The sequence below is a fragment of the Knoellia locipacati genome, assembly GCF_007992835.1.
Classification (GTDB): domain Bacteria; phylum Actinomycetota; class Actinomycetes; order Actinomycetales; family Dermatophilaceae; genus Knoellia; species Knoellia locipacati.
Genome location: NZ_BKBA01000002.1, coordinates 54,554 through 110,620, shown reverse-complemented (window position 1 = coordinate 110,620; position 56,067 = coordinate 54,554). Strand labels below are relative to the sequence as shown.

The window sequence follows — 56,067 nt, the reverse complement described above, 5'->3', positions numbered from 1 at the left end:
CGGATGAACTCGACGGCTCGTCCGCGCGCGGCGACGAAGGCCGCCACGTCGAGCTCGACGGCGTCGCCGACGACGCGGTAGTGCTTCCACGTGGCGCGCTCCAGAGCGGCGGCGCCCTCGAGACGCACACCGGGGCCGGGGTGCCAGCGACGCAGCTGGGACGGTGTGGTGCCGTAGTACGAGAAGAGGAAGTCCTCGACGGGGTGCGCCTCGCCCCGGCCGCGCCGCGACCGGTGGGCCGCCGTCGCCGCGTCGACCCGCGTCGCGTGCGACCCCTCGAGCGCCGTCCACGTCGGGCGGTCGAGCGTGGTGGTGTCGGGGACCGTCTCGGTTCTCATGGCCCGTCAAGCGTAGGTGACCCCGCCCTGCCCTCCTTCCCGTCACAGGAGCCCCGGCTGTGCGACGATCCCGGGAGGTCTGCACCGTCGCGGGCCACGAGCCCCTGGAGCCAGCCCATGCGTCGACTGCTCACCCTCGTCATCGCCTGCCTCGCCGTCCTCGTGACGCCCGCAGCCGCGTCCGCGAAGCCGGACCCGAGTGCGGGCCGGGCCACCAGCTGGTACCTCGCCCTCGGCGACTCCCTGGCCGCCGGCTACCAGCCCGGCGTCGGAGACGACCGGACCGGCGGCTACGTCGGTGGCGTGCTGTCGGCGCTGCAGGAGAGCGCGCCCAAGGCCAAGCTTCGCAACCTCTCGTGCTCCGGAGCGACGACGACGTCGATGCTCGGCGTGGACCGCTGCACCTACGAGCAGGGCTCGCAGGTCGACGCGGCCGTGGCCTTTCTCGCGGCGCACAAGACCAAGGTCGACCTCGTGACGATCGACATCGGCGCCAACGACGTGACCCCGTGCGCCCGGGGGACCGTCGACGTCGCGTGCGCCATCGGTGCGGTCGGCACCGTCGAGCGCAACCTCACGACGATCCTGGGGCGGCTGCGCGCGGCCACCGGCCCCCAGACGCAGATCGTCGTCCTCAACTACTACAACCCCTTCCTCGCCGCCTGGCTCACCGGTCCGGCCGGCCAGCAGGTCGCCGCGCTCACGACCCAGCTGCAGGCCATGCTCAACGGCGCCGTCGCGAGGTCCGCGACCTCCGCCGACGCCGACGTCGCCGACGTGGCCACGGCGTTCCGGTCGACGAACACGACACCGGTGGCCACGGCATACGGGACCATCCCGACGAACGTCGCGACGATCTGTGCGTGGACGTGGATGTGCAGCCGCAACGACATCCACGCGAACGACACGGGGTATGCCGTCCTCGCGGACGTCGTCGCGGGTCGCCTCGACTGAGGCGCCGCGCCGACCTGCCCGGATCACCTCGATCCGGGCGGGTCGCGGGGACGTCGGTGCTTCACTGAGGGGATGACGACGTCGACCTACGAGGCCGCCGGGGGAGCCGACGGCATGCTCGCGCTGGCCGAGGCGTGGCACCGCAGGGTCCTCGCAGACCCGGTGGTGTCGCACGCGTTCTCGCACGGCTTCCGGGAGGACCACACCGAGCGCCTCGCCGCCTACCTCGGCGAGGCGCTCGGCGGCCCCCGGACCTACACCGCGTCGATGGGCACGGAGTCGGAGGTGGTGCGCATGCACTCGGGCAACGGGGTGCACGAGGAGATGGACGCGCTGGCGCTCGCCGCGTGGGACGGGGCCCTCGCCGACTGCGGGCTCGACCGCGACGTCGAGCTCGCGAGGACCCTGCACGACTACTTCGCCGACGGCATCCGGCGCATGGCGCAGCACCACGACACCCCGGACACGGTGCCGGACGGACTGGCGCTCGAACGCTGGCCCCGGCCCAACTAGGGTGGGCCCGTGCGCATCGCGAGATTCACGACAGGTGAGGACCCGGCATACGGGCTGGTCGACGGGGCAGGCGAGAAGATCGCCGAGATCACGGGTGACCCGCTCTACCAGCGGATCGAGCTCACGGGAGCGACCCACCTCGTCGAGGACGTGCGCCTCCTCGCGCCGGTCATCCCGCGGAGCAAGGTCATCGGCATCGGCAAGAACTACGCCGACCACGCCAAGGAGATGGGCGGCGAGGCGCCGACGACCCCGCTGATGTTCCTCATCCCCAACACCGCCGTCGTCGGCCCGGGGGACCCCGTCGTCATCCCCGCGGTCACCGAGGAGGTCAGCTACGAGGGCGAGCTCGCCGTCATCATCGGTCGCATGGCCAAGGACGTCGCGGTCGAGCAGGCCCTCTCCACGGTCTTCGGCTACACCGTCGCCAACGACGTCACCGCGCGTGACCTCCAGCGCAGCGACGGTCAGTGGGCCCGTGCCAAGGGGATGGACACGTTCTGCCCGCTCGGCCCGTGGATCGAGACCGACCTCGACCCGACCGCCTGCCGGATCCGCACCACGCTCGACGGCGAGGTCGTCCAGGACGGCCCGACGTCCGACATGGTCCACGGCGTCGCCGAGCTCATCGCCTTCGCGTCGCAGGCGTTCACCCTGCTCCCGGGTGACGTCATCCTCACCGGGACGCCCGCCGGTGTCGGCCAGGTCGTCGCCGGGCAGCGCGTCGAGGTCGAGGTCGACCAGATCGGCACCCTGAGCAACCCCTTCGTCAGCGCCGGCTGAGCCGCGCCCCGCGCGCGAGTGGCGCGCGCCGCAGCACGCGACGACGGACGGATGGAAAAAGTTCGTCGGCGGTGTCGTATCCGCGTCGCCCCGTTCGTGGAGAGGATGAGACGACGCCACAGGGCACCACACCGAAGGCCCCGTCGCTCGCAGCAAGGAGAACTCCCATGACCCAGTACATGCTCTCTGTCCCCGGCAACGTCGACGACCCGATGCCGAGCGACGACGTCATGCAGCAGATGTTCAAGGACGTCGAGGCGTTCAACGAGACCGTCCGTGCCGCCGGCAAGTGGGTCTTCGCCGGCGGGCTCGAGCCGATCACCACGGCCACGACGGTCGACGCCACGGGTGAGTCCCCGACCGTCACGGACGGGCCGTACTCCGAGGCCAAGGAGTTCCTCGGGGGGTTCTGGATCATCGAGGCAGCCGACCTCGACGAGGCGCTCACGTGGGCCAAGCAGGGCTCGGCCGCGTGCGGTGGCCGGGTCGAGGTCCGTCCGTTCTCCCCGGCCTGACCCGGGCCCCCGGAGCTCGCGTGGCCCTCACGCAGGCACCCTCGTGACCGGGCCGGCACTCGAGGCCGCTCTCGGTGCGGACGCCGTCGCCGACGTCGTCCGCACCGAGTACGGCCGCGTCGTGGCCGGACTGATCCGTCGCTTCGGTGACATCGGGCTGGCCGAGGACGCCTTGGGCGACGCCCTCGTCGTCGCCCTCGAACGGTGGCCGCGCGACGGCGTCCCGCCCAACCCCGCCGGGTGGCTCACGACGACGGCGACCCGCAAGGCGCTGGACCACCTGCGCCGCGAGAAGGTCCGCGACGAGAAGTACGCCGAGGCGACCATGCTCACCGACGACACACCCCCGGAGCCCACCGGACCCGTCACGGACGACCGGCTGCGGCTCATCTTCACGTGCTGCCACCCTGCCCTCGCGGAGCCGGCCAGGGTCGCCCTCACCCTGCGGCTGCTGGGCGGCCTCACCGTCGGCGAGATCGCCAGCGCGTTCCTCGTGCCCGAGACGACGATGGCGCAGCGCATCACCCGGGCCAAGGCCAAGATCGCCAAGGCCCGCATCCCCTACCGCGTCCCCGAGCAGGACGACCTCGCGGAGCGGCTCGACGGGGTGCTCGCGGTGCTCTACCTCATCTACAACGAGGGCTACCTCAGCTCGGGCGCCGACACCGCCGACCGACCCGACCTCGCAGCGGAGGCTATCCGGCTCACCCGCGCCGTGCGCAGCCTGGCCCGCGGCATCGGCTCGCCTCCCGAGGTCGACGGCCTGCTGGCGCTCATGCTGCTCGGTTCGGCACGGCGCCCGGCGCGCATCGGCCCGGACGGCTCGCTCGTCACCCTCGACGAGCAGGACCGCGCCCTGTGGGACGCCGGGCTCATCGACGAGGGGCACGCGCTCGTGAGGGAGTGCCTGCGGCGGGGCCGTCCCGGTCCCTACCAGCTGCAGGCCGCGATCCAGGCCGTGCACACCGACGCGCTCGACGTCTCGCTCACCGACTGGAGCCAGGTCGTGGCGCTCTACGACCAGCTGCTGGCCCTCGCGCCGACACCCGTCGTCGCACTCAACCGGGCCGTCGCCGTGGCAGAGCTCGACGGGCCCCAGGTCGCCCTGGCCGTCGTCGACGGACTGGGGCTCACGGCATACGCACCGTGGCACGCGACCCGCGCGGACCTCCTGCGCCGTCTGGGACGCGCGGACGACGCGAGCCGCGCGTATGCCGCCGCGATCGCGACCACGGACAACCCCGCCGAGCGCGCGTGGCTGGGTCGGCGGCGCGAGACGCTGGGCGGGCCTACTTCTCCACCCTGAAGCCCAGCTTGATGCCGACCTGCCAGTCGGCGACCGCGCCGTCGTCCCCGAGGTGGCCGCGGATCTGGGTCACCTCGAACCAGTCGAGGTTGCGGATCGTGCTGCCGGCCGAGGCGATGGCGTTGTCGACGGCCGCCTCCACGCCCTCGGGGGAGCTGCCGACGAGCTCCGAGATCGCGTACACGTGGTTGGCCATGAGGTGCCTCCGGACGTCGTGCCGGACGCCGGTCGCCCGGTCCTCCCGCCAACGTAGACCCGTCGGCGGGGCGTGGGGAGACCTCGCGCGGACGTCGCGCGCGCGGGGTGTCCCTAGAATCGGGGCACCATGAGCGAACAGCCCTCCACCTCAGCCCGCACCCCCCGCCTCCGCGTCGCGCCGTCGCCCACGGGCGACCCGCACGTCGGCACGGCATACATGTCGTTGTTCAACCTCGCGTTCGCGCGGCAGCAGAGCGGGCGCTTCCTCCTGCGGATCGAGGACACCGACCGCGCCCGCTTCCGCGCCGACAGCGAGCAGCAGGTCTACGACACCCTGCACTGGCTGGGGCTCACCTGGGACGAAGGCCCGGACCTCGGTGGCCCGTACGCGCCGTACCGCCAGAGCGAGCGGCTCGACACCTACCGTCCCTACGTCGAGCGGCTGCTCGAGGAGGGCAAGGCCTACCACTGCTGGTGCACCGGCGAGCGCCTCGCGCAGATGCGCGAGATGCAGCAGAAGACCAAGCAGCCCACCGGCTACGACCGCCTCTGCCACGGCAAGACGCGCGAGGAGCGCGCCGAGCTGCCCGGCTTCAGCGAGACGCCCGTCGTGCGGATGTTCATCCCGCAGGACGTGCCGCTGACCTTCGAGGACCTCATCCGCGGCACCGTGTCGGCGCCCCGCCCCGACGACCAGGTGATCCTCAAGGCCGACGGCTTCCCGACCTACCACCTCGCCGTCGTCGTCGACGACCACGAGATGGGCATCACCCACGTCGTGCGTGGCGAGGAGTGGATCAGCTCCACGCCCAAGCACGTCCTCCTCTACCAGTGGCTCGGGCTCGAGCCGCCGAAGTTCGCGCACATGCCGCTGCTGCGCAACGCCGACAAGTCCAAGATCTCCAAGCGCAAGAACCCGGCCGCCCGGCTCACGTGGTTCCGCGAGGAGGGCTACCTGCCCGAGGCCCTCGTGAACTTCCTCGCGCTGCTGGCCTACCCGCCGGTGACCGAGGCCGACGGCACCGAGCGCGAGGTCTTCACCTTCCGCGAGTTCAGCGACGGCTTCGACTGGAAGAAGGTCAACCCCGTCGGCCCGATCTTCGACCTCAAGAAGCTCGACTGGCTCAACGGCGTCTACATCCGCGAGCTCGAGCTGGGGAACTTCACCTCGCGGCTGCTGCCGTTCCTCGAGCGCGACGAGGTGCTCTCGGGCAACCCGTCCCTCGGCGAGCTCGGCCGCCTCAAGGCCGTCGCCGAGCTCATCCAGACCCGCATCTCGCACCTCACCGAGGCGTCGGCTCTCGTCCGCCCGTTCTTCGTCGCCGACGACGCCCTCGAGATCGCCGAGGACGCACGCGGCCAGCTCAAGGAGGACGCCGGCCAGGTGCTCGACGCGGCGCTGTCCGCCCTCGGCGACATCGACGACGCCGGCGAGGGGGTGCTCGGCACTGACAGCGGCTGGAACGCCCCCGCCATCGAGGCCGCCCTGCGCGAGGCGGTCGTCGACGGGCTCGGGATCAAGCCGAAGTTCGCCTTCGGTCCGCTGCGCACCGCGGTGTCGGGAGCACGGATCAGCCCGCCGCTCTTCGAGTCCATGGAGATCCTCGGCAAGACGTCGACGCTGGCCCGCCTACGGTCGCTGCGCGACTCGCTCTGAGGCCTCGCGACCACGGCACGACCCGCGATTTGGGCGCGGGGGAGCGGACCCGGTAGTATCGCTCCTCGGTTCACCGGTGCAGATGGTCTTCGGACCGGAGCGCCAGTGATACCCCCTTGGGGTATGGTGTAATTGGCAACACTACGGTTTCTGGTACCGTCATTCTAGGTTCGAGTCCTGGTACCCCAGCTTGGTCAATGTCCTTGTGGCACAGGCCGATTCGGAAGATTCACCGTTCTGCGGTAGTCTTCCACCCGCTGTCCGGCTCGTCCGGCAGCACCAGCTAGGGCCCCGTTGTGTAGCGGCCTAGCACGCCGCCCTCTCAAGGCGGTAGCGCGGGTTCGAATCCCGTCGGGGCTACCGGAGAGAAGTCCCCGTCACCTCCAGGTGACGGGGACTTCGTCGTCTCGCGGCCGGCATACCCACTGCGTACGCAACAGGACGGCACACGACTGCGTCCGCAACCGTGGTCAGGAAAGCGACCACGGTTGCGGACGCAAGCCGTCGTATGCCGTGTGCCCACCCTCGCGGGTCAGGCCGAGTGCTGCTCCTCGGCCGTCTTGGCGTGACGCGCCAGGACCTCGGTGAGCTTGTTCGCGCCGGCGATGACGGTGGACGCGTGCAGCCGACCGGGCTGGCGGGAGAGCCGCTCGATCGGGCCCGAGATCGACACGGCGGCGATGACGCGACCGGAGGGGGAGCGGACCGGGGCCGAGACCGAGGCGACGCCGGGCTCGCGCTCGCCGACGCTCTGGGACCAGCCGCGGCGCCGGACGCCCGAGAGCGTCGTGGCGTTGAAGGCGGCGCCCTGCAGGCCACGGTGGAGGCGGTCGGGCTCCTCCCAGGCGAGGAGTACCTGGGCGGCCGACCCGGCGAGCATCGTCAGGCTGGCACCGATCGGGATGGAGTCGCGCAGGCCCACCGGGCGCTCGGCCGCGGAGACGCAGATGCGGTGCTCGCCCTGCCGGCGGAAGAGCTGCGCGCTCTCGTTGGTGTGGTCGCGCAGCGCGCCGAGCACCGGGCCGGCGGCGGCCAGGAGGCGGTCCTCGCCGGCGGCGGCGGCCAGCTCGCCGAGTCGCGGGCCGAGGACGAACCGTCCCTGCATGTCGCGGCCGACGAGGCGGTGGTGCTCGAGGGCGACCGCGAGGCGGTGTGCCGTCGGGCGGGCCAGGCCGGTGGCCGTGACGAGCTGCGCAAGGGTGGATGGGCCCGCTTCGAGAGCGCTCAGAACGATGGCGGCCTTGTCGAGAACGCCGACCCCACTGGTGTTGTCCATGTCTTGATACTGCCGTCCCAAGCGGTGAGACGCAAGTTCCCTGCTCGGAGCGTCGTGCGAGTCTCGGTCAGAGCGGCGTCGCCCACGACCTGGACGGGCGGTGCCCAAGAACCGTTTCGTGGAGGTGTTGGCCGTGGGCAAGACCCTGGCAGAGAAGGTGTGGGACGCACACGTGGTGCGTCGGGGCGAAGGGGAGCCGGACCTGCTCTACATCGACCTCCACCTCCTCCACGAGGTGACGAGCCCCCAGGCCTTCGACGGACTGCGTCTCGCCCAGCGCCCCGTCCGGCGCACCGACCTCACGCTGGCGACCGAGGACCACAACGTCCCCACGACGCCCGGTCCGATCTCGGACCCGATCAGCCTCACCCAGGTCGAGACGCTGCGCCGCAACTGCGAGGAGTTCGGCATCAAGCTCTATCCGATGGGCGACGCCGAGCAGGGCATCGTCCACGTCGTCGGCCCCCAGCTCGGGCTGACCCAGCCGGGCATGACGGTCGTCTGCGGGGACAGCCACACGTCAACCCACGGCGCGTTCGGCGCCCTGGCCTTCGGCATCGGCACGAGCGAGGTCGAGCACGTCCTCGCCACCCAGACGCTGCCGCTCAAGCCGTTCCGCACCATGGCCGTCACGGTCGAGGGCGAGCTGCCCGCCGGCGTGACCTCCAAGGACATCGTCCTCGCGGTGATCGCCAAGATCGGCACCGGCGGCGGGCAGGGCTACGTCCTCGAGTACCGCGGTAGCGCCATCCGGTCGCTGTCGATGGAGGCGCGGATGACCGTCTGCAACATGTCGATCGAGGCCGGGGCCCGCGCCGGCATGATCGCGCCCGACGAGACGACCTTCGCCTACCTCGAGGGCCGCGACCACGCGCCCCGTGGTGAGGACTGGGACGCCGCGGTCGCCGCCTGGCGCGAGCTGCGCACCGACGACGACGCCGAGTTCGACGCCGAGGTCGTGCTCGACGCGGCCTCGCTCACTCCCTTCGTCACCTGGGGCACCAACCCGGGCCAGGGTGCTCCGCTCGGCGACTCCGTGCCCGACCCCGCGCAGATGGAGGACTCCGAGCGCCAGGCCGCGGAGCGCGCCCTCGAGTACATGGGTCTCGTCGCCGGCACGCCCCTGCGCGCCATCCCGGTGGACACCGTCTTCGTCGGGTCGTGCACCAACGGCCGGATCGAGGACCTGCGTGCCGCCGCCGACGTCGTCAAGGGACGCCGGGTGGCCGACGGCGTCCGCATGCTCGTCGTCCCCGGCTCCGCCCGCGTCCGGCTCCAGGCCGAGGCCGAGGGCCTCGACGCCGTCTTCACCGAGGCGGGCGCCGAGTGGCGCCTCCCGGGCTGTTCGATGTGTTTGGCGATGAACCCCGACAAGCTCGCACCGGGGGAGCGCAGCGCGTCGACGTCCAACCGCAACTTCGAGGGGCGCCAGGGCAAGGGTGGCCGCACCCACCTCGTCAGCCCGCTCGTCGCCGCCGCGACCGCCGTGCGCGGCACCCTCTCCAGCCCGTCCGACCTCCAGCCGCTCTCGGCTGCGACCGCCGGCCACGCCACCCAGGAGGCCTGACATGGAAGCCTTCACCACCCACACCGGCATCGGCGTCCCGCTGCGCCGCAGCAACGTCGACACCGACCAGATCATCCCCGCGGAGTACCTCAAGCGGGTGACGAAGTCCGGCTTCGAGGACGGCCTCTTCGCGGCCTGGCGGGGCGACGAGACCTTCGTCCTCAACGACCCGACGTATGCCGCGGGCTCGGTCCTCGTCGCTGGTCCCGACTTCGGGACAGGCAGCTCACGCGAGCACGCCGTCTGGGCGCTCATGAACTACGGCTTCCGCGTCGTCATCTCCTCACGGTTCGCCGACATCTTCCGCGGCAACAGCAGCAAGGCCGGTCTGCTTGCGGCCCAGTGCAGCCAGGACGACGTCGAGCTGCTCTGGAAGCTCCTCGAGAACGAGCCCGGGACGTCGGTGACCGTCGACCTCGAGTCGCGCACCGTCACCGCCGGTGACCTCACGGCACCGTTCCAGGTCGACGACTACGCGCGGTGGCGGCTGCTCGAGGGCCTCGACGACATCTCGCTGACGCTGCGTCACGAAGGTGACGTCACGGCATACGAGAAGACGCGTCCGAGCTGGAAGCCCGTCACCCTCTGACGGTTCGGCGTGCGACACGCCGTGTGGGAGTGGGCAGTTCACGCTCGTCGGCGATCCGTGCGGCTGTGACTGGTGTGACGGATGTGACTCGCCTGGCGACGGTCGCTCTTGCCTGCTGATGGGGCTCGCGCGTCCCGTGACGCCCGAGTTGCGTTGTGGCACAGGCGGATTCGTCCGGGTGTGCCGTGTGCAGCGCCCGAGACGCGGCCGTGCGGCGGTTTGCCCCGTGGGTCGGGGCTGTCCGCCAAAGCGCTTGTGGGACAACGGAACACGTCCCGAGGGTGGTGGACGCGCCCTGCACGCGGGCCTAACGTCGTTGACAGGTCAGGTGATCGCCTGGTCGCACGCACATCGTCGGGTCGGCCGACGGCACACACGATGGAGAGCCAGTGAACAAGGGAGAACTCGTCCGGGAGCTCGAGAAGCGTCTCGGCAGCCGCAAGGCAGCGACCGAGGCCCTCGATGCGGTCCTCGACACGATCGTCCGCGAGGTCACCAAGGGTGGCAAGGTCGGCATCACCGGCTTCGGCACCTTCGACCGGGTCGAGCGCGCCGCGCGCACCGGCCGCAACCCGCACTCGGGCGCCAGCGTGCGCATCCCGAAGGCCAAGGCTCCTCGCTTCCGTGCCGGCGCCGCCTTCAAGTCCTACGTCAAGAAGCCGTCGCTGCTGCCCAAGGCCTCCCCGGCCGCACAGCGTGCCAGCGCCGGCTCCGCCACGGCGACCGCTGCTGCGAAGAAGGCAGCTCCCGCCAAGAAGACGGCGACCAAGGCGACGGCGACGAAGGCCACCGCGACCAAGACCGCCGCGAAGAAGACCGCGACCAAGGCCGCCCCCGCCAAGAAGACGGCGACCAAGGCGGCGACGAAGGCCACCGCGACCAAGACCGCCGCAAAGAAGACGGCGACCAAGGCCACGGCGACCAAGGCCACCGCGAAGAAGACGGCGACCAAGACCGCGTCCGCCGCGAAGTCCACCGCCAAGAAGGCGACCACGGCGACGAAGGCGGTCGCCAAGAAGGCCCCCGCAAAGAAGGCCACGACGGCGACCAAGGCCGTCGCGAAGAAGGCTCCCGCCAAGAAGGCCCCCGCGAAGAAGGCCACGGCCAAGAAGCGCTGAGCCGGGCACGACGAGAGGGCCGACACCGCGATGCGGCGTCGGCCCCCTCCGTCTGCCACCGCCGGCGTCGTCGAACGGCGCCCACGGGGTCGGTCAGCGGATGACCTCGCCCTCGCCGATGCCGACGATCCAGAGCCGGGTGACGTCGGTGCCCTCGACCTCGACGCTGACCCGCTGGCCCGGCCGCACGTGGCGCAGGGCGCTGCCGGCGAAGACGCTGCTCGGCCAGGACACGAGCCGGCCGTCGTCGAGCAGGGCCGAGCCCGACCCGTCGTCGGAGAAGGTGTGGATGCTCGCTTGCACGCCCCGACGCTATCGCTCGAGGGCGGCCCGTGTCCTCGGGCCCAGGGTGAGGTGCGCCAGCGCCCAGCGCAGCGACTCCTCGTCGTCGACGTCGTGACGCAGGCCGGGGGCGTCGACCTCGAGGGGCGCGTGGCCGAGGTCGCGGTGCCGGGCAGCGCTGCCCGGTCCGAACGCGAGGGTCGGCGAGTGGCCCCCGGTCGCACCGACGAGGGCGGTCCCGGTGCCGTCGGCATCCGCGACGAAGAAGGTCGGGTGGAGCTCACCGGCCCGCAGGGTGGACTCCAGCTCGGCGGGGCGCAGGGCGGGGTGGTCGCCCAGCAGCACGGCCACCCGGACCGCCCCCGCGGCGTGGGCCGCTGCGACACCGGCCGCGCAGGCGTCGTCCAGCCCCGTCCCGGGGTCGGCCACCACGAGGTGTCCGGACGAGCGGGCGTATGCCGTCTCCGACGGCTCCGAGGTCACGACGACCACCCGGGCCGGGCCGACGACCTGCCCGGCGACGTCGAGCGTGTCGTGCGCGACGGCGGCGACGACGGCACCGTCGTCGAGCGAGTGGCGCAGCCTCGACTTCGCCGTCGGACCGCCCTTGACGGGGATGACGACGTGCCATCCGGGGTCGGGGGCTGGCTCCATGGCTCGATCCTCTCCCGCCGGGCCCGCCTGCTCGACATCACCCCTCGCGACGACCAAGATGTCCGCAGACCGCGGCCCCCGAGTCGCGGCTCATCTCCGTCACGCGACGAAAGGGCTGCATGAGGACCGGGCCACGACACTCCCCGCCGGCATACCGGTTCGCCGTCACCGTCCTTCGGCCCCTCCTCATGTCGCTCACGAGGCGCAGCTGGACGGGAGCCGAGCACCTGCCGCGGGACCGTGGGTTCGTCGCCGTCTCGAACCACATCTCGCACGTCGACCCGTTCGTCTTCGCGCACTTCCTCAACGACGAGGGGATCGTGCCGCACTTCCTCGGCAAGGTCGAGGTGTTCCGCATCCCGCTCATCGGGGCCATCCTGCGCGGAGCCGACCAGATCCCGGTCTACCGCGAGACCGGTCAGGCCTCGGACGCCTACCGGGCGGCGGTGCAGGCCGTGCGGGACGGCAAGTGCGTCGCGATCTATCCCGAGGGCACCGTGACCCGCGAGCCCAACCTCTGGCCGATGCGGGGCAAGACCGGGGCCGCCCGGATCGCGCTCGAGACCGGGTGCCCCGTCGTCCCCGTCGCCCAGTGGGGTGCCCAGGAGATCCTCGGGCCCTACTCGCACCGCCCGAGCGTGCTCCCGCGGCACACGATGCAGGTCAGCGCCGGGCCACCGGTCGACCTCGCCGACCTCCAGGGCCGGCCCGTCACCGCGGACGTCCTCGCCGAGGCGACCGAACGGATCATGGTGGCCCTGACCCGCCAGCTCGAGACACTGCGCGGTGAGCCGGCGCCGCAAGGGCGGTTCGACCCGCGCGAGCACGGCATCACCGTGACCGGGCGTCCGCGCGCGGTCACCCCGAGCGAGCGTTCCGACACGCTGGGCGCGGCCCACCCCGCACAATGGGCCGACGACCAGCCGGACGGGCAGCCCGACGACGTGCCCGGCGGCCGGCCCGACGACCACCCCGACGATGTGGAGGACCGCGCGTGAGCACTGCAGCCGTTTTCGGTACCGGCAGCTGGGGGACCGCCTTCGCCGCCGTCATGGCCGACGCGGGCACCGACGTGAGGATGTGGGGCCGACGCCCCGAGGTCGTCGACGCGATCAACGCCGGGTGCAACGACGAGTACCTCCCCGAGCTCCCGCTCCCGCAGCGGATCTCGGCGACCTCGGACCCCGAGGAGGCCGCGGCCGGCGCCGACATCGTCGTGCTCGCCGTGCCGTCGCAGACGCTGCGCGACAACCTGGGTTCCTGGGGCTCGGTCATCCCGACGGACGCTGCGGTGGTCTCGCTCATGAAGGGTGTCGAGCTCGGCACCACCAAGCGGATGAGTGAGGTCATCGCCGACGCCGGTGGGGTCGACCCCGCCCGCATCGTCGTCGTGTCCGGACCCAACCTGGCCCGCGAGATCGCCGTCAAGCAGCCGGCCGCCAGCACCGTCGCGGCCGCGGACGAGGCAGCGGCGCAGCACGTCGCGGACGCGTGCGCCGCGGCATACTTCCGGCCCTACACGAGCACCGACGTCGTCGGGACCGAGATCGCGGGGGCGACCAAGAACGTCATCGCGCTGGCCGTCGGCATGGCCGAGGGCCTGGGCATGGGTGATAACTCCAAGGCCTCGATCATCACCCGCGGTCTGGCCGAGACCACCCGCCTGGGCATGGCACTCGGGGGCTCACCCGTGACGTTCGCGGGCCTCGCCGGTGTCGGTGACCTCATCGCCACCTGCATGTCCCCGCTGTCGCGCAACCACAGCTTCGGCGTGCGGCTCGGTCAAGGGATGACGGTCGACGAGGTCGTCGCCGTGACGAAGCAGACCGCCGAGGGCGTGAAGTCGTGCACCTCGATCCTCGACCTCGCTCGCCACCACGGCGTCGACGTGCCGATCATCGAGCAGGTCAACGCGATGATCACCGAGGGCAAGTCGGCCCAGGACGTCGTCGGCGCCCTGCTGTCACGGCCGCGCAAGGCCGAGACCGGCTGACCCGGGTCGGCGGCGGCTCAGGCGCCGGTCGCCGCGTCGATCGCTGCGGACAGGTCGCGCCACAGGTCGTCGACGTCCTCGATGCCGACCGAGAGGCGGAGCAGGTCGTCGGGCACGGCCTCGGGCTCGCCGGGCTGGCGACGGCGCCGCTCGACCTGGCTCTCGACGCCGCCGAGGCTCGTCGAGTGCACCCAGACCCGCGTGGCCGCCGACACGCGCTCGGCCGTCTCGGCGTCACCGCCGACCTCGATCGCCACCATGGCGCCGAACCCGGGGTAGCGCACCCGCGTCACCCCCGAGTGGCCGGTGAGGCGCTCGGCCAGGGTGGCTGCGTTGGCCGACGCGCGCTCGAGCCGGACCGAGAGGGTGCGCAGCCCGCGCAGGGCGAGCCACGTCTCCATCGGTCCCGCGATCGCGCCGTGGAGCTGGCGGTGGCGACGCACGCGCTCGTGCAGGGCACGGCCGGCGTCGTCGGTGCCGGTGACGACCGCGCCGAGGAGGAGGTCGCTGTGGCCGGAGAGGTACTTCGTCACCGAGTGGACGACGAGGTCGGCGCCCAGGGTGAGCGGCTGCTGGAGCAGGGGAGTGGCAAAGGTGTTGTCGACGGCGACGAGGACGCCGCGCTCGCGGGCCGCGGCGGCGAGCACCTCGACCTCGGCGACGTCGAGCAGTGGGTTGGTCGGTGACTCGAGCCAGAGCATCGCCGCACCGTCGAGGAGCGCGACGACGGCGTCGGTGTCGGTGACCTCGACCTGGCTCACGACGACCTCACCGGCCTCGGAGCGGTCGGCGAGCGTGACGAGGGTGCCGTTGTAGGCCGCGGACGGCACGACCACCCGGCCGCCGTGGGGGACGAGCGAGAGGGCCGCGGCGACAGCCGCCATGCCCGAGGCGAACACGAGCGCGTCGCCACCCTCGAGCGACCCGAGGGCCTCCTCGAACGCCGACCACGTCGGGTTCGCGACGCGGGCATAGCTCGCCGGACCGTCCGCGTGGTAGGTCGAGGTCAGGGTGAGCGGCGCCCCCACCTGCGCGCCCGGCTCGCGCGGCACCCGGCCGAGGGCGACGAGGCGGGTGGCGGGGCTGAGGTCGTCGTGTTCCACGCGGGCGAGCGTATGCCGGGTGCCTCCCTCCCCGGGATAGGGTCTCTGGCGATGGACACCGAGCTGAGCACCCCGGACCCTGCCCTCGAGCCCCGCCGCCTGAGGGTCGCCCTCGTCTTCGGTGGACGGTCCTCCGAGCACGCGGTGTCGTGCGCCACGGCGGCCAGCGTGATGTCGGCGCTGGACCCGGAGCGCTACGAGGTCATCCCGATCGGCATCGCCAAGGACGGCAGCTGGGTGCTCGCACCCAACGACCCCGAGCCGCTCCGGCTCGCCCCGGGCCACGTGCCCGAGGTCGACGCCTCCGGTCCCGCCGTCCTCGTCCCCACGAGCATGTCGGCGAGCCACCTCATCGTGCAGGAGCCCGGTGCGGCGCCGCGCGAGCTGAGCGACGTCGACGTCGTCTTCCCGCTGCTCCACGGCCCGTTCGGCGAGGACGGCACCATCCAGGGCCTGCTCGACCTCGCCGACGTGCGCTACGTCGGCTCCGGGGTCACGGCGTCGGCCGTGATGATGGACAAGCACATGATGAAGGTCGTCTTCCAGGCGGCCGGGCTGCCCGTCGGCCCCTACGTCGTCATCACCGACCGCCAGTGGCGCCGCGACCCCGAGGCCGCCCTCGACGCGGTCGGGGCGCTGGACTACCCCGTCTTCGTCAAGCCCGCCCGGGCCGGCTCGAGCATGGGCATCACCAAGGTCGACTCCGCCGAGGACCTGCGCGCAGCCGTCGAGGCGGCGCGTGAGCACGACCCCAAGGTCGTCGTCGAGCAGGGCGTCGTCGGACGCGAGATCGAGTGCGGCGTCCTCGACGGCCACGGCACCGACGCCCCGCGGACGAGCCCGCTCGGCGAGTGCATCGTCGTCAAGGGGCACGCCTTCTACGACTTCGAGGCGAAGTACCTCGCCGACGACGACATCCGGCTCGAGTCCCCGGCCGACGTCGCCCCCGACGTCGCCGAGCAGGTGGCCGCGATGGCGCTCACCGCCTTCGAGGCGGCGGGCTGCGAGGGACTGGCCCGGTGCGACTTCTTCCTCACCGAGGGTGGCGAGCTCCTCATCAACGAGATCAACACGATGCCCGGCTTCACGCCGAGCTCGATGTACCCGCGCATGTGGGCTGCGGCGGGTCTGACCTACCCGCAGCTCATCGACGAGCTCATCTCGCTCGCGATGGAGCGCCGCGTCGGCCTGCGCTGACCAAGGACCTCAGCGGCAGGCGAGGGAGTTCGTGGGCAGGGCCCGTGCGGCCCTGCTGAACGCCGGGAGCAGCAGCGGCTCCGGCGCGTAGTCCCTAGGAATGAGGACCTCGATGGCCGGGTCGCGCCCGAACGTCGTGAACCGGGTGCCGTCGCTCAGCGGCTGGGCGACCCAGCCGAGCCCGTCGACCTCGATGCAGTCGTCGGTCGTCGGTCCGAGAGCCGGGGCACCGCACCTCGCGATGATCGCCGGATCACCGTATGCCGCACCGGCGCTCGGGTCGGACACCTCACGTCGTGCGTGGTCGCCGACGTCGGCGGGCCACGCGGAGGCGACCGCACGGCATACCTCACCGCCGGCCAGGGGAGTGGGCGCGATCTCGACGGCGGACGAGCAGCCGGACACAAGGACGACGGCGGTGGCGCCGAGCGCCACCGCCGTCGTCGAACGCTTCCGTGGAGGCACGGTCAGACGTGCACCACCGTGCAGGTCAGGGTGCGGGTGATGCCCTCGACCTCCTGGATCTTGGCGATGACGAGCTTGCCGAGCTCGTCGACCGTCTCGGCCTCGACGCGCGCGATGCAGTCGTAGGGACCGGTGACGTCCTCGGCGAGCGCCACTCCCGGGATCGCCGCGATCGCCTGGGCCACGGCGGCCGCGCGACCGACCTCGGTCTGAATCAGGATGTAGGCCTGGACCACTGGGTGTCACCTCACTGTCGTGGAGCGCATGCGAGCCGCTCCGTCGGGTCTTCGTCGACCGTCGCCGGGGCGGCGGTGTCTGCACGGTACCGTGCCGAGAGTTCACACGTCGCGGGTGGCTCAGGAGGTGGCAGTGTGGTCGCGCACATCACGATCGGATCGGTGAGCGAGTCCGATCTGCTCGCGCGGATCATCCCGATGTTCGGGGAGAGCCCGCACGCCGGCTCCGGCGTCGTCGTGCCACCCGGTGACGACGCCGCCGTGCTCGCCACGAGCGGGTCCGTCGTCGTCACCACCGACTCGATGGTGCGCGGCCGTGACTGGCGCGACGACTGGTCGAGCGGGCACGACGTCGGGACCAAGGTCGTCGCCCAGAACGTCAGCGACGTCGCGGCGATGGGCGCCGTCCCGACGGGCCTGCTCGTCGCCCTCGCCGCAGACCCCGATACCGACCTCGACTGGGTGCTCGACCTCACGCGGGGCATCGCGGACGCGGCCGAGGACGCCGGGTGCCCCGTCGTCGGCGGTGACCTCTCCTCAGCCCCGCCGGGCGTCGTCATCGTGTCCGTTACGGCGTTCGGCGACCTTCAGGGGCGCGCGCCGGTGCTCCGGTCGGGTGCGCGGCCGGGCGACATCGTGGCGGTTGCCGGCTCGCTCGGCTGGTCCGGCGCCGGGCTTGCGCTCTACGAGGCGGGTGCCCGCCCGACGACCCTGTCTCTCCCACCGGACCAGCACAGCGACCGGGACAAGAACATGTCGGTGCTCCAGTGGTACCACCGGTCGCCACGCCCGCCGTGGGAGTCCGGCCCGGTGGCCGCAGACGCCGGCGCGACGTCGATGATCGACCTCTCCGACGGCCTTGTCCGGGACGGCGGGCGCATCGCGACAGCGAGCGGCGTCGAGCTCGCCCTGGACGAAATGGCACTACGGGGATATCTCTACGCGTTCGAGGAGGCACTGACTCCCGACGAGGGCTGGAGGCAGGTCCTGTCCGGGGGAGAGGAGCACTCGCTGCTCGCGACGTTCCCCCCGGGATCGGTGCCCGATGACCTGGCCGCCCCCTGGACCGTCATCGGCGAGGTCGTCGAGGCCGGCCCCGCCGGACCGCGGCTCACGGTCGGGGGAGCGGTGCCGAGCGTCACCGGCTGGGACCACTTCGCCGGCTGACCGGCATACGCAGGTTTGTGTCCGACTTCTTGCCCTGCTGGGACCGCTCGCTGGCGCTCGCCGTCCCAGCAGGGCAAGAAGTCGGGGATGCGAGAGGGCGCCGTCCGGAGACCGGACGGCGCCCTCTCGGGTACGGCTAGGGGGTCAGCGCTTGACCTTGCCCGCCTTGAGGCAGGACGTGCAGACGTTGAGACGCTTCGGCGTCACACCCTTGTCGCCGACGAGAGCCTTCACGCGCTGGATGTTCGGGTTCCAGCGACGCTTGGTGCGGCGGTGCGAGTGCGAGATGCTGTGGCCGAAGCCGGGTCCCTTGCCGCAGACATCGCAGTTGGCAGCCACGGTGGATCTCCTTGAAGTCAGGTGTCAAACGAGACCGACTGGATGGCCAGCCGTCTCAGGTCAGTGGATTCCGGTGCCCGCCCCGGATGGGGCTCACGCGGAACCGCTCAAGAGTAGCCGAGTTCGGGTGTGGCTCCAAAACGGGCCGGAGCCGCCCGATAGCCTGCCACCGTGCCAGCCGTTCTCGATGCCGACGCCGCCCGTCTCTGGGGTGCGCTGACCCGCGCCGCGTTCGCGGCGAGGCGCACCGAGATCGACGACCTCAACGTCTTCCCCGTCCCGGACGGCGACACCGGCACCAATCTCTACCTCACCATGGACGCCGCGATGGGCGAGGTGCGTCGCGAGCACGCGAACCGGGGGATCCTCGGCTCGGCCTCGCTCGTGGACGAGGCGCGGACGCTCTCGCGCGCCCTGCTCATGTCGGCCCGGGGCAACTCCGGCGTCATCGTCAGCCAGGTCGTCGCGGGCATCAGCGCCGTCATCGTCGAGGAGGAGCTCGACGAGGTCGACGGTCCGGCGTTGGCACGCGCCGTGACCCGTGGCGCCGAGCTCGCCCGGGCCAGCGTGGCCCACCCGCAGGAGGGGACGATCCTCAGCGTGGCCGACGCCCTGGCCGCGGCCGCCCGCGAGGCCGCCGACGGTGGTGGCGATGCGGTCGAGGTGGCCGCGGCCGGTGTGGCGGCGGCCGAGGAGGCGCTGGCGCGCACGCCCGAGCAGCTCCCGACCCTCGCACAGGCCGGGGTCGTCGACGCCGGGGGCGCCGGGTGCCTGCTCATGGTCGAGGCGCTGCACCGCGCCCTCACCGGCTCGTGGACCGACGAGTCCGGCTCGCTCCAGCAGGCGACCGAGGACCTGCTGCTGCCCCGCTCGTCGTGGCACTCCGACCCGACCCCCGGCAGCGAGTCCTCCACGACCACCCGGCAGCGCCCCGAGGGTGACGACCCGATGGACACCCTGCCCGTCGGCATCGACGGCCCGGCGTTCGAGGTCATGTACCTCCTCGAGGACAGCGACGCCGAGCGGGTCGGTCAGCTCACCACCGCACTCGACGGGCTCGGTGACTCGCTGCTCGTCGTCGGCGGTCCCGAGCTCTGGAACGTCCACGTCCACGTCGACGACGTCGGTGCCGCCATCGAGGCGGGCCTCGCCGCCGGGCGCCCGCACCGGATCAAGGTCACGCACTTCGCCACCCAGGTGGCGGCCCGCGAGCCGCAGAGGTTCGCTGTCGTCGCCTGTGCCGCCGGCCCGGGCATGGCGGCGATCCTCGAGGACGCCGGCGCGTTCGTCGTGACGAGCGCCCCGGGTGCGCGGGCCTCCGCAGGACAGCTGCTCGAGGCCATCCGCGCCACGGGCGCGGCGTCGGTCGTCGTCCTGCCCAACGACAAGGACACCCTCATGGCGGCCGAGGTCGCGTGCCGGGCAGCCGACGAAGACGGGCTCGTCACGGCGATCGTCCCCGCACGCACGGCGGTGCAGGGCCTGGCCGCCCTCGCCGTCGTCGACTTCGACCGCGGGCTGCGCGAGAACGCCATCGCCATGACCGGTGCCGCCGTCTCGACCCGCCACGGCGCCGTCTCGATCGCCTCGCGGGAGGTGCTCACCTGGGCCGGACCGGTCTCGGTCGGCGACGTCCTCGGCATCGTCAGCGGCGACGTCGCCCTCATCGGCGACGACCTGGCCGCCACGGCCAACGAGGTGCTCGACCGACTCCTCTCCGGTGGCGGCGAGCTCGTGACCCTCGTCTCGGGCGTCGACGCCGACGAGGCCCTCGTCGACGCGGTCGCCGACCACCTTGCCAAGGACCACGCCGAGGTCGAGGTCGTGCGTCTCGACGGCGGCCAGCAGGTCTACCCCCTGCTCCTGGGGGTGGAGTAGCCCGGTGTACTCGGAGTCCACCCCGCTCTCCAAGGTCCTCGGCAAGCGCGAGGCCACGAAGTTCAGGACGGCCCGGGGCATCACCACCGTCGGCGACCTCCTGGGCTACTGGCCGCGGCGCTACCAGTCACCCGAGAGCAACCTCGCCGCGGCGAGGATCGGCTCCTACATCGTCGCCGTCGCCGAGGTGAAGTCCGCGACCACGCGCACGATGAAGGCCCGGCGTGGCCGGATGCTCCAGGCCGTCATCACCGACGGCAGCAAGGACCTCGAGATCACCTTCTTCTCGGCGCACGGCCACGAGGGCAAGCTCCTGCCCGGCACGCGCGCCCTGTTCGCCGGCAAGGTGTCGTCGTTCAACAACCGGCTCCAGCTCGCCCACCCGGGCTACTCGCTGCTCAGCGACTTCGACCGCGGCGAGCGCCGCGACCTCATCCCGATCTACCGCGCCGTCGGCAACCTCCACACGTGGACGGTCACCGAGTGCGTGCGGATGGTCCTCGACCTCCTCGACGAGACCCCCGAGGCGATCCCGGAGCCGATCCTCGACCGGCGCGACCTCATGGACCGCACCGCCGCCCTGCGGGGGATCCACACGCCGGCCTCGACGAGCGAGGTCGACGCGGCCCGCCGGCGGATGTCCTACGAGGAGGCCTTCGTCCTCCAGGTCGCGCTCGCCCAGCGGCGGGCCCGCCAGGCGCAGGAGTCGACCAAGGCCCGCGTGCCGCGCCCGGGAGGACTGCTCGACGCTTTCGACGCCCGCCTGCCGTTCACCCTCACCGACGGCCAGCGCGAGATCGGCGAGACCCTCGCGGCCGAGATGGCGCGCGACGTGCCCATGCACCGGCTCCTCCAGGGAGAGGTCGGCTCCGGCAAGACCGTCGTCGCACTCCGGGCAATGCTCGCGGCGGTCGACGCCGGAGGTCAGGCGGCGCTGCTCGCCCCGACCGAGGTCCTCGCGGCCCAGCACCACCGCTCCATCACCGCGATGCTCGGCGACCTGGCCGAGGGCGGCATGCTCGGCGGGAGCGACATCGGCACGAGGGTCACGCTGCTCACGGGCAGCATGCCGACGGCCTCCCGTCGCAGGGCGATGCTCGACATCGCCAGCGGAGACGCCGGCATCGTCATCGGGACCCACGCCCTCATCCAGGAGCACGTGAGCTTCCAGGACCTCGCCCTCGTGGTCGTCGACGAGCAGCACCGCTTCGGCGTCGAGCAGCGCGACGCCCTGCGCGGCAAGGCCGCCCAGCCCCCTCACGTGCTCGTCATGACGGCGACCCCGATCCCGCGCACCGTCGCGATGACGGTGTTCGGCGACATGGAGACCTCGACGCTGAGCGAGCTCCCCGCGGGACGTGCGCCGATCACCACGCACGTCGTCCCCGAGGGCAAGCCGGGGTGGCTGCAGCGCACGTGGGTGCGCGTCGCCGAGGAGGTGGCCCAGGGCCGCCAGGCCTATGTCGTGTGCCCCCGCATCGGCGACGACGACGAGCCCGACGACGACACCGAGATCTTCGACGCCGACCCGAGCAACGGGGTGGACGGGGGTGACGACGGCGACGACGGTGGCCCCGACGAGGGCGACGACGGGGCCGGGGCGCCGCCGCGCCCGCTCGCGTCGGTTCACCGCGTCCACGCCGACCTCGTCGCCAACCCCGCCCTCGCCGGGCTGCGCATCGAGATCCTCCACGGCCGCCTCGCCGCCGAGGACAAGGACGCCGTGATGCGCGAGTTCGCGGCGGGCGACATCGACGTCCTCGTCTCGACGACGGTGATCGAAGTCGGTGTCGACGTCCCCAACGCCAGCGTCATGGTCGTCATGGACGCCGACCGCTTCGGTGTCTCCCAGCTGCACCAGCTGCGTGGACGGGTCGGTCGAGGGGGCCTGCCCGGGCTCTGCCTGCTCGTCCACGCCGGCGCCCCCGACACGCCCCACGAGCGGCTCGACGCGGTGTCCGCGACCACCGACGGCTTCGAGCTCTCGCGCATCGACCTGCGCCAGCGGCGTGAGGGCGACATCCTCGGCTCGTCGCAGCACGGCGTCCGCAGCCAGCTGCAGTTCCTCCACGTCCTCGAGGACGAGGACCTCATCGAGGCGGCACGCGAGGACGCCCACGGCGTCGTCACCGACGACCCCGACCTCTCCGCCCACCCCCGGCTCGCCGCGCTCGTCTCTGCGCGCGTCGACGCCGAGCAGGCGGCATACCTGGAACGAGGATGAGCCCGTGACCCGCATCATCGCCGGCACGGCCGGTGGCCGAGAGCTCCGGACCCCGCCCGGACGCGGGACCCGGCCGACGAGCGACCGCGTCCGCGAGGCGCTGTTCTCGGCGCTCGAGGCGCGCGACGCGCTTGCGGGCGCGCGGGTCATGGACCTGTATGCCGGCTCCGGCGCGCTCGGTCTCGAGTCGGCCAGCCGTGGTGCGGCCGAGGTGACGCTCGTCGAGTCCGACCGCGCCGCGGCCTCCGTGGTCCGCGACAACGCCGCCCGGCTCGGCCTGCGGGCGAGCGTCCTGCCCACGACGGTGTCCTCCGCCCTCGCCGGTGCGCCACGACCACTCGACCTCGTCTTCCTCGACCCGCCCTACGACCTGTCCGAGGAGTCGCTGGCCGGCGACCTGGCCGCCCTGGTCGACCGGGGCTGGCTCGTCGAGGACGCCCTCGTCGTCGTCGAGCGGTCGAAGCGCTCGGCCGAGCCGGCGTGGCCCGAAGGGCTCGTGCCCGAGCGGCTCAAGAAGTACGGCGAGACGGTGATCTGGTATGCCGTCCGGACTGTCGGGTCCCAGTGACCCGACAGCGCCCCTGATCAGCCAGAATGCGGGGATGAGCGACTACGAGATCCCCCGTCCGACCAGTGGTGACGTCCTCGACCTCATCCTCGCGGACCACCGCCTGTTCGAGGACTTCCTGCGCCTGGCCCGTCGCACCGACGCCGACCGGGACGCCGCCCGCAGCGCCCTCTGCGAGCTGCTCGTCGCCCACGCGGAGGCCGAGGAGGAGAAGGTCTACCCGACGTTGCGCCGCAAGCGCGCCATCGGCGCCCACGAGGAGGAGCACGGCGAGGAGGAGCACGCCGAGATCACCGAGGCGATCGTCGGCTTCCTCGAGGCCAAGGGGACCGACACGGACAAGTACGACGAGGCGCTCGAGGAGCTCGCCACGGTGGTCAACCACCACAGCAACGAGGAGGAGCAGACCATCCTCAACCCGGCGCGCGAGGACGTCTCCGAGGACGTGCGAGCCGAGCTGGGCGTTGCCTGGGCGACCCGGCGCAACCAGCTCCTCGAGGAGGGGTGCGCCAGCCTCGACCAGGTCAAGGCGCTGCTGCGCCGCGCCGAGTCCGAGGGCGTCATCGCCACGCCCACAGCGAGGGAGAAGGCCGACGCCATCAAGGAGGACGCCAAGGAGAAGGCCAAGGAGGTCGAGGAGGCCTCCAAGGCGAAGGCCAAGGACTGAGGCGCGGCGCCCGGGCCCCGTGGGACCTCGGTCAGTAGGGTGACGCGCGTGAGCGACAACATCAGGCGCGCCGTCTGCCCGGGGTCCTACGACCCGATCACCGTCGGGCACGTCGACGTCCTCGTGCGCGCTGCGGCCCTCTACGACGAGGTCGTCGTCGCCGTCCTGCACAACCCCGCCAAGTCGGGGACGTTCAGCATCGAGGAGCGGATCGGCTTCATCGAGCGGGCCCTGCCCGAGGAGGCCGCCGGCCATGTGCGGGTCGAGGCCTTCGCGGGCCGCCTGCTCGTCGACGTGTGCCGCGACGTCGGCGCCGACGTCATCGTCAAGGGCCTGCGCGGTGGCACGGACTACGCCTACGAGCTCCCGATGGCGCTCATGAACCGCCACCTCACGGGCGTCGAGACCGTGTTCCTGCCCGGTGCGCCCGAGTTCGAGCACGTGTCGAGCTCGCTGGTCAAGGAGGTCGCGCGGTTCGGGGGAGACGTGGCCGGGCTCGTCCCCGACGAGGTCCACGCGGCGCTCGCGGAGAAGCTCGCGCAAGGGTCCTGACCCCGCCCGCTCCTGCACGGGTTTGGGTCCGCAGGGGTGGTCGCGAAGGTGACCACGGCTGCGGACGCGACCGGCCGGCATACCGACCGCATTTGGGCAGGCGGCACCCCCTCCGGTACCTTTGATCTTCGGTCTGCGTCAGCCGTGACGACCGACCGAACCACTCGACCATGGCAAGGGAAATGAACCGTCTCGATCCTCGGTCTCCTCTGGTGCTCGACACCAAGGAGGTCGGCCGGCGACCCGGCTCGATGGCGGAGCTCTCTCGTGAGGTCGAGGCACCAGCCGAGTTCGGCACGGAGGTGCTGCGCGTCGCCGAGGGGGAACCCTTGGACCTCGACGTGCGGCTCGAGTCCGTCGTCGAGGGCGTCCTGGTCACCGGTTCGGTCCAAGGAACGGCGACCGGCGCCTGCGTGCGGTGCCTGGATCCGATCAGCCACGATGTGGATGCCCGGTTCCAGGAGCTGTTCGCCTACGCCGATCGCAACGCCCACCACCAGGAGGTGGGCGACGAGGACGCAGCCGAGGAGTACCTCATCGAGGACGGTCTCATCGACCTCGAGCCGGTGCTCCGGGACGCCGTGGTGCCTGCACTGCCGTTCCAGCCCGTGTGTCGTCCGGACTGCCCGGGGCTGTGTTCCGAATGCGGAATGCACCTCGCGGAGGACCCGGACCACGCACATGACGTGATCGACCCCAGGTGGGCGGCTCTCACGGACCTCGGGTCCGAGTCGCCCGCGACGCAGACAGAGAAGAGGACCTGACGTGGCTGTTCCGAAGCGGAAGACGTCGCGCTCCAACACGCGCCACCGCCGTGCCAACTGGAAGGCCACGCCGGTCACGCTGACCACGTGCCCCCAGTGCAAGGCCCCGATGCAGCCGCACATCGCGTGCCCGTCGTGTGGCAGCTACAACGGCCGCCAGTACGGCGTGGCCGAGCGCACCGAGCACCAGGGCTGAGCCCACTCCTCATGGGGAGGGGCACGCAGCGCCCTGCGGCCCTCGAGCCGCTGCGCCCCGTCGATGAGCTCCACCAGCACCTCACCGAGGTGACCGGTGGAGACATCGACGAGGCGCTGCTCGGTCGTGCCCTGACGCACCGGTCGTACGCCTACGAGGCCGGCGGCATCCCGCACAACGAGCGGCTCGAGTTCCTCGGGGACTCCGTGCTGGGGCTCGTCGTCACCGACACCCTCTACACGACGCACCCGGACCTCACCGAGGGCCAGCTCGCCAAGCTCCGGGCGGCCGTCGTCAACATGCGCGCGCTCGCCGCCGTGGGGCGCACCCTCGGGCTGGGGGACTACATCCTGCTCGGCCGGGGCGAGGAGTCCACCGGCGGTCGCGACAAGGACTCGATCCTCGCGGACACCGTCGAGGCCGTCATCGGTGCGACCTACTCGAGCGCCGGCCTGCCCGCCGCCAGCGAGCTCGTCCACCACCTGCTCGACCCGCTCATGGCTCGTTCGGCGACCCTCGGCGCCGGGCTCGACTGGAAGACCAGCCTGCAGGAGATCTCGGCCCTGCACTCGGCCGGCCCGGTCGAGTACGCCGTGCAGCAGGAGGGACCCGAGCACGCCAAGACGTTCACCGCACAGGTGCTCGTCGACGGCGTCGAGCTCGGCAGCGGTGTCGGCCGCACCAAGAAGGACGCCGAGCAGCAGGCCGCCGCCCAGGCGTGGCAGGCCCTGCGCGAGCGTCACGGCGACGGGCTCGCGACCGCGCCCCTGCCCGACCTCGGCTGACCGGGGACGACGACAACCCGTGCCCGAGCTGCCCGAGGTCGAGGTCGTCCGTCGTGGTCTGGCCGACCACGTCGTCGGCCGGTCGATCGCCACGGCCGCCTTCACCGGTGCCCGCGTCGCGCGCCGTCACGTCGCCGGCCCCGCGGACCTCGCCGACCGGATCACCGGGCTCGAGGTCAGCGCCGCGCGCCGCAGGGGCAAGTACCTCTGGCTCGTGCTCAGCGATCAGGCACAGCCGGTCCTCGGCCTCATCGCACACCTCGGCATGAGCGGCCAGCTGCTCGTCGAGGCGGCCGACGCCCCCGACGAGAAGCACCTCCACGCCCGGTTCACCTTCGCCGACGGCGGCCCCGAGCTGCGCTTCGTCGACCAGCGCACCTTCGGCGGGTTCGCCCTCGACGACCTCGCGGACGACGGCGTGCCGCACCAGATCCGGCACATCGCGCCCGACCCGTTCGAGCCGGTCTACGACCAGGCTGCGGTCGTGCGCCGGATCAAGGCCAGCGACAGCGCGATCAAGCGGATGATCCTGCACCAGGGCGTCGTCTCGGGCATCGGCAACATCTATGCCGACGAGGCGCTGTGGCGCGCCAAGGTCCACGGTGAGCGCCCGGCGAGCAGCCTCACGAAGCCGGCCATCTCCCGCGTGCTCGACCACGCCCGCGACGTCATGGCGGCGGCCCTGCTGCAGGGCGGGACGAGCTTCGACGCGCTCTACGTCAACGTCAACGGCGCCTCGGGCTACTTCGACCGGTCGCTGCACGCCTACGGGCAGGAGGGCGAGCCCTGCGCTCGGTGCGGGACGCCGATCCGCCGCGAGCAGTTCATGAACCGCTCGTCGTTCAGCTGCCCGAGGTGTCAGCCGCGCCCGCGGACCCCTCGGCCCTCGCGCGCCTGACGAGCTCGCACGACGTCGTGGTCGGGGTCCGGGGGAACGGTCAGGGGACCGGGAGCTCCTTGAGCGTCACGGCCTTGCCCGTATGCCGCTCGCTCAGGTCCGCGAACGCCTGCCGGATGGTCTTGGCGTAGAGGTGGGCGCCGACGAGCGACGGGTGGATGCCGTCGGACTGGAGCTGGCGGGTGGTGCCCTCGAGCGCGGCGTCCCAGTCGGCGATGGCGACGTTGTCGCGGCCCTTGGCGAGCTCTTTGAGGGCGGCGTTGTCGGACGCGATGCGGTTGATCCTGCCGTGGAGCGTGACGAGGACGACCATGCGGTCGGGGCCGAGCGCGTCGAGCGTGGCCCTGGCCCGGTCGAGGTCGGTGCCGGCGTTGGTGCCCAGGGCCAGGATGACGGCCCGACGGTTGCCGGCTCCTCGGGTGCTGGCGACCTTGAGTCCCTCGGACCACTGGCGGTTGGAGCGGGCGTCCATGCGGATGCCGGGGAAGTAGTAGCGCAGGGCGTGCACGCTCCCCACCATCATCGAGTCGCCGTAGCCGTCGATCTCGGTGCCGGTGGGCATCGCCCACGTCTGCTTCACGGGTGCCGGCTTGGCCGCCGGTGCGGTGGACCGCGGTCCGGGTGTCGCGCCGCGGGCACCGGAGCCCGTCGTGCCGGCCGAGGCGGCGGTGGGTGAGACCCGAGCGGCGGCGGCGTTGGCGTCGAGCAGCTGCTCGACCCGCGTACGGGTCGGGGCGGTGAGGAGGACGGCCGTGAGGGCGATGGCGAGGACGGCGACGCCGGCCCAGACGATGCGCGCGGTGCGGGTGCCGGCATACCGGATCGTGTGGAGCGCGTGGCGCGCCGTGCCCCGGAAGCCGCGTCGCCTCACGGGCGTCTCGATGAAGCGGTAGGAGAGGTCGGCGACGGCCACGGTCACGACGACGCACCACAGCCGCGACCAGAGGTAGCCGTCGGCGGAGCGCTCGGCCCAGGCGAGGTCGGCCTCGACGATGAGGATGACGGGCCAGTGCCAGAGGTAGAGGCCGTAGGAGCGCTCGCCGACCCAGCGCAGGACCGGCAGGTCGAGCACGGTGCGCAGGGGAGTGGGGCGCTCGACCACGCCGAGCACGAGGACGGCCGTGGCCAGCGAGGCGAGGAGGATGCCGCCGCGGAACGTGAAGGGCGTGGACTCGTCGAGCAGCGCGACGAGGGCCACGAGCACGACGGCCGCGGCAGCGACGGCGGGCACCCGGACCCGGTGCCACTGCGCCGTCGACGTCCAGGCGCGGTGCGGTGCCGCCCACGCGAACGCCAGCGCCGCACCGAGCATGAGACCCATGAGGTGGGTGTCGGTGCCGTAGTAGACCCGGGTCGCGCCGAGCGAGGGGTCGAAGCGGACTGCCATGAGGACGGCGGACCCGAGGGCGAGGGCGACCGCGACCCCGGCGCGCGCCCGTGACGACGGCGCGAGGCGCAGGAGCACGAGCGCGACGACCGGCCACACGAGGTAGAACTGCTCCTCGACCGCGAGCGACCACAGGTTCATGAGCAGCTGCGGCGCGGTGCTGTGGAAGTAGTCGGAGCCGGCCGCGATCTCGAGCCAGTTGCTCGTGAAGGTCAGGGCGCCGACGGCCTGGCGGCGGATGCCGACGAGCAGGTCGCCCTCGACGAGCCGGGCCAGCAGGATGACGCTCGGCACGAGGACGAGCAGGGCGGGCAGCAGTCGGCGGGCGCGGCGGGTCCAGAACCCGCGCAGGTCGACCCGGCCCTCGCGGGCGTGCTCACGCACGAGCAGCGTGGTGATGAGGAAGCCGGAGATGACGAAGAAGACGTCGACGCCGAGGAAGCCACCGGGCAGCCAGCGCGGGTCGAGGTGGAACAGGAGCACGGCGACGATGGCGGTGGCACGCAGGCCGTCGAGACCGGGCAGCCGCCCTCCCGGGCGCGACGCAGCTCTGCCGGGCGGGGGTGCGGAGGTCGCGGCCCCGGGCCCGAGCGACGGGCTGTCCACGCTCATGCCCATAGGCTATGGAGACGCACCGACACGGGCGTGGAGGCGCGCTGGGGCGGCGGCGACCTACGATCGGCGGCATGGAGAGCAGCCTCGACCCCGGCACCGACGGGGTGCAGCCCGTCCGGGTCACCGTGAGCGTGCGCGGACGCGTCCAGGGCGTGGGCTTCCGCTGGTGGACCCGGGCCCGAGCGCTCGAGCTCGGGCTGGCGGGTTCGGCGCGCAACACCGACGACGGACGGGTCGAGGTCGTGGCCCAGGGGCCGCGCGGCGCCGTCGAGCGCCTCGTCCGCCTCCTGTCCGAGGAGCCGTCGACGACGCGTCGCCCCGGAGCGGTCGTGTCGGTGTCGACGCCGCTCGAGAGCGCACCGCGCGAAGGCGTCACCGGCTTCGTCGAGAGGTGAGCGGACGGCGCGGGTCCCACGCCTCTGCACCGCCCGGCATACCGGGTCGTGGGACGCGGGGGACCGCGGGGGGCGCGCGTTCATACGATGGTCCGATGAGCGACGCCCCTCCCGAGCTGGTCCGCCTGCGTTCGAGCATCGACAACATCGACGCAGCCCTCGTGCACCTGCTCGCCGAGCGGTTCAAGTGCACGCAGCAGGTTGGCGAGCTCAAGGCGACCGAGGGGCTGCCGCCTGCGGACCCCGCCCGTGAGGAGCGCCAGATCACCCGGCTGCGGGCGCTGGCCAAGGAGAGCGGGCTCGACCCGGAGTTCGCCGAGAAGTTCATCAACTTCGTCATCGCCGAGGTCATCCACCACCACGAGTCGATCGCCAACGGCTGACGCGCGAGACGCGCCCGCGTCCACCCCCCCACGTCCCACCAGCCACTGCCGTCACAGGCAACGCAGGCCCCGTCGCAGGTCCCGGGAGCCCCGTCCCCCCGCCGGTACAGTGACGACGTCGTCCCGTCCGCATGCCCCCCGAAGAACCGAGAGCCACCGCGTGTACGTCAAGAGCCTGACCCTCAAGGGGTTCAAGTCCTTCGCCTCGGCCACGACCATGCGTCTCGAGCCCGGCATCACGTGCATCGTCGGCCCCAACGGCTCCGGCAAGTCCAACGTCGTCGACGCGCTCGCCTGGGTCATGGGGGAGCAGGGCGCCAAGACCCTGCGCGGCGGCAAGATGGAGGACGTCATCTTCGCCGGCACCGCCGGCCGCCCGCCGCTCGGCCGGGCCGAGGTGAGCCTGACGATCGACAACACCGACGGTGCGCTGCCGATCGACTACACCGAGGTGACGATCACCCGGACGATGTTCCGCAACGGTGGCTCCGAGTACGCCATCAACGGCACCCCCAGCCGCCTGCTCGACATCCAGGAGCTGCTCTCCGACAGCGGCATCGGCCGCGAGATGCACGTCATCGTCGGCCAGGGCCAGCTCGACGCGGTGCTGCGCGCGACCCCCGAGGAGCGCCGCGGCTTCATCGAGGAGGCGGCCGGCGTCCTCAAGCACCGCAAGCGCAAGGAGCGCGCGCTGCGCAAGCTCGACGCGATGGAGGCCAACCTCACCCGCGTCCACGACCTCACCGGCGAGATCCGCCGCCAGCTCGGACCGCTCGGTCGCCAGGCCGAGGCCGCGCGCAAGGCCGCCGTCATCCAGGCCGAGGCGCGCGACGCCCGCCTGCGCCTCGTCGCCGACGACCTCGTCCAGCTCACCTCGACGCTCGAGCAGGAGGTCGCCGACGAGACCGCGCTCATCGAGCGCCGCACCACCGTCGAGAACGCCCTCGAGTCGCTGCGCTCGCGGATCACCGAGATCGAGCGCCAGGCCGCCGACGCCGCGCCCGAGCTCGGGCGCTCGCAGGACCGCTTCGTCAGGCTCCAGTCCCTGCGCGACCGGCTCGAGTCCACGGCCTCCGTGGCCCGTGAGCGCGTGCGCCTCCTGAGCCAGGACGACGTCGACGAGACGACGTCCGGCCGCGACCCCGAGGAGCTGCGGGCGCAGGCCGCCCAGGCCCGCGAGGCCGAGCAGAAGCTCGCCGCCGAGGTCGCCACCGCCGCCGAGCAGCTCGCCGCCGCCGTCACCTCCCGCGAGGAGGCCGAGAGCGCGTATGCCGGTGAGCAGCAACGCCTGTCGCGTCTGGCTCGCGCCGCTGCCGACCGTCGCGAGGGACTGGCCAAGCTCGCCGGCCAGGTCGGCGCCCGGCGCAGCCGGATCGAGGCGGGGGAGGCCGAGATCGGTCGGCTCCGCGGGATCATCGAGGCCTCGCTCGCGCGCGCCTCCGAGGCCGAGAAGGAGTTCGCCCGGCTCGAGGGCACCGTCGCCAACGACGAGGAGGGCGAGGAGGGTCTCGACAGCGCCTACGAGACCGCCGCCGAGGAGCTCGCCACCATCGAGACGAGGATCGCCGAGCTCGAGAACGTCGAGCGCGAGGCCGAGCGCGACCGCGCGTCGGCCGCCGCCCGCGTCGAGGCGCTCGGGATGAGCCTGCGGCGCAAGGACGGCGCCGCCGCCCTCCTCGCCGCCTCCGAGGACGGCGACCGCGGCCACGGCATCGTCGGCACCGTCGCCTCTCTCCTCCAGGTGAGCGGCGGGCACGAGGGTGCCGTCGCGGCCGCCCTCGGCTGGGCGTCCGAGGCGCTCGCCGTGGGCACCGCCCAGGACGCCGCCCGTGCGGTCACCAGGCTCCGCGAGGAGGACCACGGCCGGGCCACCCTGCTCGTGGGTGACACCGCAGTCCCCTCCGACCGCTCCTCGTGGCCGGCGCTCGACGGCTCCGCCGTCTGGGCCCGTGACGTCGTCGACGCCCCGGCCTCCGTGCGACCGGCCGTCGAGCAGCTGCTCGACCTCGTCGCCCTCGTCCCCAACGCCGAGCACGCCCTCGCCCTCGTCGCCCGTGGTGAGGGCATCACCGCGGTGACCGCCGACGGCGACGTCTTCGCCCCCGGCTGGGTGCGCGGCGGCTCGAGCAGCGGCCAGTCCCTGCTCGAGGTCCAGTCAGCGCTCGAGGACGCCCAGGCTGCGACTGCTGCTGCGACGACCCGGGGCGAGCAGGCGCGGTTCGCCCTCGTCGCCGAGCGCGACAAGGCCGCCGCGGTGACCGAGCGGGTCGAGGCCGCCCTCGAGGCGCTGCACGACAGCGACGCCCGCATGGCCGCCGTCGCCGAGCAGCTCGGTGGACTGCAGTCCACGATCCGCACGAGCCGCGCCGAGGTCGAGCGCACCGAGCGGACCATCGCCGACGCGGAGGCCGCGCTCGAGAACGACCGCCTCGAGGAGACGGCGCTCGCCGCCCGCCTCGAGGAGGCCAGTGCGGAGCCGACCGAGTCCGAGGAGCCCTCGACCGACGAGCGCGACGCCCTCGAGCTCGCCGCCAGCCGGGCCCGCACCGCCGAGACCGAGCTCCGCCTCACGCTGCGCACCAAGGAGGAGCGGGCTCGCTCGCTCAAGGGACGGGCCGACTCGCTCGAGGGTGCGGCCCGCAACGAGATCCAGGCCCGCGAGAAGCTCCGCCAGCGCCAGGAGCGCCGCCGCCGCGAGGCGACCATCGCCGACGCCGTGAGCCAGGCCGCGGCATACGCGACCGACCGCATGGCGACCGCGCTGGTCCGGGCCGCCCGCCTGCGCGACGAGGCCGAGGTCGAGCGCACCCGCCGCGACACCGCCGTCCGCGAGCTGCGCACCGAGATGGCCACGCACCAGGACGAGCTGCGTGACCTCACCGACTCCGCGCACCGTGACGAGGTCGCCCGCGCCCGCCAGGTCGCCCGGATCGAGCAGCTCCAGGCCAAGGCGGTCGAGGAGCTCGGCATGGACCCGGACGTCCTCATGGAGGACTACGGCCCGCACCAGCCGATCCCGTTCATTGTCGGCCCCGACCACGAGGGCGACGTGCCGATGCCGTCGGCGTTCGTGCGCGACGAGCAGGAGAAGCGCCTTCGCAAGGCCGAGCGTGGCCTGTCGGCCCTGGGTCGGGTCAACCCGCTGGCGCTCGAGGAGTTCGCGGCGCTCGAGGAGCGCCACAAGTTCCTCACCGAGCAGCTCGAGGACCTCAAGAAGTCCAAGCGCGACCTCCTCGACATCGTCAAGGAGGTCGACGAGCGCGTCGAGCAGGTCTTCACGCAGGCCTACCACGACACCGCCGAGCAGTTCGAGCGCGTCTTCCAGCGGCTCTTCCCCGGCGGCTCCGGCCAGCTCGTCCTCACCGACCCGGGCGACATGCTCACGACCGGCATCGAGGTCGAGGCCCGCCCGCCCGGCAAGAAGGTCAAGCGGCTCTCGCTGCTCTCCGGTGGCGAGCGCTCGCTCGTCGCGGTGGCGCTGCTCGTGGCGATCTTCAAGGCCCGGCCGAGCCCGTTCTACATCATGGACGAGGTCGAGGCCGCCCTCGACGACACCAACCTGGGCCGGCTCATCACGCTCTTCGAGGAGCTGCGCGACAGCAGCCAGCTCATCGTCATCACCCACCAGAAGAAGACGATGGAGATCGCCGACGCGCTCTACGGCGTGAGCATGCGCGGCGACGGGATCACGACCGTGGTCTCGCAGCGCATCCGCGACGTCGCCGCCACCGCCTGAAGGGGGCGACCCGACCCGGCCCGGCGCCGGGTCGTCGCGGCGGTCAGCCGTGGTTGACGAAGCCGAACGTGCCGAGCGGCCAGATGCGGAACACGACCGGACCGACGACGCGGTTCATCGGGACGAACCGCGCGCACCCCTCGGCGTCGGTGCCCCCGCGGCAGTTGACGACCGAGTCGGCCGACTGCGAGCGGTGGTCGCCGAGCACGAGGAGCCGGTCGGACGGGACGCGGATCTCGGGGAAGCACCGGGACGAGCGCGGGGTCGTGTCGCAGGAGAGGTCTGCCTGGCGGAAGGTGTGGTCCTCGAAGACGTAGTCCTCGTCGAGCGCGTCGCCGTTGACGACGACGTGGCCCTCGGAGTCGCAGCACTTCACCCGGTCACCGGGCATGCCGACGACCCGTTTGACCGTGTATGCCGTGCTCGACGGTCCGATCCCGGTGACGTCGCCGACCTTGCGCACCGCGTCCTTGACGACGTTGCCGGTCGGGCGAAGCCGCGAGTCCTGCCACGTCTCGCCGTGCGAGAAGACGACGACGTCGCCGCGCTCGACGGTGGTGTCGGTGCGGTTGACGACGATCCGGTCACCGATCCGCAGCGTCTCCTCCATCGACTGCGACGGGACGCCGAACGGCTTGGCGACGAAGCTCTGAACCAGCGCGACGACGACGATGGCGAGCAGGATCTCCAGGCCGGCGGGGAGCCTGCGACGACGGCGCTGGGGAGCCTCGTGCGGAGTCGTCGCGGTCACCGGGCGAGCCTACGTCGTGGGGACGTGCCGCGCGCGGCGCGGCTCCCGGGGCCGGGGTGTCGTTTTGTCAGGGCGGCTCCACTAGGACACCCTTGGGGCATGGTCGCCCTCATCATCGGAATGCTCATCTGCGTCGTGCTCGCCCTTGCCATCGTCGCCCTCGTGGCGATCCCGGCGCGGCGCGACGGACGCGACATCCTCACGCCCAAGGGTGACGAGGTCGTGACGGCCCTCAAGGAGCGCCAGCAGTCCGCCCGCCAGCGCCACGGGCGCGACGACGAGGACGACGCCCCGGCCGGTGACGTGAGCGGCCCTGCCGCCGCCGACGAGCCCGTGGTCCCCGCAGACGCCGGCGTGCGTTCCTGATGCGCTCGGGGATCGACCAGTCCGCCGGCGACCCCACGGTCCGCCCCCAGGACGACCTCTTCGGCCACGTCAACGGCACCTGGATCAAGCAGACCGAGATGCCGGCCGACCGCGGCCGCTACGGCAGCTTCGACCAGCTGCGCGAGAAGGCCGAGGAGCACGTCCGCGACATCATCACGCAGGTCGCCGAGGGCAGCCCCGAGGCCGGCACCGTCGCGCGCAAGGTGGGTGACCTCTACAGCTCGTTCATGGACGAGGCCCGGATCGAGGACCTCGGCGCCACGCCGCTCGCGTCCTTCCTCGAGGCGGTCGACGCCGTCTCGACCCCGAGCGAGGTCATGGCGGCGCTGGGCCGGTTCCTGCGCGCGGGCGTCGACGGGCTCGTCCACCCCATCGTCAACACCGACGACCGCGACTCCAGCCGCTACGTCGTCTACCTCGAGCAGGCCGGCATCGGCCTGCCCGACGAGGCCTACTACCGCGACCCGCAGCACGCCGCGATCCGCTCGGCCTACCCCGGTCACGTCACGCGCATGCTCACCCTGACCGGTGTGTATGCCGGCGACGCGGCCTCCGCTGCCGCCGACCGGGTCGTCGACCTCGAGACCCGCATCGCGGCCTCGCACTGGGACCAGGTCGCCAACCGCGACGCGGTGAAGACCTACACGCTCGTCGACCGTGACGGTCTGGCCGAGCTGACCCCCGGTGTCGACTGGGACGCCTACCTCGCGGCTGCGCATGCCCCTGCCGGCGCCTTCGACCAGGTCATCGCCCGCCAGCCCGACCACCTGCGATCGATGGCCGCGGCGCTGGCCGAGGTCGACATCGCCACGTGGCAGGACTGGCTGCGCTGGCGGGTCGTGCACGCCCTGGCCCCCTACCTCGCCGACGCCGTCGTCGCCGAGAACTTCGACTTCTACGGCCGCACGCTCTCCGGCGTCCCGCAGATCCGCGACCGCTGGAAGCGGGGCGTGGGACTCGTCGAGGACGCGCTCGGTGAGGCCGTCGGTCAGCTCTACGTCGAGAAGCACTTCCCGCCGCGCGCCAAGGAGCGGATGGTCGAGCTCGTGGCCAACCTCGTCGAGGCGTTCCGCCGCGACTTCGAGGGCCTGGAGTGGATGGGCGTCGAGACCCGCCGCGAGGCGCTCGCCAAGCTCGGGTCGTTCACCCCCAAGATCGGCTACCCCGACCGGTGGCGCGACTACTCCTCGCTCGAGGTCGACGCCGCGGACCTCGTCGGCAACGTCGCCCGGGCCTCGGCCTTCGAGATCGACCGCAACCTCGCCAAGCTCGGCGGACCGGTCGACCGCGACGAGTGGTTCATGACCCCGCAGACCGTCAACGCCTACTACAACCCGGGTCTCAACGAGATCGTCTTCCCGGCGGCCATCCTCCAGCCCCCGTTCTTCGACGTCGACGCCGACGACGCCGTGAACTACGGCGGCATCGGTGGCGTCATCGGTCACGAGATCGGCCACGGCTTCGACGACCAGGGCTCGCAGTACGACAAGGACGGCAACCTCCGCAACTGGTGGAGCGACACCGACCGGGCGAACTTCGACGAGCGCTCGCAGCGGCTCATCGCCCAGTTCGACGCCCTCGAGTCGCGTGACGCCCCCGGCCACAAGGTCAACGGCGCGCTCACGGTCGGCGAGAACATCGGCGACCTCGGCGGGCTGACGATCGGGCACGCGGCATACCGGATCTCGACCGAGGGGAGCGACGCTCCCGTCATCGACGGGCTGACCGGCGACCAGCGCTTCTTCTTCGGCTGGGCCCAGGTGTGGTGCGGGATGGCCCGCGAGGCCGAGGCGGTCCGCCTCCTCGCGATCGACCCGCACGCCCCGATGGACCTGCGCGCCAACGCGGCCCGCAACCTCACCGAGTTCCACGAGGCGTTCGACGTCCAGCCCGGTGACGGCATGTGGGTCCCGGAGGACGAGCGGGTCCGCATCTTCTGAGGGCGGGTGCGAGGATGGCGACGTGAGCGCCATCGACACCTTCTGGGAATTCTTCGCCGTCGCGGTCGGCCTGCTGGTCGTCCTCGGAGGCCTCGCCGCCACCTTCCTGCGAGGGCGGGGCGGAGCCACCAAGGAGCTGCCGCGCGAGCAGCCGCGCACCTCCTCCGCGCCTGCCCCGACGGCCGACGAGGGTGAGCGTGACGACCGCGCCGGTGGTGCGGTCGACACCCTCGAGCCGCCGGCCGGCGACACGGTCGAGGAGACGCTCCCGCCCGTCACCGTCCCCGAGGTCGAGCGTCCCGAGGCTCCGCAGACCCGCCTCCAGCGGCTGCGCGCCCGCCTGGCCCGCTCCAACAGCGCCCTCGGCCAGGGGCTGCTCGCGCTGCTCTCGCGCGGGGACCTCGACGAGCAGGCGTGGGAGGACGTCGAGGACACCCTGCTCACCGCCGACCTCGGCGTCGAGGCGACGACCGAGCTGGTCGACTCGCTGCGCACCAAGGTCAAGATCCACGGCAACGCCGACGAGGCCACCGTCCGCGGCTGGCTGCGCGAGGAGCTCGTGAGCCTCGTCGACCCCTCGATGGACCGTTCGGTCGCCTCGTCCCGCGTCGACGGCCGCCCCGCCGTCATCGTCGTCGTCGGCGTCAACGGCACCGGCAAGACCACCACCGTGGGCAAGCTGGCCCGGGTCCTCGTGGCCGAGGACAAGGACGTCGTCCTCGGTGCGGCGGACACCTTCCGGGCCGCCGCGGCCGACCAGCTCCAGACCTGGGGCGAGCGCGTCGGGGTGCCCACGGTCCGCTCGGACCGCGAGGGCGCCGACCCCGCCGCCGTGGCCTTCGACGCCGTCAAGGGAGCCGCCGAGCTCGAGGCCGACGTCGTCATCATCGACACCGCGGGTCGCCTCCACAACAAGGTCGGCCTCATGGACGAGCTCGGCAAGGTCAAGCGCGTCATCGAGAAGCAGAGCCCGATCGACGAGGTCCTGCTCGTGCTCGACGCCACGACCGGCCAGAACGGCCTGCGCCAGGCCGAGGTGTTCAGCGAGGTCGTCGGCATCACCGGCATCGTCCTCACCAAGCTCGACGGCACCGCCAAGGGCGGCATCGTCGTCGCCGTCCAGCGCAAGCTCGGCGTCCCGGTCAAGCTCATCGGCCTGGGCGAGGGTCCCGACGACCTCGCGCCGTTCGACCCCGAGGGCTTCGTCGACGCCATCATCGACTGACGATGGCGCTCGCGACCCTGCACGACCGGGAGCGCCTCACCGCGGCGCTCGTCTCGTGCACCGAACGCAGCATCGCGCTCGCCGCCCGCGACGAGGTCCGCACCGCGTGGGAGCGCGACAGCGCCTGCACCGGCATGACCGTGGGCGGCCTGACCCACCACCTGCTGGCCCAGAGCGCCCACCTCGTGCGCGGGCTGCGGGTCGAGGCACCGGGCGAGGCGCCCGTCATCACGCGGCTCGGGCACTACTCGAGCGCCCCGTGGGTCAAGGCCTCGCGCAGCGGTGAGACCGACCCGGACCAGGACGAGCAGGACAACGCCGCGGCGCAGGTGGGCCACGCACAGGTGCTGGCCGAGGCCCGGCAGGCACTGGCCGACCTCCCGGGTGTGCTGGCCCTGCCGCGCGACCCCGACGTGGTCCACATCCCGTGGCAGGGCTGGTCGCTCGCCACGCCGGACTTCGCCACCACCCGCCTCATGGAGATGGTCGTGCACGGTGACGACCTCGCGGCGAGCGTGGGCCTGCCCACGCCCGAGCACGATGACGACGTCGTGGAGGCGGTGCTCGACCTGCTCGTGCACGTCTCGCTCGGCCGCCACGGCCAGGTCGCGCTCATCCGGGCGCTGAGCCGGCCGCAGCGCGCGTCGGGTGACGTCTCCGCCTTCTGAGGTGGCGGCACGGCGTCGAGGCTGCGGCGTGGTGAGGAGGCCGCGGCGGTGAGGCTGCGGCGCGGAGGTGGGCGGACGGCATACCCTCGGCCCATGACTTCGGGGGAACCGGACACGGACGTCCTGCGCCTGGGCGCGGGCGCGCGCGCGTGGCGCGCCGGGACCGTCGTCGTGCTCACGCTGCTCTTCTGCGCCGGGTCGCTCGTCGGCAACGACCACTGGTGGCCGTTCAGCCCGTGGCGGATGTTCGCGACGTCGCAGGCCGCCACCGGGTCGGTCTGGTCGACCGGCATCGAGGTCCGCACCGCCGACCACGTCGACACCTGGGTGCCCGCACCCCTCACCCCGGAGAACGTCGGGCTCAACCGCGCCGAGGTGGAGGGGCGGATCCCGCAGATCCAGGCCGACCCGTCACGCCTGGGCACCCTCGCCACCAGCCACGCCCGCCTGCGCCCGGGTGCGCCCGCGTGGGTGGGTCTGCGGGTCGTGCGCCACAAGATCGTCGTCGTCGACCGCGAGCCCACGGGCGAGGTCGAGACCGACGTCCTCGCCGAGTGGAGCTCACCGTGAGCCGGCTGCGCGACTGGCTCTTCGCCCCCGTGCCGCTGGCCCGGGTGGCCGTGCTCCGCGCGCTCGTCTTCGCGTTCGTCATCGTCGACGTCCTCCTGCTCCACACCTCCGGCTGGTACCACGGTGAGGCCGACCCGGTCTGGTACGAACCGCTCGTCATGGGGCAGGTGCTGCACCTGCCTCCCGCCTCGGTGCTGCTCGTCGAGGTGCTCAAGTGGGGCTGCGTCGTCGCCGCCGCGCTGGCCATCTCCGGTCGGGCGCCGCGGCTGCTCGGCTGGGTCGTGGCCGTGTGCTGGATCTGGTACCAGTACGTCGCCTTCAGCTACGGCAAGGTCGACCACGACCGGGCCGACTTCGTCGTCGCGCTGGCCCTGCTGCCCACGGTCGGCATCGCGCACCTGTCGGACCGGCGCCTCTCGGAGGCCGCGGGCTTCGCGCTGCGGGCCATCCAGCTGGCCGCCGTCGCCACCTACTTCCTCTCGGCGTGGGCCAAGCTCCGCTTCGGTGGGCTCGAGTGGGTCAACTCGGCGACGATGGTGCGCGCCGTCGTGCGCCGGGGGACCCCGTGGGCGCAGTGGCTGCTCGAGATCCCCTGGACGCTGCACTGGTTCCAGTGGGTGCTCATGGCGGCCGAGATCACGGCGCCGGTGATCTTCCTGCTGTCGGAGAGGTGGCGCCGGCGGGCGGTCGCGGCGTGGTTCGCCTTCCACGCCATGACGTATGCCGCGATCACGATCGCGTTCTGGCCGCACCTCGTCATGATGCTCGCGTTCCTCCCGCTCGAGGAGTACGCGGACCGGCTGCGGGCGTGGTGGGCGCGCACGCGAGCCGGGAGGTGGGTCGGGGAGCGCCGGCTCAGCTCGGGCGCTGCGCCGCCGGCAGCGAGCACGCCGGCGTCCCGCCCGGGAGCCGGTGTCGGTTGAGCGCGACCCAGCGGTAGACCAGACCGGCCAGGGCGTTGACGCCCGGCACGAGGATCACCGCACCCAGCGGCCGGAACGGGAGGCGCCCGGCGAGCAGCACCCGGGCCACGGCGTCCTGGGCCGAGCTGACGCGCCCGCCCCTGGCCACCCACTGCAGCGCCTCGTCGCACTGCTCGGGCGTGAGGCCGAGGGCATCGAGGTCGAGGTCCTGGTAGGCGCTGACCGAGAAGCTCTCGGGCGCGGGACGCACGGTCGTCGTGACGAAGCGCGCAAGCTTGGTGCACACGCCGCAGTCACCGTCGTAGACGAGCACGGGAGGGGTCATGCCCCCAGTCTCGCACCGGCGGGCCGGGACGCGGACGTGAGCACCCGGCATACCGGCTCTGCTCACGGCGACGCAGGGCGCGAAACACACTTCTTACGCGACGCCGCGAGGTGCAACGTGGCTGTAACACAACGCGCGGCGACGTGAAACGGCGTGCTCGCAGACTCCTTCCCCATGAGCCCAACTCTCCTCCCCGTCGCGGCCGAGCCCGCAATCGATGCCTCGGCGACGGCCTTCGTCCTCCTCTGCGCCTCGTTGGTGCTGCTGATGACGCCCGGCCTCGCCCTCTTCTACGGCGGCATGACGCGCGCCAAGTCCGTCCTCAACATGATGATGATGTCGTTCGGTGCCATGGGCGTCGTCGGTGTCATCTACGTGCTGTGGGGCTACTCGATGTCCTTCGGTGGCAGCAACATCGGCGGCATCATCGGCAACCCGTTCGAGAACTTCGGTCTCAAGGGCGTCGTCGGTGACGCGACCGGAGCCACGCTCGACGCGAACGGGACGGCGATCATCGACGTCTTCGGCGCCGACGTGTGGATCCCCGAGGTCCTCTTCGTCGGGTTCCAGCTCACCTTCGCGATCATCACCGTCGCGCTCATCAGCGGCGCCATCGCCGACCGCGCGAAGTTCTCGACCTGGCTGCTCTTCAGCGGCTTCTGGGTGACGCTGGCCTACTTCCCGATCGCCCACATGGTGTGGGGCGGTGGCCTGCTCAGCGGCTCGGAGGACGGGCTGTCGGCCAAGATCTTCGGTGCGACCGACGGCGTCGCCAACGTGCTGCCCATCGACTTCGCCGGTGGCACGGTCGTCCACATCAACGCCGGTGTCGCGGGCCTCGTGCTCGCCCTCATCGTCGGCAAGCGCCTCGGCTTCGGCAAGACCGCGATGCGCCCGCACAACGTCCCGCTCGTCATGCTGGGCGCCGGCCTGCTCTGGTTCGGCTGGTTCGGGTTCAACGCCGGCTCCGAGCTCGCCGCCGACGGCCTCTCGAGCCTCGTCTGGGTCAACACGACCGTCGCGACCTGTGCGGCGATCCTCGGCTGGCTCGTCGTGGAGAAGGTGCGTGACGGTCACGCCACCTCGGTCGGTGCCGCCTCCGGTGTCGTCGCCGGTCTCGTCGCCATCACCCCGGCCTGTGGCGCGCTCTCGCCCGTGGGCTCGATCATCCTCGGTCTCGTCGCCGGTGGGCTCGCCGCCCTCGCCGTCGGCCTGAAGTTCCGCTTCGGCTACGACGACTCGCTCGACGTCGTCGGCGTCCACCTCGTCGCCGGTCTCTGGGGCACCGTCGGTGCCGGGCTCCTCGCCACCTCGGGCGGCCTGTTCTACGGTGACGGGATCAAGCAGCTCGTCGTCCAGATCGTCATCGCCCTCGCGTCGCTGATCTTCTCCGCGATCGTCACCGCCCTCATCGGCCTGGCGCTCAAGGCGACCGTCGGATGGCGCATCACCGACGACGACGAGGTGGCCGGCATCGACCAGTCCGAGCACGCCGAGTCCGGCTACGACCTCGTGGCCCGCGGTGGACGCCTCGGTGTCACCTCGACCGGTCCGCAGACCGACGCCCGTCACGCCGACGAGCTCGCTGAAGAAGGAGTCAAGGCATGAAGCTCATCACCGCCATCATCAAGCCCCACCAGCTCGACGCGGTGAAGGAGGCCCTGGAGGCCTACGGCATCTCGGGAATGACCGTCAGCGAGGCGTCCGGCTACGGCCGCCAGCGCGGCCACAGCGAGGTCTACCGCGGCGCCGAGTACACCGTGGACTTCGTGCCGAAGCTCCGCCTCGAGGTGCTCGTCGACGACATGGACGCCTCCAGCGTCGCCGACGTCATCCTCAAGTCGGCCCAGACCGGTCGCATCGGCGACGGCAAGATCTGGACCCAGCCGGTGGAGGACGTCATCCGGGTGCGCACCGGGGAACGCGGCTCCGAGGCCATCTGACGTACCCACGACTGATTGCCCCATTGGGCCGGTCCCCAGAACGCGCGGCACCGCGCGAAGGAGCCCGGTGGGGCAATCAGTCGAGCAGCACCTGCGCAAGCAGCACCTGCGCAAGCAGCACCTGCGCAAGCAGTCACCGCAGCATTCGAGCAGCACACCTGGGGAGGACCCTCGCATGACTGACATCGCGGACGTCGCCGCCCGCCGGCTCGACCTCGCGGGGACGCGGGCGTTCGAGCAGGTCGGGTCGGGCCCCGAGCGCCGTCGCCGGCTCGCGGAGTTCAACGCGCAGTGGCTCGGCGAGCTCTGGGAGGACGCGGTGCGCGGCCACCGGGTCGAGGGTGTCGCCCTCGCCGCCGTGGGCAGCGTGGGACGCGGCGACGCCGGTCCGCTCTCGGACTACGACCTCGTGCTCCTGCACTACGGCCGCACCCTGTCCAACGACGAGGTCACCCGGCTCGCCGACCGCATCTGGTACCCGATCTGGGACGCCGGGGTGAGGCTGGACCACAGCGTCCGCACGGTGAACCAGTGCCGGACCGTCGCCGCCGACGACCTCACCGCCGCGGTGGGCCTGCTCGACATCTCGCCGGTCGCCGGTGACTCCGAGGTCGTGGCCGCGGCCCGGGCCACGGTGAGCCATGACTGGCGGGCCAACGCCCGCAAGCGGCTGCCGCAGCTCACCGACGCCATGGCCGTGCGCCACCACCGCCACGGGGACCTCGCCCAGTCGATCGAGCCCGAGCTCAAGGAGGCCCACGGCGGCCTGCGCGACATGACGATCCTCAGCGCCCTCGCCGAGGCCTGGCTCGCGGACCGTCCGCGAGGTGAGGTCGACACGGCATACGGGCTCCTGCTCGACGTGCGCGACGCCGTCCACGTGGTCACCGGTCGCGGACGGGACCGTCTCGGACGCGAGGACCACGACGCCGTCGCCGCCCTGCTCGGCTACGGCGACCCCGACGACCTGCTCGCCGACGTGTCCGACGCCGGCCGGACCATCGCCTACGCCCTCGACGGGACCGTGCGCCGCGCCGGCCAGTCCCAGCGCGCCCGCGTCCTGCGGGTCGGCCCACGCCGCCCGCAGATGTCGCCGCTGGGCTACGGGCTCTTCGAGAGCGACGGCGAGGTCGTGCTCGGCGCCGGCCGCCAGCCCGAGAGCGACCCGCTCCTGCCGCTGCGTGCCGCGGTCGTCGCCGCCGGCGCGAACCTCCCGATCTCGCCGACGACCCTCGAGAACCTCGCGACGAAGTGCGGCGACGTGCCGACCCCGTGGTCGCCGCTCGCACGGGGGCTGTTCAGCGACCTCCTCGCCGCCGGCCCCGGGCTCGTCACCGTCTGGGAGGGCCTGGACCAGCAGGGGATCATCGAGCGCTGGCTGCCCGAGTGGGCGGCCGTCCGCTCGCGTCCGCAGCGCAACGCCGTCCACCGCCACACCGTCGACCGCCACCTCATCGAGACCGTCGTGCACGCGACCGGGCTCGTGCGCGGCGTCGGTCGCGCCGACCTCCTGCTCCTCGCGGCCCTGCTCCACGACATCGGCAAGGTGCCGGGGGCGCACGACCACTCCCGCGCCGGCGCACCCATCGCCGAGACGGTGATGCGACGCCTCGGGCACACCGAGGACGACGTCGAGGTCGTGTCCTCGCTCGTGCGCGAGCACCTCACCCTCATCGAGCTCGCCACGCGCCGCGACCACTCGGACCCGCGCACCATCGACGCCGCGGTCACGGCCGTGGCCGGCGACCGGGACCGCTTCGACCTGCTGCTCGCGCTCACCGAGGCCGACGCGGTCGCCGCCGGGCCCAAGGCCTGGACCGACTGGCGCGCGGCCCTGCTCGCCCAGCTCGCCACCGAGGTGCGCGACCGTCTGGACCCGAGCATCCCCACCGTCTCGACGCCGGCCGCCAACGTCGGGCAGGGCGTCGTCCCCGAGGCCCTCGTACGGGCGCTCGCGGCGGGGGACCCGCACGTCGAGGTCCTCGCGCACGGCGGGTCCTACCGGATCGACATCGCCGACCGCGACCGGCTCGGGCTCTTCGCGGACACCGCCGGCCTGCTCGCGGCCGAGGGCCTCGTCGTCCGCACGGCGATCCTGCGCACCGTGGACGGGGTGGCGGTCAACGAGTGGCACGTGGAGTCGCCGAGCGGCAACGAGCCCGAGCAGCCGCGGTTGCAGCGCGGCCTGGCACGCCTCGCCACCGGTGACCGTGGTCCGCTGGGGCTGCTCGACCGGCGCCGCCAGTTCGCGGCGCGGCCGAGCCGGGAGTCGACCATCGGCACCCCCGGCCAGCCGCGGGCGCTCGTCGTCCCCGGCGCCAGCGACGAGGCCACCGTGCTCGAGGTCCGGGCCGAGGACCGTCCGGGTCTGCTGCACGAGCTGGGCATGGCGTTCGCCAAGTCAGGGGTCTCGGTGCGCTCCGCGCACATCGCGACGTATGCCGGCCAGACCCTCGACACGTTCTACGTCACCGACTTCTCGGGTCACCCCCTGGGCCCGGGCAAGGTGGCGCAGGTCGTCGCCGTCATCATCGACACGTGTGACGGGACCACCTGAGCGCGGCGGTTAACCTTGTGCGGTGTTCACGAGCCTCTCCGACCGCCTGACGTCGACCTTCAAGAACCTCCGCACCAAGGGGCGTCTGTCCGAGTCCGACGTCAACAGGACCGTCCGCGACATCCGGATGGCCCTGCTCGACGCCGACGTCGCGCTGCCGGTCGTCAAGGAGTTCACGCACGCCGTCCGTGAGCGCGCCCTCGGTGCCGAGGTGTCGCAGGCGCTCAACCCGGCCCAGCAGGTCGTCAAGATCGTCAACGAGGAGCTCGTCGCCATCCTCGGTGGCGCGACCCGCACGATCCGCTTCGCCAAGACCGGCCCGACCGTCATCATGCTCGCCGGCCTGCAGGGCGCGGGCAAGACGACGCTCGCCGGCAAGCTGGCGCACTGGCTCAAGGAGCAGGGCCACACGCCCATGCTCGTCGCGGCCGACCTCCAGCGCCCCAACGCCGTCACCCAGCTCCAGGTCGTCGGTGAGCGCGCCGGCGTCCCCGTCTACGCACCCGAGCAGGGCAACGTCGGCGGCCACGACGCCGTCGGGCCCACCGGTGAGGGCACCCGCAGCTTCGGTGACCCGGTCGCGGTGTCCCGCGACGGCATACGCGAGGCCGTGTCCAAGCAGCACGACGTCGTCATCGTCGACACCGCCGGCCGTCTCGCCGTCGACACCGACCTCATGCGCCAGGCCGGCGACATCCGAGCCGCGATCGACCCCGACGAGGTCCTCTTCGTCATCGACGCGATGATCGGCCAGGCGGCCGTCGAGACCGCCGAGGCGTTCCTCGAGGGCGTCGACTTCACCGGTGTCGTCCTGTCCAAGCTCGACGGCGACGCCCGCGGTGGCGCCGCCCTGTCGGTCGCCGGCATCACCGGCCGCCCGATCATGTTCGCGTCGACCGGCGAGGGCGTGCGCGACTTCGAGGTCTTCCACCCCGACCGCATGGCCTCGCGCATCCTCGACATGGGTGACGTCCTCACCCTCATCGAGCAGGCCGAGAAGGCGTTCGACCGCACCCAGGCCGCCGAGATGGAGCGCAAGTTCCTCGCAGCCGAGGACTTCACGTTCGACGACTTCCTCCAGCAGATGTCGGCGATCAAGAAGATGGGCTCGCTCAAGTCGATGCTCAAGATGATGCCGGGCATGGGCCAGATGTCGGCCCAGCTCGACAACCTCGACGAGCGCGAGTTCGACCGCGTCGAGGCCATGGTCCGCTCGATGACGCCGTTCGAGCGCAACCACCCCAAGCAGATCAACGGCTCGCGCCGCGCCCGCATCGCCGGCGGCTCCGGTGTCACCGTCTCCGAGGTCAACCAGCTGCTCGAGCGGTTCGGCGAGGCCCAGAAGATGATGAAGCAGCTCGCCCGAGGTGGCGGCATCCCCGGCATGCCGGGTATGGGCGGTGGTGGCAAGAAGGCCCGCCAGCAGCAGCAGGTGCGCGGCAAGAAGTCGAAGTCCGGCAACCCCGCCAAGCGCGCGGCCGACGCGCGGGCCGACGCCCAGCGTGCGTCGTCCAAGCCCGCCGGCTCGTCCTTCGGCGGTGGCGCCGGGGCGCCCGGTGGGTTCGACCCGGCTGCCATGGACCCGGCGCAGCTCCCCAAGGGCTTCGAGAAGTTCCTGGGCAAGTGACCTCCCGGTCGTGAACACCGCGCCGCTCCACACGTTGTCGGTCGGGACCGCCGGACCGCGGATCGCCTTCCTCCACGGTCTCTTCGGCCAGGGACGCAACTGGTCGACGATCGCCAAGGCGCTCGCGGGTCCCTCGGGTGACGGCGCGCGGTGCACGCTCGTCGACCTTCCCGACCACGGTCGCAGCCCGTGGACGCAGGAGTTCTCCTTCGAGGCGTATGCCGCGTCCGTCGCCTCGACCCTGCGCGCCGTCGACGAGGGGCCGTGGGTCGTCGTCGGTCACTCGCTCGGCGGCAAGGTCGCGATGACGCTGGCGCTCACCGACCCCTCGCTCGTGGCGAAGCTCGTCGTCGTCGACATCGCGCCCAAGGACTACGTCAACCTCGACCGGTTCACCGGCTACATGGACGAGATGCAGCGCCTGCCACTGGGGGAGCTGCGCGACCGTGCCGACGCCGAGGCGCGGTTCGAGGAGCCCGATCCCGGTGTCAAGGCGTTCCTCCTCCAGAACCTCCGGCGCGAGGGGACGTCGTGGCGCTGGCAGGCCAACGTCGAGCTCTTCGTCGCCGACGCGGCCCGCGGCCAGCACTCGGTCATCGCCGACTTCCCCTTCGCACCGGGCGACGTCGAGCCGTATGCCGGTCCCGTCCTGTGGATCGCCGGCTCGGAGTCGCGCTACATCAAGGACGAGGACTCGCCGACGATGCGCGCGCTCTTCCCGCGGGTGCGCCAGCTCACCGTCAAGGGCGCCTCCCACTGGGTGCACAGCGACGCGCCGGCGGTCGTCATCGAGGCGCTGCGCCGCGTCCTCGCCGCCCCCGCCTGACGCCCGCCCCGGCGGCCTTTCCTCGTTGCGTCTGCGCAATCGGTGGTTCTAGCAACCGTTGCCGCAGACGCTGCGAGAGCGCCCGCACACGGTGCCGGCCGCGGCGGGCGCATAAGGTCGGGTGCCATGACGGCATCGGTGCTGCACCTGGTCGGGGAGGTCCTGCTCGGACCCGAGGACGTGCGTCCTGAGGCGTGGGTGGTCGGGGGTCGGATGACCTACGAACGCCCGACCGGCGCCGGTCACGACGTCGAGACGTTGCGTGGCTGGTTCGTCCCGGGCCTCGTCGACGCCCACTGCCACGTCGGGCTCGACCGCCACGGCGCGGTCGACGACGCCACCGCCGAGCAGCAGGCGCGCACCGACCGCGACAACGGCACCCTCCTCATCCGCGACGCCGGCTCGCCGGCCGACACCCGCTGGATCGACGAGCGCGACGACCTGCCCAAGGTCATCCGGGCCGGGCGCCACATCGCGCGGACCAAGCGCTACATCCGCAACTACGCGTGGGAGGTCGAGCCCGAGCAGCTCGTCGAGCGCGTGCGCATCGAGGCCCGCGCCGGCGACGGCTGGGTCAAGCTCGTCGGTGACTGGATCGACCGCGAGACCGGCGACCTCGAACCCTGCTGGCCGGCCGACGTCCTCACGGAGGCCATCGCCGCAGCCCACGAGGAGGGCGCCCGCACGACGGCCCACTGCTTCGGCCCGGACTCGCTGCGCGACTTCGCCGCGGCCGGCACGGACTGTATCGAGCACGCCACCGGGCTCGAGCCCGCCACCATCGACGCGTTCGCGGCACAGGGCATCGCCATCGTCCCGACCCTCGTCAACATCGCCACCTTCCCGGGCATCGCCGAGCCCGCGCGCGAGAAGTTCCCCGACTACCACCGGCGGATGCTCGACCTGCACGCACGGCGCTACGAGACGTTCGGCGCCGCTCGGGAGGCCGGCATACCCATCTATGTCGGGACCGACGCGGGAGGCTCGATCGAGCACGGGCTCGCGGCCAAGGAGGCGGTCGAGCTCACCCGGATCGGGTTCACGCACGCCGAGGTCCTGGGCGCAGCGACGTGGGGAGCGCGCGCGTGGCTCGGGCGACCGGGGCTCGAGGAGGGCGCCGACGCCGACCTGCTCGTCCTGTCGCGCGACCCCCGCGAGGACGTCACGGCGCTGGGGGAGCCGGATGCCGTCGTCCTGCGAGGCGTGACGTGGTGAGGCTTCCACGATGCGAGACATAATCTGACGTTGTTTGACGGATAACTTCGGCTTATCCAAAGATCGGGGTGTCCGACAGGAAGTGCGGCCGCACGGCCAGCTCTGACGGACCCGATCGAAGGAGCCCCACCATGAGCCGTCATCCCCGCCTCGCCCTGGCCGCCGCCGCGACCGCCGGTGCGCTGGTGATGTCGGCCTGTGCCGGTGGAGGCGCGAGCGACACGGCCGGGGCGGCCGAGCCCCAGGGCGCCGACCAGGCCTCGACGAGCACCCTCAACCTCTACGGCTACGCCGTGCCCAAGGTCGGCTTCGACAAGCTCATCCCAGCGTTCAACGCCACCGAGGCCGGCAAGGGCGTGACGTTCCAGCAGTCCTACGGCGCGTCGGGTGACCAGTCGCGCAAGGTCGCCGCCGGTGCAGAGGCCGACGTCGTGAACTTCTCGGTCGAGCCCGACATCACCCGCCTCGTGGACGCCGGTCTCGTCGACGCCGACTGGAACGCCGGGGAGCACAAGGGCGTCCCGTTCGGCTCGGTCGTGACGATCGTGACCCGCAAGGGCAACCCCAAGGCCATCAAGGACTGGGACGACCTGCTCAAGCCCGGTGTCGAGGTGGTCACCCCGAACCCGTTCAGCTCCGGCTCCGCGAAGTGGAACCTCCTCGCCCCGTATGCCGCGAAGAGCGACGGCGGCAAGAACGCCGCCGCCGGTCTCGCCTTCATCGACAAGCTCGTCACCGACCACGTCAAGGTCCAGCCCAAATCCGGCCGCGAGGCGACGGAGACCTTCCTCCAGGGCACGGGTGACGTGCTGCTGTCCTACGAGAACGAGGCGCTCTTCGCCGAGCGCAAGGGCGACCCGGTCGAGCACGTCACGCCGCCGACGACGTTCAAGATCGAGAACCCCGTCGCCGTCCTCACCAAGAGCAAGAACGCCGAGAAGGCCACGGCCTTCCGCGACTTCCTCTTCACGCCGGAGGCGCAGAAGCTCTGGGCGCAGGCGGGCTTCCGCCCCGTCGACCCGAGCGTGGCCACCGAGTTCGCGAAGGACTTCCCCGAGCCCGCCAAGCTCTGGACCATCGACGACCTCGGCGGCTGGAAGACCGTGGACGGGACGCTGTTCAAGAAGGACACCGGCTCGATCGCGGTCATCTACGACAAGGCCACGTCCTGACATGACGACCACGGTGACCGGCGGCAGGGACGACACGGACGTGTCGGCCCTGCCGCCGGGCGCGCACCCGACCGGAGGCCCGGCCGGAGGCGATGGGCCGGGCGCGGCGCCCGGCGATGGTGGTGACGACCGGGCGCCACGTCCCGTCGGCCGCTCCAGGGCGGGCCGAATCGGCCGCCCGCTCGGCATCGGCGTCGTCGGCCTGTGGCTCAGCGTCATGGTGCTGCTGCCGCTGGCCGCCCTCACCGTGACGTCGTTCGAGGAGGGCGTCGGCGGGTTCTGGGACGCGGTGACCGCCCCCGTCGCGCTGGCGTCGCTGCGGGTGACCCTCGTCGTGGCGGTCGTCGTCGCGCTCGTCAACGCCGTCATGGGCACGCTCATCGCCTGGGTGCTCGTGCGCGACGACTTCCCGGGCAAGCGCGTCGTCAACGCCCTCATCGACCTGCCGTTCGCGCTCCCGACGATCGTGGCGAGCATCGTCCTGCTCTCGCTCTACGGACCCAACAGCCCGATCGACCTCCACCTCAACGCGACCCAGCCCGGCCTCGTCGTCGCCCTGGCGTTCGTCACGCTGCCGTTCGTCGTCCGCTCGGTGCAGCCGGTCCTCATCGAGGCCGACCGCGAGGTGGAGGAGGCTGCCGCGTCGCTCGGCGCCTCGAGCTGGGTGACGTTCCGTCGGGTCGTCCTGCCGACGCTGCTGCCCGCGGTCATCAGCGGCACCGGCCTCGCCTTCGCCCGCGCCATCGGCGAGTACGGCTCGGTCGTCCTCATCGGCGGCAACATCCCGCGCGAGACGCAGGTCGCCTCGCAGTACATCCAGCAGCAGATCGAGATCGACCGGCCGGTCAACGCGGCCGCGGTGTCGGTGGCCCTGCTCGCGATCGCCTTCGTGACACTCGCCGTGCTCCGCTGGTTCGCGGGCCGGTCGCTGCGGCGCGAGGAGGAGTCGTCGTGAGGACCTCGACCCCGGCGCGGCTCGGGCTGCGCACCGTCGCGCTGGCCTACCTCTTCGTCCTCGTCGCCGTCCCGATCGTCCTCATCCTGTGGCGCACGTTCGAGCCCGGCCTCGGCACGTTCGTGGACTCGGTGCGCACGCCCGCGGCGATCTCGGCGCTCAACCTGTCGCTGCTCATCGTCGCGATCGTCGTCCCGCTCAACGTCGTCTTCGGCGTCGCCACTGCGCTCGCGCTCGTGCGGGGACGCTTCCCCGGCAAGGGGGTCCTGCAGGCGGTCGTCGACCTCCCGTTCGCGGTCTCGCCGATCGTCGTCGGTGTCTCGCTCATCCTGCTGTGGGGTGCGGGCGGCTGGTTCGGTGGCGTCGAGAGCCTGGGCTTCCAGGTGATCTTCGGGCTGCCCGGCATGGTCATCGCCACCCTCTTCGTCACGCTGCCGTTCGTCGTGCGCGAGGTCGAGCCGGTGCTCCACGAGATCGGGACGGAGCAGGAGCAGGCGGCCTCGACCCTCGGCGCGAGCTCGTGGCAGACGTTCTGGCGGATCACCCTGCCCGCGATCCGCTGGGGGCTCACCTACGGCGTCGTCCTCACGATCGCGCGTGCGCTGGGCGAGTTCGGCGCGGTGATCATGGTGAGCTCGGGCTTCCCCGGCGTCTCCCAGACCCTGACCCTGCTCGTTCACTCGCGCTACATCGACGACCACAACACCTACGGCGCGTATGCCGCGGCGACCCTCCTCATGGGCCTCGCCGTCGCGACGTTGCTGGGGATGACCCTGCTCGACCGCAAGAGGAGCACACGATGATCAGCGTCACGGGAGCCCGCAAGACCTACGGCGACTTCGTCGCCCTCGACGGGGTCTCGCTCGACATCCCAGCCGGCAGCCTCACCGCGCTGCTCGGGCCGAGCGGGTCGGGCAAGTCGACGCTGCTGCGCGCCATCGCCGGTCTCGAGGGTCTCGACCACGGACGGGTCGGCATCGGCGGCACGGACGTCACCGGCATACCCCCTCAGAAGCGGGGGATCGGGTTCGTCTTCCAGCACTACGCCGCCTTCAAGCACATGACGGTGCGCGACAACGTCGCGTTCGGCCTGACGATCCGCAAGCGCCCCAAGGCCGAGATCGCCCGCAAGGTCGACGACCTGCTCGAGATCGTCGGGCTCGACGGGTTCCAGCACCGCTACCCGGCGCAGCTCTCGGGTGGCCAGCGGCAGCGGATGGCGCTCGCCCGGGCGCTCGCGGTCGACCCCGAGGTGCTGCTCCTCGACGAGCCCTTCGGCGCCCTCGACGCCAAGGTCCGCGCGGACCTGCGCCAGTGGCTGCGCCGCCTCCACGACGAGGTGCACGTGACCACCGTCCTCGTCACCCACGACCAGGAGGAGGCTCTCGAGGTCGCCGACCGCATCGCCGTCCTCAACAAGGGCGCGATCGAGCAGGTGGGCGACCCCGTCTCGCTCTACGATCGGCCCGCCAACGACTTCGTCATGTCGTTCCTCGGCTCGGTGGCCAGGCTCGGCGGACAGCTCGTGCGACCGCACGACATCGCGCTCCACCGCGACCGGGAGCGCGCGCAGCAGCTCGACGCCCGCGTCGGTGGAGGCCCCGGGGTGCTCGAGGCGAGCGTCGAACGCGTCGTCCGGCTCGGCTTCGAGGTGCGGGTGGACCTGCGGGCCGACACGGGGGAGCGGTTCGCCGCGCAGCTGACCCGTGCCGAGGCCGACGCGCTCTCGCTCGAGCCCGGCGACACCGTCTTCGCGCACACGGTGGCGCCCACCAACCCGGCGGAGGCCGAGCCCGCCCTCGCGATCTGAGGCGCACCTCCCACGGCGTCCGCCGACCTGCCGGTATGCCGTCCCCGCACCTCGCGATTCGGGCGCACTGGCGAAGGTGGGACAGAATGCACGCCGTGGAGCGCACCCGAGCCGTCGACGAGCACCCGACGGACAACGACCCCGAGGACTTCGGGCCCGGCGTCGACCCCGACGACCTGGCCACCGTCCTGCGGGTCCTCGCCCAGCTCCCCGAGCTCGAGGCGGGCCACCCCGACGTCCAGACGGTCAAGCGCGCCACCGGCCGCATGTACAAGCAGGTCCGCAAGGCCCGACGCCGCGAGGCCAAGCAGCCCCAGATCGAGCACGACGAGGCGATCCTCGCCCAGACGGCGACCGGCTCGCCGATGCGGATCGACGACGAGACCAAGGGCATCCTGCTCGAGGTGCCGCCGGTCGGGACGACCGCGGGCGAGCTGCTCAAGCCGCGCGGCTGCTACATCTGCAAGGCCGACTACACGACGGTCGACGCGTTCTACCACTGGCTGTGCCCGACCTGCGCGGCCAAGAGCCACCTCAAGCGGGACCAGCGTGCCGACCTCACGGGCAAGCGCGCGCTGCTCACCGGTGGCCGGGCGAAGATCGGCATGTACATCGCGCTCATGCTCCTGCGCGACGGCGCCCACCTCACGATCACGACCCGGTTCCCGCACGACGCGGCCCGCCGGTTCGCCTCGCAGGAGGACTCGGCGGACTGGATCGACCGCCTCAAGGTCGTCGGCATCGACCTGCGTGACCCCACCCAGGTGGTCGCCCTCGCCGACGAGGTCGCCGCCGCAGGGCCGCTCGACATCCTCATCAACAACGCCGCCCAGACCGTGCGACGCAGCCCCGGCTCCTACTCGCACCTCGTCGACGGCGAGCAGGTGCCGCTCGAGCAGAACGTGCGCTACCCCGAGCTCGTGACGTTCGACCGGATCAGCGAGGCCCACCCCGCGAACCTCCTCGGCACGTTGCGCGACACCAAGATCGCGCACCACGAGGGCGAGAGCGAGGAGGAGGCTGCCCGGGCGCTGGCCCAGCGGACCGCCGCGTCGATGACCGAGATGGCGCTCACCGCCGGCAACGCGAGCCTCGAGGCGCACCTCGCCGGGACCGCCGTCGACGCGGGCGGGCTCCTGCCCGACACCCAGCACAACAACAGCTGGACCCAGGTCGTCGACGAGGTCGACCCGCTCGAGCTGCTCGAGGTCCAGCTCTGCAACTCGACCGCGCCCTTCATCCTCATCTCCCGGCTGCGTCCCTCGCTGCGTGCAGCGGTCGCCGGGGGAGCGCGTCGCGCCTACGTCGTCAACGTCTCGGCGATGGAGGGCCAGTTCTCCCGCCGCTACAAGGGGCCGGGCCACCCGCACACCAACATGGCCAAGGCCGCGCTCAACATGCTCACCCGCACGAGCTCGGGCGAGATGTTCGAGACCGACCGCATCCTCATGACGGCCGTCGACACCGGCTGGATCACCGACGAGCGCCCGCACCACGAGAAGCTCCGCATCGCGGCCGAGGGCTGGCACGCGCCGCTCGACCTCGTCGACGGGGCCGCCCGCGTCTACGACCCGATCGTGCGCGGCGAGGCCGGCGAGGACGTCTACGGGTGCTTCGTCAAGGACTACGAACCCAGCCCCTGGTGAGCAGGGGTATGCCGCATGGACGACTTCGCCGAGTGGGTCCGGGTCACGTTCGGGTTGGGTGAGGGCCCACTCACGTGCAGCGTGGGAGGGCACGGCGCCGACGGCGAGGTGTGGCACCTGCAGGTGGGGTCTCGCCATCACGCTGTCAAGCGGCCCTTCCGCGTGGTCGACGTCGAGGCCCTGCAGCGCGAGGCCGACCTGCTGGGCCACCTCGGTGCCCGTGGGGTGGAAGTGCCGACCCACGTCACGGCGCGCGACGGCCGTCTCGTCGTCGAGGTCCCCGACCGACTCGGCGGAGGCTGGACGAGGGTCAGCCACTGGGTCGAGGGGACCTCGGTCGGTGGCCGTCCGTCCGAGGTCGCCGAACCCCTCGGGAGGCTCCTCGCGCAGCTGCACCAGGCCGCGCCCCGCGCGAGTGAGGCACCGCGGGCGTGGCACACCCGCATGCCACCACCCGAGCGCTGGCGCGACCTCGTCGAGCGGTCGGTGGGCCAGCCGTGGCAGGCAGCGCTCGAGGATGCCCTCGACACCCTGGGTGAGTACGCCGAGATCGTCGAGGCTGCGGGCTCCGGGGCGCAACCCTTCCTCGTCGGGCACTGCGACCTGCACCCCGACAACGTCCTGCTCGCCGCCGACGGTGGACTGCGGGCGATTGACTGGGAGGACGCCGGGGCGATGGATCCCACCCGAGAGCTCGCCAAGACCCTCGTTCAGTGGCACGTCCTCGGCGAGGAGGTCGACGAGGGCGCCGTCGCTGCCACGGTGCGTGCCTACGTCGAGGCAGGCGGGCCGGGGCTGCTGTCCGGCCTCACGGACTTCGCCATGGTGATGTGCAGTGAGTCGAACTTCCTCGCCCACCAGCTCGCGGTGGCCCTCGACGAGGGCGCGCCACCGCAGAGGCGGCTGGCGGCTCGCGACGAGATCACCGAGGCGCTGGCCGGCTACCTGCCCGGTCCGGGCGCGATCGAGCGTGTCCTGCGAGCGGCTAGGACGTCGGGTCGGGCCGCGCCGTGACCCGGCGCAGCACGACGTAGCCCACCACCGTGAGCACCGCGACGACCGCCGCGGCCGCGAACCACGGTGCGCCCGTGCGCCACGCGAAGGCGTCCGGGTCGTAGGCCAGCCCACCGGACGTGCACGTCTCGACCCCGTCCGGCGTCGCGCTGCACGACCCCTGCGACGGGCTCGCGGAGCCGAGGAAGAGGCCGAGCACGACGAGCCCCGCGGCCAGTGCGAGCCCCAGCCCGGCGACGGCGGGCCAGCTGCCGGGGCGACGGACGGTGAGGACGATGGCGAGGACGAGCAGGGCCGCCGCCAGCGGCGCGACGAAGATGCCGATCGTCAGCAACCCGGCGACGGTGACGACCCACAGCAGCCCCGTGACCGTCCACAGCACGAGGAACGCGGCCGACTCGGGTGCCGCCAGGGGTCTCGGGGTGGTGCTCGTCGTCGAGGTCACGTCTCCACGGTAGGCCCGGAAGGGGTCCGCGGAGGCGAGAAGACGGCATACCCGAAGGACGTCGGTGTGCCGGCCAGCGCAGGGGAGGTGGCCCGCGTCCGCCTTCCGCGGTCCGGACCACCCCCGACCGTCTGGCAGAATGGTCCGCTGTACACCTTCTGGCCGGCGCTGATGTCGGCCGGATGCCTACCCCGGGCCGTTCGGTACCCCGCGTGAATCCTCCGCGGTCTGGCCGTGCCCACAACAGGAAAGCGAGACCACACACGTGGCCGTCAAGATTCGTCTCAAGCGTATGGGCAAGATCCGTACCGCCATCTACCGTGTCGTCGTCATGGACTCGCGCACCAAGCGCGACGGCCGTGCGATCGAGGAGATCGGCAAGTACGACCCCAACCAGGAGCCGTCGCTCATCGAGATCGACATGGACCGCGCCAACTACTGGCGTGGCCAGGGTGCGCAGCCGACCGAGGCCGTCGCCGCCCTGCTCAAGATCATGGACGACGGCACCCTCAAGGTCGCCGAGCCCAAGGCCAACAAGAAGGACCTCTACGAGGCCGCTCTCGCCGCCGCCGGCAAGTCCGACGGTGCTGACGCCTCGGGCGCCACCACCGCCAAGAAGAAGGCTGCCAAGAAGGCCGAGGCCCCCAAGGCTGACGACGTCGCCCCCGCCGCCGACACCGACTCGAGCGCTGCCACCACCGAGCACTCCGAGGAGCCCGCCGAGGGTGCCGACACCAAGAGCGACGAGGCTCCCAAGGCCGACGAGGCCG

57 protein-coding genes, 2 tRNA genes and 1 pseudogene (2 of these 60 only partly in view) are annotated in these 56,067 nt (G+C 72.2%); 47 read left to right on the top strand and 13 right to left on the bottom strand.

Going from position 1 to position 56,067, the window contains the following annotated elements:
• Positions 1-338 carry the 5' portion of a 3-methyladenine DNA glycosylase gene (locus KLO01_RS00970; protein ID WP_147061681.1) on the bottom strand. 550 nt of this gene lie to the left of the window's left edge, so only the first 338 of its 888 coding nucleotides appear in the window; its start codon is at positions 336-338; its stop codon lies off the left edge, out of view.
• 117 nt (positions 339-455) lie between these two features.
• On the opposite strand from KLO01_RS00970, the gene KLO01_RS00965 reads away from it, so the two are divergent.
• The 5 genes from KLO01_RS00965 (at position 456) to KLO01_RS00945 (ending at position 4,409) form a co-directional block, all read left to right on the top strand.
• Positions 456-1,292 carry an SGNH/GDSL hydrolase family protein gene (locus tag KLO01_RS00965; protein WP_147061680.1) on the top strand — a complete coding sequence of 279 codons (837 nt, stop codon included), beginning with the start codon at positions 456-458 and terminating at the stop codon, positions 1,290-1,292.
• A 72-nt stretch (positions 1,293-1,364) separates the two neighbouring features.
• Positions 1,365-1,805, top strand: a complete 441-nt coding sequence (locus KLO01_RS00960; protein WP_147061679.1) for a globin domain-containing protein — start codon at positions 1,365-1,367, stop codon at positions 1,803-1,805.
• 9 nt (positions 1,806-1,814) lie between these two features.
• Positions 1,815-2,588 (top strand): fumarylacetoacetate hydrolase family protein, encoded by a 774-nt coding sequence (locus KLO01_RS00955; RefSeq protein WP_147061678.1) that lies wholly within the window; start codon positions 1,815-1,817, stop codon positions 2,586-2,588.
• A 167-nt stretch (positions 2,589-2,755) separates the two neighbouring features.
• Positions 2,756-3,103: a YciI family protein gene (locus KLO01_RS00950; protein ID WP_147061677.1), complete on the top strand. Its 348-nt coding sequence runs from the start codon at positions 2,756-2,758 to the stop codon at positions 3,101-3,103.
• A 43-nt stretch (positions 3,104-3,146) separates the two neighbouring features.
• The gene (locus tag KLO01_RS00945; protein WP_147061676.1) at positions 3,147-4,409 is read left to right on the top strand and encodes an RNA polymerase sigma factor; all 1,263 of its coding nucleotides are present in this window, start codon (positions 3,147-3,149) and stop codon (positions 4,407-4,409) included.
• Here the strand turns inward: KLO01_RS00945 and KLO01_RS00940 are convergent.
• On the bottom strand, positions 4,393-4,605 hold the full coding sequence (locus KLO01_RS00940; RefSeq protein ID WP_147061675.1) for a dodecin: 213 nt from the start codon (positions 4,603-4,605) through the stop codon (positions 4,393-4,395). The two genes, KLO01_RS00945 and KLO01_RS00940, sit on opposite strands and share 17 nt — an antisense overlap.
• A gap of 219 nt (positions 4,606-4,824) precedes the next feature.
• Here KLO01_RS00940 and gltX point away from each other — a divergent pair, with 219 nt between their 5' ends.
• The 3 genes from gltX to KLO01_RS00925 all read left to right on the top strand — a co-directional run bounded on the left by gltX (position 4,825) and on the right by KLO01_RS00925 (position 6,624).
• Positions 4,825-6,264 (top strand): glutamate--tRNA ligase, encoded by a 1,440-nt coding sequence (gene gltX / locus KLO01_RS00935; protein ID WP_371860187.1) that lies wholly within the window; start codon positions 4,825-4,827, stop codon positions 6,262-6,264.
• A 117-nt stretch (positions 6,265-6,381) separates the two neighbouring features.
• Positions 6,382-6,453: transfer RNA gene (locus KLO01_RS00930), tRNA-Gln, on the top strand.
• A 98-nt stretch (positions 6,454-6,551) separates the two neighbouring features.
• Positions 6,552-6,624 (top strand) — tRNA-Glu (locus KLO01_RS00925).
• A 172-nt stretch (positions 6,625-6,796) separates the two neighbouring features.
• On the opposite strand, the gene KLO01_RS00920 is transcribed toward KLO01_RS00925, so the two are convergent.
• Positions 6,797-7,540, bottom strand: coding sequence for an IclR family transcriptional regulator (locus tag KLO01_RS00920; RefSeq protein WP_147061673.1), 744 nt, complete (start codon positions 7,538-7,540; stop codon positions 6,797-6,799).
• Positions 7,541-7,673: 133 nt separating this feature from the next.
• Here KLO01_RS00920 and leuC point away from each other — a divergent pair, with 133 nt between their 5' ends.
• The 3 genes from leuC (at position 7,674) to KLO01_RS00905 (ending at position 10,814) form a co-directional block, all read left to right on the top strand.
• Positions 7,674-9,107 (top strand): 3-isopropylmalate dehydratase large subunit, encoded by a 1,434-nt coding sequence (gene leuC / locus KLO01_RS00915; RefSeq protein WP_147061672.1) that lies wholly within the window; start codon positions 7,674-7,676, stop codon positions 9,105-9,107.
• A gap of 1 nt (position 9,108) precedes the next feature.
• Positions 9,109-9,696, top strand: coding sequence for a 3-isopropylmalate dehydratase small subunit (leuD, locus tag KLO01_RS00910; RefSeq protein WP_147061671.1), 588 nt, complete (start codon positions 9,109-9,111; stop codon positions 9,694-9,696).
• 389 nt (positions 9,697-10,085) lie between these two features.
• Positions 10,086-10,814, top strand: coding sequence for an HU family DNA-binding protein (locus KLO01_RS00905; RefSeq protein ID WP_147061670.1), 729 nt, complete (start codon positions 10,086-10,088; stop codon positions 10,812-10,814).
• A 93-nt stretch (positions 10,815-10,907) separates the two neighbouring features.
• Here the strand turns inward: KLO01_RS00905 and KLO01_RS00900 are convergent, their stop codons facing one another.
• Both KLO01_RS00900 and cofC read right to left on the bottom strand, forming a co-directional pair.
• Positions 10,908-11,117 carry a hypothetical protein gene (locus KLO01_RS00900; RefSeq protein ID WP_147061669.1) on the bottom strand — a complete coding sequence of 70 codons (210 nt, stop codon included), beginning with the start codon at positions 11,115-11,117 and terminating at the stop codon, positions 10,908-10,910.
• Between the two features lie 9 nt (positions 11,118-11,126).
• Positions 11,127-11,750: a 2-phospho-L-lactate guanylyltransferase gene (cofC, locus tag KLO01_RS00895; protein WP_147061668.1), complete on the bottom strand. Its 624-nt coding sequence runs from the start codon at positions 11,748-11,750 to the stop codon at positions 11,127-11,129.
• 119 nt (positions 11,751-11,869) lie between these two features.
• On the opposite strand from cofC, the gene KLO01_RS00890 reads away from it, so the two are divergent.
• Positions 11,870-12,748, top strand: coding sequence for a lysophospholipid acyltransferase family protein (locus KLO01_RS00890; protein WP_307725650.1), 879 nt, complete (start codon positions 11,870-11,872; stop codon positions 12,746-12,748).
• Complete coding sequence (locus tag KLO01_RS00885) at positions 12,745-13,743, top strand: NAD(P)H-dependent glycerol-3-phosphate dehydrogenase (RefSeq protein ID WP_147061667.1); 999 nt, start codon at positions 12,745-12,747, stop codon at positions 13,741-13,743. The genes KLO01_RS00890 and KLO01_RS00885 overlap by 4 nt, the downstream gene beginning before the upstream one ends.
• A 17-nt stretch (positions 13,744-13,760) precedes the next feature.
• Here KLO01_RS00885 and KLO01_RS00880 read toward each other — a convergent pair whose 3' ends face one another.
• The gene (locus KLO01_RS00880) at positions 13,761-14,846 is read right to left on the bottom strand and encodes a trans-sulfuration enzyme family protein (protein ID WP_147061666.1); all 1,086 of its coding nucleotides are present in this window, start codon (positions 14,844-14,846) and stop codon (positions 13,761-13,763) included.
• Between the two features lie 51 nt (positions 14,847-14,897).
• Here KLO01_RS00880 and KLO01_RS00875 point away from each other — a divergent pair, with 51 nt between their 5' ends.
• Positions 14,898-16,043, top strand: coding sequence for a D-alanine--D-alanine ligase family protein (locus tag KLO01_RS00875; protein ID WP_147061665.1), 1,146 nt, complete (start codon positions 14,898-14,900; stop codon positions 16,041-16,043).
• A gap of 9 nt (positions 16,044-16,052) precedes the next feature.
• Here the strand turns inward: KLO01_RS00875 and KLO01_RS00870 are convergent, their stop codons facing one another.
• Positions 16,053-16,508 (bottom strand): DUF3515 family protein, encoded by a 456-nt coding sequence (locus tag KLO01_RS00870; protein ID WP_246135983.1) that lies wholly within the window; start codon positions 16,506-16,508, stop codon positions 16,053-16,055.
• A gap of 2 nt (positions 16,509-16,510) precedes the next feature.
• Positions 16,511-16,744, bottom strand: coding sequence for an Lrp/AsnC ligand binding domain-containing protein (locus KLO01_RS00865; RefSeq protein ID WP_147061664.1), 234 nt, complete (start codon positions 16,742-16,744; stop codon positions 16,511-16,513).
• Between the two features lie 162 nt (positions 16,745-16,906).
• On the opposite strand from KLO01_RS00865, the gene thiL reads away from it, so the two are divergent.
• On the top strand, positions 16,907-17,911 hold the full coding sequence (thiL, locus tag KLO01_RS00860) for a thiamine-phosphate kinase (RefSeq protein ID WP_246135982.1): 1,005 nt from the start codon (positions 16,907-16,909) through the stop codon (positions 17,909-17,911).
• Between the two features lie 144 nt (positions 17,912-18,055).
• On the opposite strand, the gene rpmB is transcribed toward thiL, so the two are convergent.
• On the bottom strand, positions 18,056-18,250 hold the full coding sequence (rpmB, locus tag KLO01_RS00855) for a 50S ribosomal protein L28 (RefSeq protein ID WP_009778186.1): 195 nt from the start codon (positions 18,248-18,250) through the stop codon (positions 18,056-18,058).
• A 171-nt stretch (positions 18,251-18,421) separates the two neighbouring features.
• Here rpmB and KLO01_RS00850 point away from each other — a divergent pair, with 171 nt between their 5' ends.
• The 9 genes from KLO01_RS00850 (at position 18,422) to mutM (ending at position 26,782) form a co-directional block, all read left to right on the top strand.
• The gene (locus tag KLO01_RS00850; RefSeq protein ID WP_147061663.1) at positions 18,422-20,128 is read left to right on the top strand and encodes a DAK2 domain-containing protein; all 1,707 of its coding nucleotides are present in this window, start codon (positions 18,422-18,424) and stop codon (positions 20,126-20,128) included.
• A 4-nt stretch (positions 20,129-20,132) separates the two neighbouring features.
• Positions 20,133-22,352, top strand: coding sequence for an ATP-dependent DNA helicase RecG (locus KLO01_RS00845; RefSeq protein ID WP_147061662.1), 2,220 nt, complete (start codon positions 20,133-20,135; stop codon positions 22,350-22,352).
• A gap of 4 nt (positions 22,353-22,356) precedes the next feature.
• On the top strand, positions 22,357-22,920 hold the full coding sequence (gene rsmD / locus KLO01_RS00840) for a 16S rRNA (guanine(966)-N(2))-methyltransferase RsmD (protein ID WP_147061661.1): 564 nt from the start codon (positions 22,357-22,359) through the stop codon (positions 22,918-22,920).
• A 34-nt stretch (positions 22,921-22,954) separates the two neighbouring features.
• Entirely contained in the window at positions 22,955-23,587 is a 633-nt protein-coding gene (locus tag KLO01_RS00835; RefSeq protein WP_147061660.1) for a hemerythrin domain-containing protein, read from the top strand.
• Between the two features lie 48 nt (positions 23,588-23,635).
• Positions 23,636-24,139, top strand: a complete 504-nt coding sequence (gene coaD, locus KLO01_RS00830; RefSeq protein ID WP_147061659.1) for a pantetheine-phosphate adenylyltransferase — start codon at positions 23,636-23,638, stop codon at positions 24,137-24,139.
• A gap of 182 nt (positions 24,140-24,321) precedes the next feature.
• Positions 24,322-24,903 (top strand): YceD family protein, encoded by a 582-nt coding sequence (locus tag KLO01_RS00825; protein WP_186827867.1) that lies wholly within the window; start codon positions 24,322-24,324, stop codon positions 24,901-24,903.
• 1 nt (position 24,904) lies between these two features.
• A complete protein-coding gene (gene rpmF, locus KLO01_RS00820; RefSeq protein WP_147061657.1) occupies positions 24,905-25,099 on the top strand; it encodes a 50S ribosomal protein L32 in 195 nt (64 codons plus the stop codon).
• Positions 25,100-25,110: 11 nt separating this feature from the next.
• A complete protein-coding gene (gene rnc, locus KLO01_RS00815) occupies positions 25,111-25,884 on the top strand; it encodes a ribonuclease III (protein ID WP_147061656.1) in 774 nt (257 codons plus the stop codon).
• Between the two features lie 19 nt (positions 25,885-25,903).
• Positions 25,904-26,782 carry a bifunctional DNA-formamidopyrimidine glycosylase/DNA-(apurinic or apyrimidinic site) lyase gene (gene mutM, locus KLO01_RS00810; RefSeq protein ID WP_147061655.1) on the top strand — a complete coding sequence of 293 codons (879 nt, stop codon included), beginning with the start codon at positions 25,904-25,906 and terminating at the stop codon, positions 26,780-26,782.
• Between the two features lie 40 nt (positions 26,783-26,822).
• Here the strand turns inward: mutM and KLO01_RS00805 are convergent, their stop codons facing one another.
• Positions 26,823-28,781: an acyltransferase family protein gene (locus KLO01_RS00805; RefSeq protein WP_147061654.1), complete on the bottom strand. Its 1,959-nt coding sequence runs from the start codon at positions 28,779-28,781 to the stop codon at positions 26,823-26,825.
• Between the two features lie 74 nt (positions 28,782-28,855).
• On the opposite strand from KLO01_RS00805, the gene KLO01_RS00800 reads away from it, so the two are divergent.
• The 3 genes from KLO01_RS00800 to smc all read left to right on the top strand — a co-directional run bounded on the left by KLO01_RS00800 (position 28,856) and on the right by smc (position 33,298).
• A complete protein-coding gene (locus KLO01_RS00800) occupies positions 28,856-29,179 on the top strand; it encodes an acylphosphatase (protein WP_147061653.1) in 324 nt (107 codons plus the stop codon).
• Positions 29,180-29,274: 95 nt separating this feature from the next.
• Positions 29,275-29,562, top strand: a complete 288-nt coding sequence (locus tag KLO01_RS00795) for a chorismate mutase (RefSeq protein ID WP_147061652.1) — start codon at positions 29,275-29,277, stop codon at positions 29,560-29,562.
• 160 nt (positions 29,563-29,722) lie between these two features.
• Positions 29,723-33,298: a chromosome segregation protein SMC gene (smc, locus tag KLO01_RS00790; protein WP_147061651.1), complete on the top strand. Its 3,576-nt coding sequence runs from the start codon at positions 29,723-29,725 to the stop codon at positions 33,296-33,298.
• Positions 33,299-33,341: 43 nt separating this feature from the next.
• Here the strand turns inward: smc and lepB are convergent, their stop codons facing one another.
• Positions 33,342-34,049, bottom strand: a complete 708-nt coding sequence (gene lepB, locus KLO01_RS00785; RefSeq protein ID WP_186827866.1) for a signal peptidase I — start codon at positions 34,047-34,049, stop codon at positions 33,342-33,344.
• Positions 34,050-34,148: 99 nt separating this feature from the next.
• Between lepB and KLO01_RS00780 the strand changes: the two genes are divergently transcribed.
• The 6 genes from KLO01_RS00780 (at position 34,149) to KLO01_RS00755 (ending at position 39,762) form a co-directional block, all read left to right on the top strand.
• A complete protein-coding gene (locus KLO01_RS00780; RefSeq protein ID WP_246135981.1) occupies positions 34,149-34,415 on the top strand; it encodes a hypothetical protein in 267 nt (88 codons plus the stop codon).
• Positions 34,415-36,376, top strand: a complete 1,962-nt coding sequence (locus KLO01_RS00775; protein ID WP_147061650.1) for a M13 family metallopeptidase — start codon at positions 34,415-34,417, stop codon at positions 36,374-36,376. The genes KLO01_RS00780 and KLO01_RS00775 overlap by 1 nt, the downstream gene beginning before the upstream one ends.
• Before the next feature lie 22 nt (positions 36,377-36,398).
• Positions 36,399-37,601 carry a signal recognition particle-docking protein FtsY gene (gene ftsY, locus KLO01_RS00770; protein ID WP_147061649.1) on the top strand — a complete coding sequence of 401 codons (1,203 nt, stop codon included), beginning with the start codon at positions 36,399-36,401 and terminating at the stop codon, positions 37,599-37,601.
• A gap of 2 nt (positions 37,602-37,603) precedes the next feature.
• Positions 37,604-38,269 carry a maleylpyruvate isomerase N-terminal domain-containing protein gene (locus tag KLO01_RS00765; protein ID WP_147061648.1) on the top strand — a complete coding sequence of 222 codons (666 nt, stop codon included), beginning with the start codon at positions 37,604-37,606 and terminating at the stop codon, positions 38,267-38,269.
• 93 nt (positions 38,270-38,362) lie between these two features.
• On the top strand, positions 38,363-38,839 hold the full coding sequence (locus KLO01_RS00760) for a hypothetical protein (protein ID WP_147061647.1): 477 nt from the start codon (positions 38,363-38,365) through the stop codon (positions 38,837-38,839).
• Positions 38,836-39,762: an HTTM domain-containing protein gene (locus KLO01_RS00755; RefSeq protein WP_147061646.1), complete on the top strand. Its 927-nt coding sequence runs from the start codon at positions 38,836-38,838 to the stop codon at positions 39,760-39,762. Before KLO01_RS00760 ends, KLO01_RS00755 begins: the two co-directional genes overlap by 4 nt.
• Here KLO01_RS00755 and KLO01_RS00750 read toward each other — a convergent pair.
• Complete coding sequence (locus KLO01_RS00750; RefSeq protein WP_147061645.1) at positions 39,695-40,087, bottom strand: thiol-disulfide oxidoreductase DCC family protein; 393 nt, start codon at positions 40,085-40,087, stop codon at positions 39,695-39,697. The genes KLO01_RS00755 and KLO01_RS00750 overlap by 68 nt on opposite strands.
• Positions 40,088-40,261: 174 nt before the next feature.
• On the opposite strand from KLO01_RS00750, the gene KLO01_RS00745 reads away from it, so the two are divergent.
• From KLO01_RS00745 to KLO01_RS00690, 13 genes and pseudogenes are all read left to right on the top strand, one after another.
• The gene (locus tag KLO01_RS00745) at positions 40,262-41,695 is read left to right on the top strand and encodes an ammonium transporter (protein WP_147061644.1); all 1,434 of its coding nucleotides are present in this window, start codon (positions 40,262-40,264) and stop codon (positions 41,693-41,695) included.
• The gene (locus KLO01_RS00740; RefSeq protein WP_147061643.1) at positions 41,692-42,030 is read left to right on the top strand and encodes a P-II family nitrogen regulator; all 339 of its coding nucleotides are present in this window, start codon (positions 41,692-41,694) and stop codon (positions 42,028-42,030) included. The genes KLO01_RS00745 and KLO01_RS00740 overlap by 4 nt, the downstream gene beginning before the upstream one ends.
• Before the next feature lie 175 nt (positions 42,031-42,205).
• Positions 42,206-44,587 (top strand): [protein-PII] uridylyltransferase, encoded by a 2,382-nt coding sequence (locus tag KLO01_RS00735; RefSeq protein ID WP_147061642.1) that lies wholly within the window; start codon positions 42,206-42,208, stop codon positions 44,585-44,587.
• Positions 44,588-44,609: 22 nt separating this feature from the next.
• Positions 44,610-46,214 carry a signal recognition particle protein gene (gene ffh, locus KLO01_RS00730; RefSeq protein ID WP_147061641.1) on the top strand — a complete coding sequence of 535 codons (1,605 nt, stop codon included), beginning with the start codon at positions 44,610-44,612 and terminating at the stop codon, positions 46,212-46,214.
• Between the two features lie 10 nt (positions 46,215-46,224).
• On the top strand, positions 46,225-47,040 hold the full coding sequence (locus KLO01_RS00725; RefSeq protein ID WP_147061640.1) for an alpha/beta fold hydrolase: 816 nt from the start codon (positions 46,225-46,227) through the stop codon (positions 47,038-47,040).
• A 126-nt stretch (positions 47,041-47,166) separates the two neighbouring features.
• On the top strand, positions 47,167-48,255 hold the full coding sequence (locus KLO01_RS00720; protein ID WP_147061639.1) for an amidohydrolase family protein: 1,089 nt from the start codon (positions 47,167-47,169) through the stop codon (positions 48,253-48,255).
• A 131-nt stretch (positions 48,256-48,386) separates the two neighbouring features.
• Positions 48,387-49,427: a sulfate ABC transporter substrate-binding protein gene (locus KLO01_RS00715; protein WP_147061638.1), complete on the top strand. Its 1,041-nt coding sequence runs from the start codon at positions 48,387-48,389 to the stop codon at positions 49,425-49,427.
• Between the two features lies 1 nt (position 49,428).
• The gene (gene cysT, locus KLO01_RS00710) at positions 49,429-50,382 is read left to right on the top strand and encodes a sulfate ABC transporter permease subunit CysT (RefSeq protein ID WP_147061637.1); all 954 of its coding nucleotides are present in this window, start codon (positions 49,429-49,431) and stop codon (positions 50,380-50,382) included.
• Positions 50,379-51,185 carry a sulfate ABC transporter permease subunit CysW gene (gene cysW, locus KLO01_RS00705; protein ID WP_147061636.1) on the top strand — a complete coding sequence of 269 codons (807 nt, stop codon included), beginning with the start codon at positions 50,379-50,381 and terminating at the stop codon, positions 51,183-51,185. Before cysT ends, cysW begins: the two co-directional genes overlap by 4 nt.
• Positions 51,182-51,835 (top strand): annotated as a pseudogene (locus KLO01_RS17605) (sulfate/molybdate ABC transporter ATP-binding protein); the annotation flags it as partial. The gene cysW and the pseudogene KLO01_RS17605, both read left to right, overlap by 4 nt.
• Positions 51,836-51,865: 30 nt before the next feature.
• Entirely contained in the window at positions 51,866-52,192 is a 327-nt protein-coding gene (locus tag KLO01_RS17600) for a TOBE-like domain-containing protein (RefSeq protein WP_425558363.1), read from the top strand.
• Positions 52,193-52,278: 86 nt separating this feature from the next.
• Positions 52,279-53,838, top strand: a complete 1,560-nt coding sequence (locus tag KLO01_RS00695) for an SDR family NAD(P)-dependent oxidoreductase (RefSeq protein ID WP_371860178.1) — start codon at positions 52,279-52,281, stop codon at positions 53,836-53,838.
• Between the two features lie 15 nt (positions 53,839-53,853).
• Positions 53,854-54,852: a phosphotransferase enzyme family protein gene (locus tag KLO01_RS00690; RefSeq protein ID WP_147061634.1), complete on the top strand. Its 999-nt coding sequence runs from the start codon at positions 53,854-53,856 to the stop codon at positions 54,850-54,852.
• Here KLO01_RS00690 and KLO01_RS00685 read toward each other — a convergent pair.
• Complete coding sequence (locus KLO01_RS00685; RefSeq protein WP_147061633.1) at positions 54,824-55,297, bottom strand: hypothetical protein; 474 nt, start codon at positions 55,295-55,297, stop codon at positions 54,824-54,826. The two genes, KLO01_RS00690 and KLO01_RS00685, sit on opposite strands and share 29 nt — an antisense overlap.
• A gap of 265 nt (positions 55,298-55,562) precedes the next feature.
• Between KLO01_RS00685 and rpsP the strand changes: the two genes are divergently transcribed.
• Positions 55,563-56,067, top strand: the 5' portion of a protein-coding gene (rpsP, locus tag KLO01_RS00680; RefSeq protein WP_147061632.1) for a 30S ribosomal protein S16. Its footprint extends 26 nt past the window's final position; only the first 505 of its 531 coding nucleotides appear in the window; it begins with the start codon at positions 55,563-55,565; its stop codon lies off the right edge, out of view.

Excerpts from the sequence above, each read along its gene's own strand:
- KLO01_RS00890 (WP_307725650.1), top strand. The coding sequence starts at position 11,870 with ATGAGGACCGGGCCACGACACTCCCCGCCGGCATACCGGTTCGCCGTC.
- KLO01_RS00795 (WP_147061652.1), top strand. The coding sequence starts at position 29,275 with ATGAGCGACGCCCCTCCCGAGCTGGTCCGCCTGCGTTCGAGCATCGAC.
- leuD (WP_147061671.1), top strand. The coding sequence starts at position 9,109 with ATGGAAGCCTTCACCACCCACACCGGCATCGGCGTCCCGCTGCGCCGC.
- KLO01_RS00735 (WP_147061642.1), top strand. The coding sequence starts at position 42,206 with ATGACTGACATCGCGGACGTCGCCGCCCGCCGGCTCGACCTCGCGGGG.
- KLO01_RS00760 (WP_147061647.1), top strand. The coding sequence starts at position 38,363 with ATGACTTCGGGGGAACCGGACACGGACGTCCTGCGCCTGGGCGCGGGC.
- KLO01_RS17600 (WP_425558363.1), top strand. The coding sequence starts at position 51,866 with ATGTCGTTCCTCGGCTCGGTGGCCAGGCTCGGCGGACAGCTCGTGCGA.
- KLO01_RS00745 (WP_147061644.1), top strand. The coding sequence starts at position 40,262 with ATGAGCCCAACTCTCCTCCCCGTCGCGGCCGAGCCCGCAATCGATGCC.
- KLO01_RS00740 (WP_147061643.1), top strand. The coding sequence starts at position 41,692 with ATGAAGCTCATCACCGCCATCATCAAGCCCCACCAGCTCGACGCGGTG.
- KLO01_RS00875 (WP_147061665.1), top strand. The coding sequence starts at position 14,898 with ATGGACACCGAGCTGAGCACCCCGGACCCTGCCCTCGAGCCCCGCCGC.
- KLO01_RS00805 (WP_147061654.1), bottom strand. The coding sequence starts at position 28,781 with ATGAGCGTGGACAGCCCGTCGCTCGGGCCCGGGGCCGCGACCTCCGCA.
- KLO01_RS00775 (WP_147061650.1), top strand. The coding sequence starts at position 34,415 with ATGCGCTCGGGGATCGACCAGTCCGCCGGCGACCCCACGGTCCGCCCC.
- KLO01_RS00920 (WP_147061673.1), bottom strand. The coding sequence starts at position 7,540 with ATGGACAACACCAGTGGGGTCGGCGTTCTCGACAAGGCCGCCATCGTT.
- cysT (WP_147061637.1), top strand. The coding sequence starts at position 49,429 with ATGACGACCACGGTGACCGGCGGCAGGGACGACACGGACGTGTCGGCC.
- KLO01_RS00695 (WP_371860178.1), top strand. The coding sequence starts at position 52,279 with ATGCACGCCGTGGAGCGCACCCGAGCCGTCGACGAGCACCCGACGGAC.
- KLO01_RS00690 (WP_147061634.1), top strand. The coding sequence starts at position 53,854 with ATGGACGACTTCGCCGAGTGGGTCCGGGTCACGTTCGGGTTGGGTGAG.
- KLO01_RS00780 (WP_246135981.1), top strand. The coding sequence starts at position 34,149 with ATGGTCGCCCTCATCATCGGAATGCTCATCTGCGTCGTGCTCGCCCTT.
- KLO01_RS00940 (WP_147061675.1), bottom strand. The coding sequence starts at position 4,605 with ATGGCCAACCACGTGTACGCGATCTCGGAGCTCGTCGGCAGCTCCCCC.
- KLO01_RS00720 (WP_147061639.1), top strand. The coding sequence starts at position 47,167 with ATGACGGCATCGGTGCTGCACCTGGTCGGGGAGGTCCTGCTCGGACCC.
- KLO01_RS00825 (WP_186827867.1), top strand. The coding sequence starts at position 24,322 with ATGAACCGTCTCGATCCTCGGTCTCCTCTGGTGCTCGACACCAAGGAG.
- KLO01_RS00950 (WP_147061677.1), top strand. The coding sequence starts at position 2,756 with ATGACCCAGTACATGCTCTCTGTCCCCGGCAACGTCGACGACCCGATG.
- gltX (WP_371860187.1), top strand. The coding sequence starts at position 4,825 with ATGTCGTTGTTCAACCTCGCGTTCGCGCGGCAGCAGAGCGGGCGCTTC.
- cofC (WP_147061668.1), bottom strand. The coding sequence starts at position 11,750 with ATGGAGCCAGCCCCCGACCCCGGATGGCACGTCGTCATCCCCGTCAAG.
- KLO01_RS00765 (WP_147061648.1), top strand. The coding sequence starts at position 37,604 with ATGGCGCTCGCGACCCTGCACGACCGGGAGCGCCTCACCGCGGCGCTC.
- KLO01_RS00750 (WP_147061645.1), bottom strand. The coding sequence starts at position 40,087 with ATGACCCCTCCCGTGCTCGTCTACGACGGTGACTGCGGCGTGTGCACC.
- KLO01_RS00835 (WP_147061660.1), top strand. The coding sequence starts at position 22,955 with ATGAGCGACTACGAGATCCCCCGTCCGACCAGTGGTGACGTCCTCGAC.
- KLO01_RS00965 (WP_147061680.1), top strand. The coding sequence starts at position 456 with ATGCGTCGACTGCTCACCCTCGTCATCGCCTGCCTCGCCGTCCTCGTG.
- KLO01_RS00800 (WP_147061653.1), top strand. The coding sequence starts at position 28,856 with ATGGAGAGCAGCCTCGACCCCGGCACCGACGGGGTGCAGCCCGTCCGG.
- KLO01_RS00715 (WP_147061638.1), top strand. The coding sequence starts at position 48,387 with ATGAGCCGTCATCCCCGCCTCGCCCTGGCCGCCGCCGCGACCGCCGGT.
- KLO01_RS00960 (WP_147061679.1), top strand. The coding sequence starts at position 1,365 with ATGACGACGTCGACCTACGAGGCCGCCGGGGGAGCCGACGGCATGCTC.
- rnc (WP_147061656.1), top strand. The coding sequence starts at position 25,111 with ATGGGGAGGGGCACGCAGCGCCCTGCGGCCCTCGAGCCGCTGCGCCCC.